A 56,884-nucleotide genomic window follows, 5' to 3' on the forward strand; every position below is an offset into this window, starting at 1 on the left:
AGGGGGAATCAGAGATGGCGGATAAGCCCAAAAATGTGCTCGAACCGGTCAAAGCGGGTTCGAAGTTTTACCGGATTTCCGACGCTTGTGTCGGATGCAAATTTTGCTTGGATATTTGCACGTGGAATGCGCTGGAGGAACCGGTTCGCCAGGGCGATCAGGAGGTCTATGTCATCGAAGAAGCCTCCTGCCCCGGTTGTGGCTGTTGTGCAGCCTGTTGCCCTGTCGGTGCGATTGAAGCCTGCGAACCGGTGCCCGCGTCGAAAGCAAAAGCGTCAGAACCGTTAGCGGCAAAAAAATAAATACAAAAAAGGAAGCTCCCGCATTCTGACGGGAGCTTCCTTTTTGCTTATGTTCGGGATGGTTAACGGTGGTGTTCAGTATTAACCGGCTGCGTTTTGAGCCATAGTCATGGCGCATTCTTTACAAACAATTTTGTTGCGGAAGTTCTGGACTTGCGAAGCGCTGCCGCAGAATACGCAAGCAGGTTCATACTTTTTCAGGATGATTTTTTCAGCATCAACGTAGATTTCCAGGGGATCTTTTTCATCAATACCCATGGTGCGGCGCAGTTCAATGGGAATGACAACGCGGCCCAATTCATCAACTTTGCGAACAATACCTGTAGATTTCATATGTGGTCTCTCCTTCAGCATTTTTCGACACCGTTCTACATAGATAGTACAAATTTATCCCAAATAAGTCAAGAACAAATTTCGATTGTGATAAAAAAACTTACATTTACAACAGAAGCTTGGATTCAAAGCAAGCGGTGGTAAGTGAGCAGGGGTAAGCAAGCAGGGATGGATACCGAAAACGAAGGAGGGCATTGGTTTGCTGGGGAGCAACTACCGTTAACCGGGAAGCAACGACAGTCATCTGAAAAGCAACTACGGTCAACGGGGAAGCAGTTGCAGCAGTTCCAGAGGATGATCGATAAGATGGCGGGCGCCGTAGCGCTTTAGTTCTTCGGCCGGGCGAAAGCCCCAGGTGACGCCGACGGCCACCATGCCGGACGTTGTGGCCGTTTCCATATCGGTACGGGTATCGCCGAGGTAGAGAAACTGCTCCGGCGGAATTTGTAAGCGATCAGCGATTTCCAGCGCGCCGGACGGATCGGGTTTGCGGGGGACGTGAGCTCGTTCACCAAAGATCAGCGAGAACGTGCCGGGGGCAAAGTAGTGGCTGGCCATCTGTTGGGTCCATTCGTCGATTTTATTCGACAAGATGGTCAGGATCAAGCCACGCTGTTGCAATTCGGCAATTAATTCGGGAATACCGGGATAGGGCTTGGTTTGATCCGGCCAGCACCGGCTGTATTCGCGCTGCATGGCGTCGAAGCACTGGGCAAAGGTGGTGTCATCGCGCGCTTCCGGGGGCAGGGCTGACCAGACGGTGTTGCGCAGGCCGTTGCCGACAAAATAGCGATAGCTGGAGCGATCATGCGTCGGATAGCCGCTGCGAGCGAGAACCCTGTTCATGGCATCGGCCAGGCCGTCCAGGGTATCGAGCAACGTACCGTCAAGATCGAAGAGAACTGCACGATAGGGCATCATAAGCGCACCTCCTTGAAACGTGATAAGTGAGAGCCAATGATAATTTTCCATGGCGGCCGGGCAAAATCCTGTTATGATGAGCAGTGTGAACAAGGATGCGAAGGAGGATGTACCGTTGGACAAGAAACAACAAGAAGCGGCCCAAGCGGCTACGTGGCGCAGTGCTGCTGAACAAGGTGAGCCGGAGGCCCAATATCACTACGGTCGTTGCTGTGAAGAGGGCCGTGGTGTGGCCCAAAGTTATAAAGAGGCCAAGTCCTGGTATGAACAGGCTGCGGCCCAGGGGCACTCTGGCGCCCAGTATGCACTAGGCCTTTTGTATGAAGAAGGATGGGGTGTTTCCCCCAGTGACGAGCAGGCGGTGCACTGGTACAAGCTGGCGGCAGCCCAAGGCGACAGTGAGGCGCAGTATGCGCTGGGCTGTCTAACGGCAGAAGGGCGCGGTGTACCGCGCAGTGATGAAGCCGCGCTGGCCTGTTACCGGCAGGCAGCAGAGCAGAATCATGCCGATGCCCAATTCAACCTGGGGCTGATGCTGCAGCTTGGACAAGGCACCGATAAGGATGATCAAGCGGCGGCACTGTGGTTTCGCCGTGCCGCCGAACAGGGCCATGTGGACGCACAGTTTAACTTGGGCTTTCTTTATGAAGAGGGGCAAGGCGTAACGGCGGACCCCGTGGAAGCACTGCAATGGTATGAAAAAGCGGCAGCCCAAGGCGATGAAGATGCCCGCAAAAAGCTGCCGCTGCTGCGCAAAAAAAAGCGATAGCATCGCTGGAAGAAGCACCCTCTTGCGGCGTGGGGCATACATTGGAGCGACCGTAAGGTTCGAACAAAGCAAGAGGTGGTTTTCTTTTATGTGTTGTGAAAAAGGGCGCAGTACCTATATGATGTGCGATCATTTGCGACAGATGGTGGGGCAAACATTCAAGGCCGAAGTGCGTACGCCGCAAGGTGAAACGCGGGAATATCAGGGCCGTTTGGTGGCCGTCGGCGACGATTTCATCGAATTGGAAACCGAATCACCAACGCCGGCCCAAGGCGAAGATGTGGAGATCAAGCAGTTTGGCCGCGGCTTTGGTCGCGTGATTTTGCCGACGTTGCTCTTGACGTCACTCCTCCCCTACACGCTGGGGGGCTATGGGGGACCGTTTTTCTATCCCTATCCCTATGCTTACCCCTACCCCTATTCCTATCCGGGGTACCGTCGCCGGCGGTAATAAAAAGACGATTCGCATTCCCGATTCGGGGATGCAGAATCGTCTTTTTTGGTTACGCCACAGGGAACGCTTTTTGCCGGAGACGGTACACTTGGGCAGTGATGTCATCGGCACCGACAATTTCGGTGACCATGGCGATGGAAGAAGCGCCGCGCCCGGCCACTTCGGCGATGTTATGTTCCTTGATGCCGCCGATGGCCACAAAGGGGATCGTGACATGGCGGACCGCATCATCGAGGTAGGCGAGACCGACGGGGGCGCAAACGTCTTTTTTGGTTTGGGTGGCGTAGATCGGCCCGACGCCGATGTAATCGGCACCGCGGGCCATGGCATCGCTCGCTTGTTCCAGTGAGTGCGTAGAAAGGCCGATAATCTTGCCGGGGCCGAGCAGTTGACGAACCGCTTCGATCGGCAAGTCGTCCTGGCCGATATGGACACCGTCGGCGTCGACCAAGCGGGCCAATTCGATGTAATCGTTGATAATTAAGGTTACGCCGGCATCGCGGGTCAGCTGGCGGATGGCCAAGCACTCGGCGTACTGCTGACCGAGGGGTTTGTCTTTTTCGCGGTATTGAATCGTCTTAATGCCACCGGCGATCATCTGGCGGACCACATCGATATTGCTTCTTCCTCGGGAATGGGCTTCCGCCGTAAGGCCGTAGATGCCGCGAAAATTGGCGCGCCAGTCAAGAGGCATGGGGGGAACTCCTTTCGAAATCAGAATGGCAAGGCTAATCCGCGACGGTTAAGACATAGTTGAGGATGACATTGGCTTGCTTGGCCGCGGCAATCTGGACGCGCGGTGACAGCGGCGGGCGGCCGGGACCGATCGCCGTCTGAAGATCGCCGATGAGGTAAAACTTTTCGCCCAGCTTATGGGTTTGAATCGCATCGCTGTTTTGCCAGCCGGCCAGACCGGAAGCGGCCACCAGCAACTTACCGGAACAGCTCAGTTCTTCGATCAGCAGTTGTTTGGCGCCCACTTGGTCAAAGGCTTCCACGACAATCGCACACTCGGCAAACAAAGTGTGGATGTTTTCCCGGGTAATCAAGACAGGGTGAAGCGTCAGTTCCAGGTTATCGTTGATGGCGCGCAAGTTGTCGGCCAAGGCCTGCACTTTGGGCTGATCGATTTGATGGGCAAAGAAAAACTGCCGGTTTAAGTTGCTCGGCGCAACCGTGTCGAAGTCGGCAATGACCAAGCGGCGAAAGCCGCTGCGCACCAGGTTAACGGCGCAGTTGGAGCCCAGACCGCCGGCGCCGGCAATGCCGATGCGGACGTTTTGGATTTTCTCGAGTTGTTCCGGTTGCAGGTACGTCAGCAACCCTTGTTCAAAAGCATTCACGGTTCGAACACCTGCCAATCTTTAAACACCGGTTGGTAGCCCAAGCCGGTGATGGCCGCGGCCATGGTCGATACGTCGCGCGGATCAGCGATTTCAAATTGGCCTTCGCCGTCACCGGGTTCACCATGTCCGCCGACGGACGTTGAGACGCCAGCGGACATCTTGGTGACGCCGAGCGGCACGATGTGATTACGAAATTGCGCCGTTTCGCGGGTGGAGATGGTGATGCCGGCACGGGGCATCCAAAGGCGCAGGGCCGTCATCAACTGGACCATTTGCTTGTCCGTGACCAAGCAAGCCGGTGCAAAGGCGCCTTTATGGGGGCGGATGCGGGGCAGCGAAAAACTGATTTCGGCGGACGGGTAGCGTTCTTGCAGATAAAGACCGTGCAGCGCTGTAAAAAAAGCGTCCCGCTGCCATTCGGCCAAGCCGAGCAAAGCGCCGATATTGACATTGCGCATGCCAGCGCGGCAGGCCGCTTCCGGGGCATCCAAGCGGAAACGAAAGTCTTTTTTGGGACCCCATAAGTGCAATTGATCGTACCGGGCTTCGTCATAGGTTTCCTGATACAAGGTCATTTGATCGACGCCGGCGGCAATCAAGCGGCGGTAGCCCGCTTCGTCGAGGGCGTAGAGTTCCACACCGATGCAAGTAAAATATTTTTTGATGATGGCGATGGCGTCAGCAAGATAGTCAAGCGAAGCGATCTCTGGCGCATCGCCGGTCAGCAGCAAGATATGTTTGAGGCCGCTGGCGGCAATCAGCGCTGCTTCCCGCTCCACTTCGTCCAGGCGCAGTTGTTTGCGTTGCAGGCGGTTGTGGGCGGCAAAGGAGCAGTAGACGCAGCGGTTGCTGCAGTAATTGGAAAGGTAAAGCGGTGTGTACAGCAAGATGGTGCGGCCGAAATGTTGTTTCGTCAACTGATGGGCTTTTTGCGCCATCGCTTCGAGGAACGGTTCGGCGGCCGGTGCGAGCAACGCCAAAAAATCAAGCGGTGACAGTTGATCTTTTTGCAGCGCTCGGGCCACTTGGTTTGGCGTCACATCGGCGCAGTAGGCGGCAACATCGAATTCCCGATAGGCATGAAGCTGATCATAAAAGGACAATGAACGCACCTTCTCCGTGGGCCGCCATCGAGGCGGCAGATTCTCCTGGGCACAAGGGTTGGCCTGGAGCGGGTTTCGGCGATATACGCGGTAGGGGGCGGTAGGGCGCGGTAACCGCACTGGCTCATCGAGGCTTAGCTGTGGAGAAAGCCCGTCAGCGGTGAAGAGGCCTGGGCAAGCTGGGAAATGGGGCCTACGCCGGCGCGATAAGCCTGGCGACCGGCGGCGACGGCATCGCCGAAGGCTTTGGCCATGGCGACGGGATCGTTGGCGGAGGCGATGGCCGTGTTGACCAAGCAGGCGGCGGCGCCCATTTCCATGGCTTCGCAGGCCTCAGAAGGACGGCCGATGCCGGCATCGACGATCACCGGCAGGGCGATTTCGGCGATCAAAATGCGGAGCAGTTCTTTGGTTTGGAGGCCGCGGTTGGAGCCAATCGGTGCACCGAGGGGCATGACGGCGGCGGCACCGGCATCGACGAGCGCCTTGGCCACCATCAGATCGGGACTGATGTAGGGCAGGACAACAAAGTCTTCCCGGGCCAAAATCTCCGTGGCTTTGACGGTTTCGTACCCGTCGGGCAAAAGATACTTGTTGTCGGCGATCACTTCGATTTTAATCCAGTTGCCACAGCCGGCAGCGCGGGCCAGGCGCGCGATGCGGACGGCCTCTTCGGCGGTTCGTGCTCCGGAGGTGTTCGGCAGTAACTGCACGGTTTTCGGAATGTGCCGCATCACATTATCGGTGGATGCGGCAAAATCAACGCGCCGCAACGCGACGGTGATTACTTCGGAACCGGACTGGGCAAGTACGTCCGGAATCAAGTGGTCCGAAGCGTATTTACCGGTGCCGACAAAGAGGCGGCTGGTCAGGGTCCGGCCACCCAGGACGAAGGGATCAAGGTGATATTCGGCCATGGTCAGCCCCCTCCCACAAAACGCAGTACTTCCAGGTTGTCCTTTTCCTGGAGTGTGATCGTGGCCCACTGATCCTGTTTGATGATCTGTCCGTTGTATTCCACGATGATGCCGGACAGATCGTCCATTTTTTTGGTCAGATAGGCCGATAAAGTTTGGGTGCCGGTCAGTTCTGCCGGCTGGCCGTTGACGGTGATGCCCATGAAAAAACTCCTTTCTGATGGGAAAGAGGCTAGTTGTACGTCAGCTTGCCTTTTTGATAAAGGTCAATCAGGTGGCCCACCGGGCCAGCACCTTGTCCGAGGGGCAGCGCATGGGTGATGGCGGCAGTGATGTAGGTTTTCGCTTGGCTGACCGCTTCGGCCACCGTGGCGCCCCGGGCGAGATACGAAGCAATCGCCGAAGAAAGAGTGCAGCCGGTGCCGTGGGTGTTTTTGGTGTCGATGCGTTTTCCTGGCAGGACCATGATCTGGTTACCGTCAAAAAGCAGGTCGTTGGCATCGTTGCAGCGGTGCCCTCCTTTGACGAGAACGTGCTTGGCGCCGCTCTGGGCAATCTGGCGGGCGGCCGCTTCCATACCGGCGGCGTCCTCGATGGTCAGCCCTGTGAGGGCCTCCGCTTCGGGAATGTTCGGTGTTGCTACGTCGGCGATGGCCAGCAGGTGGCGCAGTTCATCGACAGCCTCCGGCTGTAAGAGAAAATGACCGCTTTTGGCAACCATGACCGGGTCGACGACGATGTTCTTGGCGTCGTAGGCCTGCAGGGTTTCGCGAATGGTTCGGATGATCGGTGCGCTGCTGACCATACCGATTTTGACAGCCGCCGGTGGGATGTCTTCGAAAATGGCTTGCATCTGCTGGCGCACCATTTCCGGCGTGAGCTCGGTAACGGCAAAGACGCCGGTGGTGTTCTGAGCGGTGATCGCCGTGATCACGGTCATCCCGTAAACGCCGAGAGCACACATGGTTTTGAGATCGGCTTGGATGCCAGCACCGCCGGAGCAGTCCGAACCGGCAATCGAAAGAACAGGTTGCATAAAGATCCTCCTAATAAAAAAAGCCTGCGGAAAGCAAGCTTTTAAAAATTAGCCAACTTTCCTACGCCGGTATGACCCGGATCAGGTAATGAGGGTTGGATTGCTCCTCTCAGCCTTGCGGCACCCCTAGTGGATGTATGCAGTTGTGGATACTACCTTAAGTATAGGCGGGAAAAAGGCTGCTGGCAAGTGCCACGATCCTTTCCGGTAGCGTATTTATGCAAGATCATGCTCGTTCGAGCGAGGGGATACGTGTCAGGCGGTTAGGTGCTCTAAACGCATCGGAACGAGGTTTGAGCGCTTTTTGGATACTGCGTATACTGTATACAATGGATGCGTTAGGAATGAAAGGATTGTGGTACCATGCATTATCGAATGGAACGCGATATGATCGGCACGATGAATATCCCGCAAAGTGCCTACTACGGAATCCATACAGCACGGGCGGCGGAGAATTTTCGTGTATCCGGGCAAATGGTTCATCCGGAACTGATTCGGGCAATCGCGCTGGTAAAACAAGCGGCGGCAGAGACGAATATGGCCCTGGGGTTGCTCGATCGCCAGGTCGGCAATGCGATTGTCCGGGCAGCCGGTGAAGTGGCGCAGGGCAACCTGGCTGATCAATTTATCGTCGATGCGATGCAAGGCGGTGCCGGGACTTCGACCAACATGAATGTCAATGAAGTGATCGCCAACCGGGCGATTGAGATGCTCGGCGGCAGCAAAGGCGATTATACGGTCGTTCATCCGCTCAATCAGGTGAACTTGGCCCAATCGACCAATGATGTTTACCCAACGGCACTGCGCATCGCGACCATTCGGTTGCTGCGCCGACTTGCCGAAGCTTGCGCCACCTTGCTAAGTGCGCTGCAAGTAAAGGAAGCTGAATTTGCTGACATACTGAAGCTGGGGCGCACCGAGATGCAAGATGCGGTGCCTATTATGCTGGGGCAAACTTTTGCGGCCTGGGCCGAAGCGGTGGCACGGGATCGCCGGCGTTTCGGCGCAGTGGAAGAGCGTTTAGGACAAGTTAACCTTGGCGGCACCGCCATTGGCACGGGCATCAATGCGGACAGCCAATATATTGCTCAAGTAACAGAGCGCTTGCGTGACCTGGCAGGGCTGGCCCTGGGGCGCACAGAAAACATGATCGACAGTACACAAAATGCCGATATTTTTGTGGAAGTCTCGGGACTCTTAAAAGCCAGTGCTACGAATCTGATCAAAATAACCGCTGATTTGCGCTTGCTGTCATCCGGTCCCCGCGGTGGACTGGGGGAACTGCGGTTGCCCAAGCAACAAGCCGGCTCATCGATCATGCCGGGCAAAGTCAATCCGGTGATGACGGAGATGCTGACGCAAGTGGCCTACCAGGCAATGGCCCAGGATCTGGCGATTACGCTGGCGGCCCAGGGGGGGCAATTGGAACTCAATGCGTTTTTACCACTGATCACGGCCAACTTGCTGCCGGCCATCGATACGCTGGCGCGGGCGATCGAGTTGTTTGCGGAGCGGTGCGTCCGTGGAATTGAGGCCGTGCCGGAACGCTGCCGTGCTCATCTGGATAACAGCGTAGGTATCATTACGGCCCTGGCACCGTTGCTGGGCTATGATCAAGCGGCAGCTTTGGCTGGAGAAGCATTAGCCGAAAACCGAACCGTGCAGGATGTGCTCATGCAGTCCGGTATTTTTACCACCGAAGAATTAAAGGAATTATTGCGCCCGGAACATATGACGCGCCCGGGGATCATTGCGCGTTCGGGGCCATTAACGCGCTAGGCTTGAACCGAGGCCTGACCATGCCAGGCGATGATCTCGGGCGGTTTTTTTTCCGGGGCCGGCATCTTGCCCTGCGGATAGCCGATGATGATCGGAGCCACAACCTGATAATCAGCAGGGACGCCCAGCGATGCCTTGATGTCCGGTTGATCCAGCAGCGGCTGGGCAAAGCCGATCCAGCAAGTGCCCAATCCGAGGGCGTGGGCGGCTAGCATGAGGTTCTGGGCGGCGAGGCTACAGTCAACGATGGTACGGTGGCTTTCCGGTTTGCCGTAGATGACGAGCAACGTTGCTGCTTCATAGAAGATGTTGAACTTCGGGTTGGACAGGGCCGTTTCATAGCGGCGCAGGTTCGGCGCTTGTTCAAGCAACGTCAGGAGCAGCGCTTTGGCTTGGGTCGAAAACTCGGCCAATTTGGCGCGATCTTGAATAATGAGAAAAGCCCAGGGCTGAAAGTTCATCGCACTTGGCGCCTGGGTGGCCGCTTGGAGCAACTGCTCAATCGTTTCCTTGGTCACTGGTTGATCCGTATAGCGGCGAACAGAACGGCGTGTATAGAGTGCTTCCAGCAGTTCCATCGTGCGATCATCCTTCCAACATCGTATTTAGGCAATATCATACCATTTTGGGCGATGGGAAGCGAGCCCATGCCAAAAGCTGTGGTGCACCCTTCCCGGAACGGCGCGTATGGTAGAGGGAGTGCAAGAACGGGAATAGGGCAAGAACGGGAATGGGGCAAGAAAGGCAGGCGGAAAAAAGGATGGCTACTCGACCACCCATACTGCGTCAAGGCGATACCTTTGGCATTGTCACGCTGGGCAGTCCCTTGGCGCGGGAGATGATCGATGCCCGTGTAGCCTATTTAGAGAGTTTTGGCTTTAATGTAGTCCTCGGCCGCTACGTCTATGGGCAAGCGGGGTTTCTTGCCGCAACGGCGCAACAGCGGGCCGGCGACTTGATGGATATGTTTCGCAATCGCGATGTCAATGTGATTTTGCCGACGCGAGGCGGTGTCGGCGTGGCCGGCATCTTGCCTTTTTTGGACTATGCCGTGATTCGTAGCAACCCCAAGATCCTCTCCGGGTACAGCGACGTGACGATCTTGCTCAATACGCTCTATCAACAGGCGAATTTGATCACCTTTCACAGTTTGTTGCTGATCGATTTTCGTCCTGATACGCCGCCGTACAACTATAACCAGTTTTACGGCGTCACCGCGACCATAGCGCCACAGCGCCAGGTGCAAAACCCACCGGGCGTTTCGTTGGTCAGTGTCATCCCCGGCAACGTCACCGGACCGATCGTGGGCGGTAATTTGACGTCGCTCGTGGGGAGCCTGGGGACCGCTTTTGAGATCGATACGCGCGGTAAAATTTTCTTTTTGGAAGAGACCCATGAGCCGATCAATAGGGTCTACCGTTACCTGGAACATCTCCGGTTAGCCGGAAAGTTTCGCGATTGTATTGGCATCATCATGGGCGAGTGTACCAATTGCGCCGATGCCTACGGAAAAACGTACAGTGACTTGATCCGGGACGAGATCGTTCCGCTGCGTAAGCCCTTGATGACGAACTTGGCCAGCGGTCACGGCCTCTTTAAGGCGGCGATTCCCATCGGTGCGGTGGCCAATCTCAACACCCTCAATAATACGTTGACCATCGTGGAACCGACCGTCAGTGCACGCTAGCCGGCGGGGTAGTTGGGATGGAAGTCGCAGAAAAGGTACGGGCACGGCAGGGCCGTGCCGCTTTTATGAGCTAATATGGCTGTTGAGGCGATAGATGACCCAGGAAAGATAGGTAGCGAAGGTCGTCCAAAGCGCGTACGGAGCCAGCAGACCGGCAGCCAGCGGTGAGTACGTCCAAGTCGTTACAGCGATGAGCACGGCAGTGATGGCGATCAGCCCTGTGTCGAGGAACGAAAGCAGCAAGTTACGGCTGAAGGCCTGGCCGATAAAAAAGAGAATGCTGAATCCATAGTTGGCAGTGGCGAGCACTTTCCAGAACAGGGGCAGATTCCGAAGGCCCATGTTCCGGGAAAGTACGACCATGGCCAGGGAGATCAGGCCGTAGATCACCAGCCAGATGAAACCAATGACCATGCCGGGCGGTGACCAAGACGGTTTTTCCAGAGAGTCGATAACGTCGCGGTTCATCGGAAAGATCCAAGCAGGGATGATCAGCAACCCGTAAGTAAGCAAAAAAACAACAGCACGCATGGGTATCGCCTCCGGATCAACGTTGTATCGTAGAGAGTATTCCCGAAAAGAGAGGGGATACACCTAGCGTTGTGTAAGGGTTGATTGAATTCCCTTGGCGAAAAGGTGGCGATAAGCAAGGTGGCGATTTGCAATAAAAATAAGATAAGATAAGATACATAAAAAAAGCCGCTTACCTCCGGCAATATCTGCGGAGGCAAGCGGCTTTTGCGATTGTTGTAACTCAATTTGTAAGCGAGATGGAATTTTTGTTGATGGATTACGCGCTCACGCCGGCCCGGTAGGCCAAGTACTCATCAAAGGTGGACACACGGTCAATCAGCCCATCGGGTGTAATTTCAATGATCCGGTTGGCAATGGTCTGGACAAACTGGTGATCTTGCGAGACAAACAGCACCGTGCCGTCAAAAGCGATCAAGCCGTTGTTCAGCGCCGTGATCGATTCCAGATCAAGGTGGTTCGTCGGTTCGTCCAGGAGCAGCACGTTGGCAGCCGTCAGCATCATCCGCGAAAGCATGCAGCGCACTTTTTCGCCGCCTGAGAGCACGGTGGCTTTTTTCAGCGATTCCTCACCGGAGAAAAGCATGCGGCCCAGGAAGCCGCGGACGAAGTTCTCGTCTTGCTCTTTCGAGTACTGGCGCAGCCAGTCGACAAGGCTTAAGTCCACACCGTCGAAGTAGGCGCTGTTGTCTTTGGGGAAGTAGGCTTGCTTTGTCGTGATCCCCCATTTGAATTCGCCAGTGTCAGCGGTGAGTTCGCCCATGAGAATCTGGAACAAGGTTGTCTTGGCCAAGCTGTCGGGACCGACGAGGGCCACCTTATCACCGCGATTCAAGGTGAAGGAAACGTTATTAAGTACAGGGATGCCGTCGATGCTTTTGCACAGATCGGTGACGGTGAGAATATCTTTACCGGCTTCACGCTCGGATTTAAAGTCCACATAAGGGAACTTGCGGCTCGACGGTTTGATATCGTCAAGGGTCAGCTTCTCGAGCTGCTTTTTCCGTGATGTAGCTTGCTTGGACTTGGAGGCATTGGCGCTAAAGCGGCGGATGAATTGCTCTAGTTCCTTGATCTTCTCTTCTTTTTTCTTGTTGGCGTTGCGGCTCAGTTGCAGTGCCAACTGGCTCGATTCATACCAGAAGTCATAGTTACCGACATAAAGCTGCACTTTGCCAAAGTCGATGTCGACGATGTGCGTGCAGACTTGATTCAAAAAGTGGCGATCGTGAGAAACGACGATGACCGTGCCTTTGAAGGAGTAGAGGAAGTTCTCCAGCCAGGTGATCGACGCAATATCGAGATGGTTCGTCGGTTCGTCGAGCAGCAGGATGTGGGGGTTGCCGAAGAGCGCCTGTGCCAGGAGGACGCGCACTTTTTGCGGGCCGTCCAGGTCTTTCATCAGGCACTGGTGCAGTTCGTCAGCGATGCCCAAGCCCACGAGCAGTTCGGCCGCTTCCGACTCGGCATCCCAGCCGTTTAACTCGGCAAATTCGCCTTCCAGTTCCGCCGCGCGGATGCCGTCTTCTTCGGAAAAATCGCTCTTGGCGTAGAGTTCATTTTTTTCTTCCATGATGCGATAAAGGCGGGCATGACCCATGATCACGGTATCGAGCACGGGATATTCATCATAGGCATAGTGGTCTTGCTTTAAGACAGCGAGGCGCTCGCCCGGTGTGATAAAAACATCCCCACGATCGGCTTCCAGATCGCCGGAGAGGATTTTGAGAAAAGTCGATTTGCCGGCACCGTTGGCACCGATCAGCCCGTAACAGTTGCCGGGCAGAAATTTAATCGTCGCGTCTTCAAACAGGGTGCGCTTGCCAAAGCGCAGGGTAATGCCGTCCGTACTGATCACGTGATACGCTCCTTTTTTATCTCATGTGGGTAGGAATAATGGTTTGGAAAAGCGAAAAAAAGATGAAACTGATTCCAGGGAAAAGTACGCCACATCGTGGCATGATAACCAGTTCAGTATAACCCATTGCCACGTAAAGGGCAAAGAAAATCAACGTTGGCAACGAGGGACGAAAACAAGGGACGAAAAGGAAGCACAAAACGGTGTGCGAAATGAAGTACAAGGGAGGACTAGTGATGAAACAAGCCATATCGACAGCCGGTGCGCCGGCGGCCATCGGTCCCTATTCGCAAGCGATGGTGGTGGGCAATCTCGTGATGACGAGCGGGCAAATTCCCTTGACGCCGGCCGGGGAACTGGTCGGAGAGGGCATTGAAGCGCAAACACGGCAATGCCTGGAGAATGTGCAAGCGATTCTTCAGGAAGCGGGCTTGACGATGAACCATGTTGTCAAGACAACGGTGTTTTTGCAGGATATGAATGATTTTGCGGCCATGAACGGTGTTTACGGACAGTTTTTTCAAGAGCCCTTTCCGGTACGCTCTTGTGTACAGGTCGCGCGCCTTCCCCGCGATGTGCGTGTCGAAATCGAGGCGATGGCGCTTCGACCGTAGTGGCTTGCCAGGACGGCTTCTTTTATGGCATGATAGCACTGATTCCCACCTGCCCCGCCCGAACTTGCGGTGATGATGGTTACAATAATGAATGGGGAGCCTGATCAGGGCGGTGATCAGGACAGCGAAGGGAGCGCAACCATGACGAACGAACGTAAGCAGTACAGTGCACCACCGGCGATGGTGATTGATCCACAAAAAAGCTACAAGGCCACTTTCACCACCACCATGGGCAACTTTCAAATTGAATTGCTGCCGGCCAACGCACCGAATACGGTAAATAACTTTGTGTTTCTGGCGCGCGATCACTTTTATGACGGTGTGGTCTTTCACCGCATTATCAAAGATTTTATGATTCAAACCGGTTGTCCCCAGGGAACGGGTACCGGCGGCCCGGGCTATCGCTTTGCCGATGAACTGCCGCCACAATTGCCTTATGAAGCGGGGATCGTGGCCATGGCCAATGCCGGTCCCAATACCAACGGCAGTCAATTTTTTATCTGTAACGGTAAAAGTGCCCGTAACCTGAACAGCTATCCCAACTACACGGTTTTTGGGCGTGTGGTGGACGGTATGGACGTGGTGCTGGCGATTTCGGCGGTGCCGGTGGGACGGAGCCCCCATGGGGAGATGAGCCGTCCGCTGGAACCGGTGACGATCGAGAAGGTGACGATCGAAGAGGCCTAAGGGTCTGTAGACGTCTGTAGGCGTCTGTGGGCGTCTGTGGGCGTCCTGACGTACGCGGACAGCGAAGGGTTCTCCAGTGGGTTCTAGGGGACCCTTCGCTGGCGGCAAAAGCACGGAAGAAGATGATGGAGCAGGGGCGCTTGTGGGACAAGGGCCTTTTTTTGCTCATCGGGGAATTGGATCACAGGAGGCGGGCATGATCAAACGGCTGACCCTGGATTATCTACGCACCTTGATGCGCCGCGCCGATGCCAAAGGGCGCAGTTTTGCCGATACGCAGGCGCTGCTGGAAGCTGGTCCGACCTTTTTTGCTTATCTGGAATGGTTGATTGTGCCGATGGATGGGCAAGAGCGAGCTTCGATCAGCGAGGACCGGATGCGCGTCGTCGGTTCGGACGGTTGGTCGCTTCGGCCATGGGAACAGGTGATCTTTGGGCAAATCTTGCGGCAGCGGCTTTTTTTCTGCGCCCTCGATGATGTGGTTATGCTGGCCGATTTGCACCGGGCCATGGGAGACTTGGCCGAAGTATATGGCCGGCAAGTTGTCCTTGACGCATGGCGGGCTTGGGAAGAGCGTGTGCTGGCGGCGAAACCGGTTTGCCCTCATGACGATGGGCTGGCCTGCGTGATTGCCGAGATCCTACGTACGGGTGATCGCGCTGCCAGGGAAGCGTTGTTGACGCACTTGCTTGTCTACCGGCGCACACTGGCCGATGCACCTGATGCGGATGCACTTGATGAGGAAGCTGGGGAATCGGCGGGAGAACCGTTAAGAGAACCGATAGCCTGGCTTGCCGAGGAGGTACGCTGTGCCCGGGAAAAAGCGGCAGCCATCGTGACAGCGCTGCGCCCCTTTGATCAGATTGCTGCAAGCCATGGCCGGCCGGCGCCAAAACTGCGGCAAGCGCACTGGATGGAATGCGTAAGCTACTACCGCCATGCTCACCGAGGGTTGTCCTTGATCATCGAAGAGCCCGACCCGGTGCGGCAAGGTCAAGGGCTGGCCTTGCTGCTGCGGGAGCGACATTTTCCCTGGACGGAGCATCTCTCATCGGATGCCTCCTTCGTGCAGGTCTTGTCCGCTCTTGTTCAGGACCGCCAAGCGTGCCTGCGGTGGCTGCGACAGTTGACCGCGCCGACCGTACCGGCGGCGCTACGTTGGCTATTGTTGTGGTATGGATTGGCCGGTGCCGGCGATTCAAGCGCGGTGGGGGAAGTGTTGGCGAAGGCCTATCAGGACGAGCGAAAAACCGGACAAAAACAACGGTTGTTGATCGATGCTCCCAATCTGGCGGTGATCGAGCAGCGTTGTGCTCAGGTGGTCCACGGCAACTCAGCAGGTGCAACCGCAGCGGCATTGACGCTGGCCGGTGATCTGTTGCCTGCCGCGCGACTGCACCAACTGGCAGTGCAGCTTTGCCGCCATTGGGGCCTGGAGGCCGGTCAATTTTCGCCGGAACTGCAGGCTTGCGGCTTGCGATGGCTTGGCATGAATGCGGCAGGAACACCGCTCACCGGAGAGGCGCTACGGAATCAATTGCGCCGCCGCCCCGGTGCCTTTGCGTTTGACGGTACGCAGGCGGAATTGGAAGACCGCCTGTGGACGTACCGCTTGCTGACACCGGGTCTGCTCGAGCCGGAGCAGGGTGAAGTCCTGTTGCGGGCCGTCGTGCAGCCGGAAGTGGAAGATGAAGCGGCAATCGATGCGTTGTTTGCCGGATTAAAAGATTGCTAGATTGCTAGATCGATAGATTGCTGGATTGCAGGGGAAAGGGTGGACTCCATGGCACGAACGACCCGCTACTACGTAGGGATTGACTTTGGCACAACGAACAGTTCAGTAGCTCGTATTGCGGTGAAGGCGCGCCGTTCCCGCCGGCAGCCCGATGTGGCGCCGGAAGTACTGGCGCTACAGAACGGTTACGGGACCAAAGAACTGGTCCGCACGGTGCTCTTTTTCAGTCCCGATGGCCGGGTCATGACCGAAGAAGTGCCGGCCTTTGAGCAGCCGGAACGGGGAGTCTTGTCCTTAAAGCGCAAGATTATGGAAAACCGCCACTACACCAAAACCATCAACGGCCGCGTCTACCGGGCCGAGGAATTGGTGGGGCTTTTTCTCCAGGAATTATTGCGGCAAGCGGAATTGCGCTTGTCGATGATTGAGCGGTTGGTGCTCAGTGTACCGACGGGCGATCGTCACGACTGGAAAGATGTATTGCTGGCCGGTGCGGTTCGTTGCGGGATCAAAGAAGAGCAAGTTTGGTTTGTCGATGAGCCGATCGCTGTACTTTGGGACTATAAAGATACCTTGGTACGACGCTTGCCTGATGATGCGCCGGTGCTGGTTTTTGATTTTGGCGGCGGCACCTTGGATCTGGCGGTGATGGACAAAGGACATTCCTTATCGAGCACCGACCCGGCGGCGGATCATCACCGGCGCAGCTTGATCTGGGCCAAGCGCGGTATTCCCGTGGGCGGTGATGATCTGGACGAAGTGATCTTGCGCTTGCTCATTGAAAAAGGCCAAGCCCAAGGCAATGTGGTCTGTCAGCAGATCAATACGGAACTGTTTGCATCGCCGGAACGGTTAGGGCGATTTCGTGAGCATCCGGTCTATGCACGGTTAAAACGCCATGCCGAGTTGATCAAAGCGGAACTGAGCCACGTGGAAGCGGTGCCGGTCGCGATTCCGCCGCTGTTGCCCCGGGTGGATCGGATGGGACTGGTGGGCTTACGCATGGAGCGGGATGAATGGGTGCAGGCGGCCGAGCCGATCTGGGCGCAGATCCGGGAAGGGCTGTGCCGTCTGGATCAGGATCTGCAAGCCAATCAGGGCAAAAGCTTGGCCGATGTGCAGGCGGTACTGCTTTCCGGCGGCAGCAGTCAAGTTCCCTATGTGATGGATTTGCTGGAGGAAGCGCTGCCGCAGGCACGGTTAATTTTTGATGAGCATCTGCAAACACGGATTTGTCGCGGCAATGCCCGTTATGGCCGCGATGACCATGAATGGGCGCTGGAGGATACGGTCGGTGTGGCCATCGGGGTGTACAACCACCGACAAGGTAAGGTCAATGTGTTGATTCCGGAGAACAGCACCTACCCGGTGGAGGTGACACGCCGCATAGCCACGACGCGCCCGGAACAGCGGGCCATCGATATCCGGCCCATGATCGGTAAAGACGGCGCTTTTCAACCGTTATACCGCGATGCTCAGGCGGTAGCTTGTCGCATGCAGATTCAGCCGGTGGCTACGGTCGGCGATTATGAGCGGTTTTCGCTGACCTTGACGTTGGATAAATCGCAGCGTCTACAAATTCGTGCATACGATCATCAGTTTGATGAGACCGTCGGCGTGGAGGAGATTGCCTGGCCCGAGGAACCGCAACTGCCTTGACGGAAGCTTTCCGGCATGCCCGGTGGAAGGTTACCATAGGATGATCGCGAGGAAGATCGCAAAAGCCCGCAAGCCACTGCAAAGGCTGCGGGTTGCGTTGCTTTGGGTTGTGCCTGGGTAGAGAAGAACGAGGTGAGAGTTATCATTTTTCAACCCATAGGTTTAGAGGATCAAGCGTTGTTTCGTTCCTACTTACGCCAACGCCGTGATGAGGGCTCGGAATGTAATTTTACAACACTTTATATCTGGCGCCGGGCGTTTCAAACGGCATGGATGATTCTGGGCGATCACTTGGTGGTGCAAGCCGGCCGGGGGGAAAGGTACTTTTTACCGCCTTTTGGACCGGACGATGAACGCCTGGATGAAGTCATCCAGCAGTTGCAAGCGTTTTGCCGGGTGCAAGGGATGACCTGGGTCATGCGTGGAACGCCCGATTGGCTCGTTTGCCGGTTAGCGACACGCTTTCCCGGCAAGTACCGTTTTCGGGCTGATCGGGCCAGCTATGACTATGTATACCGGGCTCAAGATCTGATCGAACTGGGCGGGCGGAAGTATCAAGCGAAGCGCAATCATCTGCATAAGTTCGAAAAGGAATATCCGAACCATCGCTATGTGCCCTTGACGGAAGAGTGGATCGGCGCTTGTCTGGACAATGAACGGGAATGGTGCAGTCAACGCGGCTGTGACCAAGATGAGAACCTGCGTCTGGAAAAAGAGGCCATTACCGATGCCCTCGATCATTTTTTGGAGTTAGGCGTTACCGGCGGTGTGTTGATCATCCGGGACAAAGTGGAGGCTTTTACCTTTGGGGAAGCGCTTCATGCCGATACGGCATTGATCCATGTGGAAAAAGCGAATCCCAATATTGCCGGCTGTTATCCCTTTATTAACCGTGAATTTTGCCGGCAAGCCTGGTCAACGATGACCTATATCAATCGGGAAGAAGATCTGGGCTTGGAGGGCTTACGCAAAGCCAAACTGTCTTATCGTCCGGTCAAGTTTGTGAAAAAATATACGGTGACGTTGGCCTAAGCCGAGGCAAATTAAGTGCAGAAACGAAGTGGAGTGACAACGGTGGAATATCGCATGGCCGGGCCGGCTGATCAAGCGGCGATTCAATGGCTTTGGGATTACTGTTTTGAACGCGAAAGCGATCCCTTTTATCAATGGTATTTTTCACAGTACTACGCCCTTGACCGTGTGCTGGGCGGCTATGACGGGGATCAAATGGACTGTTGTTTACACTTGAATCCCTATACGCTGGAACTGCGCGGGCGAGCCGTGCCGGTGTCCTACATTGTCGGTGTGGCCACAAGGCCGGAAGCGCGCCGTGGCGGTGCGGTGCGGGGTTTGTTGCAAGCATCGCTGGGGGAGATGCGGCGGCGCGAGATCGCCGTCAGCATCCTCATGCCTTCCGCCGTCGGGTTCTACCGGCCCCTGCATTGGGAATTTTGCTATCACCGCTTGGTCTATAAATTAAGCCCGATGGATCTCAAGGGCTTTCAAGGCGGACCGGGACGCATGCGTCCGGCAACGATGGATGATTTCGGTCGCATGCAAGCCATTTATCGCACGTTTTTAGCCGAGAAGCACGGCTATGTGCTGCGCAGTTTTGCCAACTGGCAGCAACTTTTTGAAGAGCATACCCTCGGCGGCGGCCGGATCTACATCCTGGAGGAGGGCGCTGCGCCCATCGGCTACCTCTTCTATGCTCTCCAAGGAAGTACGCTGGTGGTCCGGGAGATGGCTTTTGTCGATGGCGCGGCCCAGACGAGTTTGCTGCAGTTTTTACACAATCACCGCTCGCAAGTCGAGCACATTGAGTGGAATGCAGCCATTGATGATGACGTGCTGTTTAGCTTGCCGAACCCCAAGGGGCAGGTGCTGTTGGAGCCGATGATGACGGGGCGCATTGTCGATGTGGCCGCCGCCTTTACCGGTTTGCCCTGGTCGGGCAGTACGGCGCCAATCCGGCTGCGTGTGGATGACCCGTTGGCGCCTTGGAATGATCAGCTTTTCTTGCTAGAAGAGCAAGACGGTTGCGTGACGGTGACGCCCTGCGGTGAAGGAACGGGCGATGTGCGCTGTTCCATCGGTGCGTTGACGCAGCTGCTTTTTGGCCGGTTGTCCGTAGAGGAGTTGCATCGAGCCGGTCGTTGCCAAGGGGAGGCCATCGCGATGGCTGCTTTATCGACCTTGTTGCCGCCGATGATCAATTATATTAATGAATATTACTAAGCTAGAAAGGCGCGAGGATTCGCGTCTTTTTGATTTTTCCGGAACAGCGGACTATTGGTCCCAGCGGAAGCGTAAGGTAAAAAAAGTAGCCGAAGGTTGGCAAAAAGATGTTTGTTTTGGCAACCTTCACAAAAGAATCAGCAGAAGGAGCTGATTAGGATGAACAAGCGATTCCTGATGGCGGTTGCCGGCATCGGTCTGTTGATCGGTGGTGCCTACGATGTCATCGACGGTCAACCGTTTCATTTTCTCCGGGAAGCAACAGTGAGAAAAACCGTAGCGACCACTGCACCGGAAAACGCGCTGACGTTGCTGCAGGACGGCAATCGGCGTTTTGTTGAGGGCGAGCCAGTGGCTGTTGATCTGCGTGCGCAAAAGCGCCAAGCCCTGGTGCAAGGGCAAACCCCTTTTGCGGTGGTCGTCAGTTGTTCTGATTCCCGGGTGCCGCCGGAACTGATCTTTAACCAGGGGTTGGGCGATCTTTTTGTGATCCGGGTAGCCGGGAACGTGGTGGACGACCATGAGATCGGCAGTGTGGAGTACGCTGTGGAACACCTAAAAGCGCCGTTGGTGGTTGTGTTGGGTCACGAAAAATGTGGTGCTGTAGCCGCCACTGTTCAAGGCGGCGAAGTGCACGGCCACATCGATGAGATCGTGAAAAAAATCAAACCTTCGGTGGAAAAAGCCAAAGCCAGCAGTGTTAGCGGCAATGATCTGGTGGAAGAAGCGGTTGTTGAAAATGTGAGAAACACGGTCAATGCGTTAGAAAAAAGCGCCATCATCAAAGCGGCCATCCAAAAGCAAGCGATCCTGCTTGTAGGAGCAAAGTATGACTTGGATGAGGGCCAGGTGCAGTGGCTGAACCAACCGGTAACCGCCACGACCCAGCCCAACTAAGCCCGAACCGGCAAGTCACGCCGGGACTTTGATGCAGATGGTTGTGGGATGGCCCGGATTCAGGTAAGATGAACGTGGCAAGTTGTGCGATTTCCGCAATGGATGTCGATAGAAGTAGTGCTGATGGTGTTGCGACAAGGAGGAGAATCGATGACAGACGCAGTGAAACGGATTTATGTAGAGAAAAAAGCAGGATTTGACGTAGAAGCGCGGCATTTGTTGGCGGATCTGCAGGTGAATCTGGGCATCAAGGGGCTGACGGGGCTGCGGATCGTTCAGCGCTATGATGTGGCCGGGATGGCCAATGAGGAATATCAACAAGCCCGAGAGACGATTTTTGCCGAACCGATGGTTGATCAGGTCTACGATGAAGAACTGCCGATCCCGGCGGGGACAAAACGCTTTGCCATGGAATACTTGCCCGGCCAATATGATCAACGGGCCGATTCGGCGGCCCAGTGTGTGCAGATTTTAACGCAAAAAGAGCGCCCGGCGCTCTTGTCGGCCAAGGTGATCCTCTTGACCGGCGACATCGACGATGACGATCTGGCCAAGATCAAAGCCTACTGCATCAACCCCGTCGAGTCGCGGGAAGCGGCCTTGGCCAAACCGGCGACGCTGGAGGTCGCTGCTGAGATTCCGCCTGATGTGCCGGTGCTGACTGGCTGGACAGCCTATGGAGAAGCAGAACTGCGTGCATGGATGAGCGAGATGGGTCTGGCCATGAGCTTTGCCGATCTGCAGTTCTGCCAGGCTTATTTCCGCGATACGGAAAAGCGCGATCCGACGCTGACGGAAATCAAAGTGATCGATACCTACTGGTCCGATCACTGCCGCCATACCACTTTCCTGACGCGGGTGGAAGACGTAGACATTCTGGAAGGCCATTTTACCCGGCCGATCCGTACCGCCTACCAGGAATATTTGCAGGCCCGGGAGCAAGTCTATGGTCAAGAGGGAGTCAACAACCGCGATGTTTGTTTGATGGACATTGCGGTGATTGGCATGAAAGCGCTCCGCAAAGCCGGCAAGCTGGCTGATCTGGACGAGTCCGAAGAGATCAACGCCTGCAGCATCGTTGTGCCCGTCGATGTGGACGGCCGCCAGGAAGATTGGCTGGTCATGTTCAAAAACGAAACGCACAACCACCCGACGGAGATCGAGCCTTTTGGCGGGGCCGCCACTTGTCTCGGCGGAGCGATCCGCGATCCCCTGTCCGGCCGTTCCTATGTGTATCAAGCGATGCGAGTGACCGGCAGCGGTGATCCGCGCCGTAAGGTAGAAGAAACCTTGCCCGGCAAACTGCCGCAGCGCAAGATCACCATCGGCGCCGCCGCCGGATACAGTTCCTATGGCAACCAAATCGGCTTGGCCACCGGTCAGGTCGCAGAGATCTATGACGAAGGTTATGTGGCCAAGCGGATGGAAATCGGTGCCGTCATCGCCGCCGCGCCGCGCGAGAATGTCGTGCGGGAAGCGCCCGTCGCCGGTGATGTGGTCATCTTGGTCGGTGGCCGGACCGGCCGTGACGGTTGCGGCGGTGCCACCGGTTCTTCCAAGGAGCACACGGCCGATTCGCTGATGACCTGCGGCGCCGAAGTGCAAAAAGGCAATCCACCGACGGAGCGCAAGATCCAGCGCTTGTTCCGCAACCCCGCCGTCAGCCGTTTGATCAAACGCTGTAACGACTTTGGCGCCGGCGGTGTTTCTGTGGCCATCGGTGAACTGACCGATGCGCTGGAAATCGATCTGGCGGCAGTGCCCAAAAAGTATGAAGGCCTCGACGGCACGGAACTGGCCATCTCGGAATCGCAGGAGCGGATGGCGGTGGTCGTCAGCGCTGCCGATGTGGACGCCTTTTGCGCGCAGGCGGCAGCGGAGAACTTGGAAACGACGGTCGTGGCCAAAGTGACCGATAACGGCCGCTTGGTGATGCGTTGGCGCGACAAGGCCATTGTCGATTTGAGCCGCGAATTCTTGAATACCCACGGTGTAAAGCAGTCCACCCAAGTGCGCGTGACGGTGCCGACAGTTGATCAAATGGTCTTTCATCAATTGCCCTCCCACGTGACGGCGCAGCTCGGCGATTTACGGGCCGCCTGGCTGGCCAACTTGGGCGATCTGAATGTCTGCAGCCAAAAAGGCCTGGTCGAGCGTTTTGACAGCACCATCGGCGCCGGTACGGTGCTGATGCCCCTCGGCGGCAGCGAACAACTGACGCCGGCCGAAGGGATGGTCGCCAAGATTCCGATCCTCCACGGGGAAACGACAACCGCCACCGCCATGTCCTTTGGCTTCAATCCGCAGATTGCCCGCTGGAGTCCCTTCCACGGCGCGTTGTATGCCGTGATCGAAGCGGTCGCCAAGATCGTGGCCATGGGCGGCGACTACCGGAAAGTTCGCCTGACACTGCAAGAGTATTTTGAAAAGCTCGGTCAAGACGCCGAGCGCTGGGGCAAGCCCTTTGCCGCCCTCTTAGGCGCTTTTTACGCGCAAGCCCGTCTGGGTATCCCGGCCATTGGCGGCAAAGACAGCATGTCCGGTACGTTTATGGACCTCCATGTGCCGCCGACGCTGGTCGCTTTTGCCGTCGGCACCTTGTCCACCCAACAGGTGGTCTCGCCGGAGTGGAAAAAGGCCGGCAGCCAAATTGTGCTGGTACCGCTGGCCCGTGACGCCTATGATTGCCCCGATTTTGATGAACTCGCCAAAAATTACAGCCGGATCACGTCGCTCATCCAAAACGGTCATGTGCTGGCGGCGCAAAGTGTGCGCGTCGGCGGCTTGGCGGCCGCTTTGACCAAAGCGTGTTTTGGCAACCGCATTGGCGTCAAACTTTCGATGGTGCTGTCGCCGGAACAGCTTTTTGCGCCGGAATACGGGGCGATCGTGCTGGAACTGCCGGAAGGCAGCGATGCAGCGGCGCTGCTGGGCGATGTGGAGTTTGTTCGTCTCGGCGTGACCATCGACGAGCCCGAGATCATCGTCAATGACCAGGTGATCGCGCTTGACGATGCGCTGGACGCCTGGACGGCGCCGCTGGAGCCGATTTTTGCCACACGCCTGGCCGGCACTGCGGCGGCCGTACCTGCCGAAGCAACGGCCAATCAAGCGTCCTTGGTCGTACCGGCGCCGGTAGCACCGGTCCCGACGGCACGCCGGCGCGCACCGGCCTTGGCTCGGCCGCGCGTATTGATTCCGGTGTTCCCGGGGACGAACTGTGAATATGACTCGGCTCGGGCCTTCACACAAGCCGGCGCCGACGTATCGACGTTGATTTTCCGCAACTTGACGGCTCATGATGTGGAAGAGTCGCTGGCCGCGCTCGTCGAAGAGATTCGCCGCGCCCAGATTGTCATGGTGCCCGGTGGTTTCAGCGCCGGTGACGAACCGGAAGGTTCGGGAAAATTTATTGCGACGGTGCTGCGTAACCCCCGCGTCAAAGAAGCCGTGATGGAACTGCTTAAGCAGCGTGACGGCTTGATGCTGGGCATCTGCAACGGTTTCCAGGCGCTGATCAAAGTGGGCCTTGTGCCGTTTGGTGAGATTGTCGACATGACGCCGGACTATCCGACGTTGACCTTTAACCAGATCGGCCGCCATATCTCCTGCATGGTGCGCACCAAAGTGGTGAACAATGGGTCGCCCTGGTTCCATAACGTGGAAGTGGGTGCCGTCCATACGGTGGCCATGTCCCACGGTGAGGGCCGCTTTGTGGCGCCGCCGGAGCAATTAGCCAAGCTGGTCGCTTCCGGACAGATTGCCACGCAGTATGTCGATGCCGTTGGACAGCCGACCATGGCGATTGAATGGAACCCCAACGGGTCAATGATGGCCATTGAAGGGATCACCAGCCCCGACGGCCGCGTACTCGGCAAGATGGGCCACTCGGAGCGGATCGGTCAGTCCGTAGCCATCAATGTGCCCGGTGAAAAGGATCAAGGGATTTTCGCGGCAGGTGTCGCTTATTTCCGGTAAGAATATGTATCGCCGTCCGGTGCTCTCGGTGCCGGGCGGCTTTTTTCGGGCGTACGCTCCAATGCCGCCGAGGCATTTTTGCAGGCACCTTGCATCCAACTCCGGAAGGACGTATGATGAACATAAACGAACAATGCCGGGGGAGTCATGATGGAGTTATGGCAGCAGTTAAAATGCATGGATGGGCTTTCGGTCCTGCCCGATGAAGCACTGCAAGCCCTGGCGGCGGCCCAGGGGGAGCGCATCCATAAAAAGCGGCACCGCCTGTTTGGCGAGGGAGAGACGGCAGAAGCCGTCTATTTTCTGCTCCAAGGAAAAGTCAAACTGATCAAAGTCAACCTCGACGGGCTGGAAAAAATGTTGACGATCATCCGGCCCGGGCAATTTTTCGGCGAGATTGCCGTCATGGACGGTAGTCCGGCACCGTACACCGCCGAGACTCTGGAAGAAGTGCGTCTTATTGCGATCAATAAGGAATCCTTTCACAAGTTGTTGCACCAGTATCCCTTGATGGCCTGTGAATTGCTACGCATTGAAGCCAAACGATTGCGTCATGCCTACCGGCACATGAAAAATCTGGCCTTGCTGGACACCCACGGCCGTGTGGCGGCCAGTTTGGTTCGCTTGGCCCATAACGACAGTGTCAGTGAAGGCAATACCATTTCGATTCGCACCAACCTGACGCGACAGGAAATGGCGCAGCTTATCGGTACGTCCCGTGAAACGGTCTCCCGCATCCTGGCCGAATATGAACGCTTGGGCATCTTGGAGATCGATCGGCAGACGATCATCATCCGCGATATGGAAGAACTCCGCTATCGTGCTTCCGGTGGGCGCGAGCGCGAATAACCGCGTAGGGAAAAGCCGGAGCCCATGGCCGGGGAACCGTAACCCGGTGAACAGGTGCGGCAGAACGTAGACACCTGGGGGTTCATGGGATATACTCTATTGCACTGGAACAAATAAACAAGCCATCGGTTAGGCAGCGCGGCAACACTTACCCGTACACAGCAATGTACCAGGTACAATGGCCAAAAGTGATCAAGAGCTACGAACGCTTCGCGTGCATCGGGATGTTGATCCAACCGACGCCGGCCCCGAGCCATCATCGAACCAGTGATAATAGAGGAGAGACCGTCTAATTATGAAAAAAAACGTACTTGTGACGATTAAAGGCACCCAGATCAATGACCTCGGTGAAGCCGATACGATGGAGCTTTTTACAGAGGGATTGCTTTTTATTCGCCCCGATTCGTATTATATCGTCTATAACGAATCCGCCATGTCCGGCATGGAAGGTTCCACCACATCCCTGCGGATCCAAACTGACAAAGTCGTCCTTAATCGCATGGGCAAAGCCGAAATGAAGCAGACCTTCGAACTGGGTAAGCTCGATGAAGGCATGTACGTTACCCCGCAGGGCGCGATCCATCTGGGCATCATCCCGTCACGCGTTCACGTTGATTTTGGCGAAACCGGGGGAGCGATCAATCTCGAATATGAACTACAGATCGGTCAGCAAACGGTGTGCAACAATTCCTTGCTGATCACTGTTAAGGAGGACCGCTATTCATGAATTCTGTGGAATCGATACGGCAAAAGATTATTACCTCCCTTGGGCAGGCACTGGCATCGCTGCAGCAAGACGGCACGATCAACGTAGACGATCTTCCGTTGGCCGAACTGGAAGTGCCCCGTGAAAAACAGCACGGTGACTTTGCCACCAACATTGCCATGACCATGGCCAAAAAAGCGCGCATGAACCCGCGCCAGTTAGCGCAAAAAATCGTCGACCGTTTTGATCGGACCGGCACTTGGGTGCAGGACATTCAAATTGCCGGCCCCGGTTTTATCAACTTTGCCCTCGATCATCGCTGGCTCTATCCGGTGCTGGTTCACGTGCAGGCCGAAGATCACGCCTATGGCACCTCCGATGCCGGTCAAGGCAAACGGGTCCAAGTGGAATTCGTGTCGGCCAATCCCACGGGACTGCTGCACATGGGGAACGCTCGCGGCGCTGCGCTGGGCGACACCTTAGCCAATTTGCTGCGCGCCGCCGGTTTTGACGTACAAAAAGAATTTTATATCAATGACGCCGGCAACCAGATTGAGAATTTTGCCAAATCACTGGAAGCGCGCTATCTGGAACTTTTGGGCCACGACGTGATCTTCCCGGAAGAAGGCTATCATGGCCACGATATCATCGAGACCATGCAAGGATTGATCGCCCGCGACGGCGACCGGTACGTACAGATGGAAACAGCTGAGCGGCGCGCCGCTCTCGTCGCCTATGGCTTGCAAGAGAAAATCGGTGCCATCCGGCAAACCCTGGCCAACTTTGGCGTCGAATACGACGTTTGGTTTTCGGAAAAAACGCTCCATGAATCCGGTGCGATTCAGGAAACCTTAGAAACCCTGCGCACCAACGGCTACGTTGACGAAAACGAAGGTGCCCAGTGGTTCAAGGCGACGGCCTTTGGGGAAGAAAAGGACGAAGTGCTCGTCCGTTCCAACGGTATCCCCACCTATTTTGCCGCCGATATCGCCTATCACAAAAATAAATTTGATCGCGGCTTTGACTGGGTGATCAACATCTGGGGTGCCGACCACCACGGTCACGTGGCCCGGATGAAAAACGCCGTGCAAGCCGTCGGCTATCCGCCGGAAGATCTCGATGTCATCCTCATGCAACTCGTACGCCTCTTCAAAGGCGGCGAGATCGTGCGCATGTCCAAGCGGACCGGCCAGTACATCACCTTGGAAGAACTGATGGAAGAAGTCGGCAAAGATGCGGCCCGCTTTTTCTTTGTCATGCGCGGCGCCGACTCGCACCTCGATTTTGACCTGGATCTGGCCAAAAGCCAGTCCGCCGAAAACCCTGTCTACTATGTCCAATACGCCCATGCCCGGATCTGCTCGATCCTGCGCACCGCCCAAGATGCCGGTGCCGCCGTACCGCGCGTCGCATCGGCACCGGCGTCGATGCCGAGTTCTTGCGGCCTTACGGGCTGCGGTTCCTGCGACGTTTCCGGCACATCGCTGACGAGCCTCCTTAAGGCGGCGCCGGCAGCGCCGGATAATATCGATCTGACGGTGCTTACTCATCCCTCCGAACTGGCTTTGCTGCGTAAGATTGCCGATCTGCCCGATGAAGTGGCGCGGGCGGCGATGCAAATGGAACCGCACCGGATGGCCCGCTACGCCCAAGATCTGGCGGCCCTTTTCCACGCGTTTTACACCCATTGCCGTGTCCTCAATGATGATCCGGCGCTGCAACAGGCGCGCTTGCTCGTTGTCGATGATACGCGCATCGTCCTGCGCAACGTTTTGCACTGGCTGGGTTTGACAGCACCGGAGCGGATGTAGTATAGTCGGATAAATTGTGGATTCACAGGTAGATGAGTTCGGATAAGGAGTGTTGACACAAGTGTCCGAAGTAACGGAAACCAAGAACGTTAACGAAGCGGCCGGCCAAAGCATCACGGCCGACGCCCAAGCCGTGGAAACGGTGGAAGCGCCGAAGCCGCCGCGGGCGACCCGGCCGGCACCGCGCTTTTCGGAGGCCGATACACTGTATAGCGTGTTAAACCAACAAGGCGAGCCCATGTATTATCGTGATCTGATTGAAGCGGCTCTCGGTAAGTTGGGCTATCAGTCGCCCTACGCAGCAACCGATATTAACTTTGTCTATTCCCAGTTAAATCTGGACATGCGCTTTGTTCATTTTGGCAACGGTATGTGGGGGATTCGCAACTGGGCACCGACAAAAACCGCCAAGAAAGTGCCGACCATTTCGCTGCTCAGCAAAACCGTCGACTACGATGACAGCGACGTCGATGATGAGTTTGACGAGCGTGACCACGATTACGGACGCAGCCGCGACGATGATTGGGAGCGGGCCGACTAGGCCCGCTTTTTTGCGCGCTTATCGGGTTGCCCAAATGTTCGGAGTCAGCTAGAATAAATAAAGGTTGAAAAAATGCTCGAAAGCAGGCCAAAATGATGCAAACGAAATTTATATTTGTTACCGGAGGCGTCGTCTCCTCACTGGGCAAAGGGATCACTGCGGCATCCTTGGGCCGTTTGCTCAAAAGCAGGGGCTTAAAAGTAGCGATTCAAAAATTTGATCCCTATATTAATTTTGACCCCGGCACGATGAGCCCCTATCAGCACGGCGAGGTTTTTGTCACCGATGACGGTGCCGAAACCGATCTCGATCTGGGTCACTATGAGCGCTTCGTCGATATTAACGTGACGAAAGCGTCCAACGTGACGACCGGCAAGATCTACTGGTCCGTCATCAGCAAGGAGCGCAAAGGTGAATATCTGGGTGGCACGGTGCAAGTGATCCCCCATATCACCAACGAAATCAAGGAGCGCGTCTTGCGTGTCGCCCGGGAATCCAATCCTGACGTGGTCATCACCGAAATCGGCGGCACCGTCGGTGACATTGAGTCGCTGCCCTTTCTCGAAGCCATCCGTCAGATGAAGTCCGATATCGGCAAAGAGCGCGTAGCCTATATTCACGTAACCTTGGTACCGTACTTAGGGGCGGCCGGTGAAGTCAAAACGAAACCGACGCAGCATTCCGTCAAAGAACTGCGCTCGATCGGCATCCAGCCGGACGTCATCGTCTGCCGGACCGAAAAAGAATTCCCCCGCGACTTGGCCGAAAAAATTGCCCTCTTTTGCAACACCGAACCGGAAGCCGTCATCCAAGCGGTCGATGCACCGTCAATTTACGAGTGCCCGCTGCTCCTCAAAAAAGAAGGCCTCGATGACATCATCATCAAAAAATTCAAGTTGGACTGTGCTGAGCCTGACTTAACCGAATGGGAAGCGCTCGTGGAAAAAACGCGCAATCAAAGCCATCAAGTCACGATCGGCCTTGTCGGCAAATATGTGGCGCTTCCGGACGCTTATATGAGCGTTGCCGAGTCCCTCCGCCACGCCGGATTTTTCCATGATACAGCCGTCAAGATCAAGTGGATCTACTCGGCGGACTTGGAAGGCGGCAACCTGGAAGAATTCCTCGCCGACGTAGACGGCATTCTTGTACCCGGTGGCTTCGGCGACCGCGGCATCGAAGGCAAGATCCGCGCCATCCAATATGCCCGTGAGTATCGTGTACCGATGCTGGGCATCTGCCTCGGCATGCAACTGGCCGTGATTGAATACTGCCGTAACGTCCTGGGGTGGGCCGATGCCAATTCCAGCGAGTTTACACCGGAGACGACCCATCCCGTCATCGATCTTTTGCCGGAGCAAAAAGACATCGAAGACAAAGGCGGCACCATGCGTCTCGGTACCTATGCTTGCCGCGTGGCCCGCGGCACCAAGACCTGGGATGCTTATCAAGATGAAGTGATCTACGAACGTCACCGCCATCGCTATGAATTCAACAACACCTTCCGCGAGGCCATCGTCAAGGCCGGAATGACCATTGCCGGTACATCGCCAGACGAGCGTCTTGTGGAAATCATCGAGTTGACAGACCATCCCTGGTTCGTCGCTTCCCAGTTCCATCCCGAATTTAAATCGCGGCCCAACCGTCCCCATCCGTTGTTCCGCGATTTCATCCGCGCCGCGCTGCAGTTTGGACGGCGGTAATCGCACGATTAACAAGAAGAAGCCCCGAACATAGCAGACCTTTTCGCAGCCTGCCTAACAACACTGCGAAAAGGTCTCTTTCGGTTTATTCGCGGGCAGGCTATTGGGTAGCACTGTCACGCCCATGAGGAGGACTACATGCAGGCCACTGAACTTACCCTGGCGGATAAAGAGCGCTTTAATGCGTTTATTGCCATGCACCCCAAAGGTCATGTGCTGCAAACCTGGCAGTGGGGCGATGTGAAAGCCAAAACCGGCTGGCAGCCCTATCGCCTGGTGGTGGAAGAAGGCGGCCAGATCCGCGCCGCTGTTTCGATCTTGAAACGGCGCCTGCCGGTCATCGGCAAACATATTTTCTATGCGCCTCGCGGTCCCGTCGTTGATCCGGCCGATCGGGCCGCCGCCGATTTGCTTTTGCAAGCGGTCGAGCGCCTGGCCCAACGGGAAGACGCCATTTTTCTGAAAATCGATCCCGATATAACCACGCCCAACCCGGTTTGGAGCCAGTATCTACAGGATCAGCAGTTTCAGCGTGTCGATACGGGGGAAGGTTTTGAAGGCGTGCAGCCGCGCTATGTCTTTCGCTTGGACATCAGCGACGATCTGGACAAGGTCTTTGCCCGTTTTCACCAGAAAACCCGCTACAACATCCGCCTCGCTGAAAAACGCGGCGTCGTGATCGATGATCAAGTGGGCAAAGAGGAACTGCCCGTTTTTTATCAAGTGCTCAAAGAAACCTGCGAACGGGATAACTTCCTCGTTCGCTCCTACTCTTATTTTGAAGACATGTGGGACAACCTGGTCGAGCAAGGCTTAGGCAAGCTCTTTTTGGCGCGCTATGAAGGCCAAGTGATCGCCGGTACCCTGGCACTGATCAACGGCAAAACGGCCTGGTATCTCTACGGCGCTTCGTCCAACCAGTATCGCAACGTCATGCCCAACTACTTGATCCAGTGGAAAATGATCAACTGGGCCAAAGCCAACGGCTGCAACTTGTACGATTTTCGCGGTGTGCCCGGCCATGTCGGCGAAGATCATCCCCTCTACGGCTTGGTGCGCTTTAAGAAAGGCTTTAACGGCGATTATGTGGAGTTTATCGGTGAATACGACCGTGTGTACCAACCGCTCATGTACCGGTTTTGGAATTTTGCCGAACCGCTGTACCAAAACACGGTGCGTAAACTCCTCGTGCGCAAGAAATGAGAAGGGACGAAGCCATGCAAGCGATCGAACAAAGGGCCGGTGATCAGCCGGTGACGCCCCGGGCTGCCCTCGATGATGTCACCGGCGCGCTGGCCGCTTGGGTGGAAGTCGATCTCGACGCCATCGCCCATAACGCTCGCGCCGTTCGCCGGCACATCGGCGCAGAGACGATCTTTTATGCCGTTGTTAAAGCCAACGCCTACGGCTGCGGAGCTGTGGCTTGCGCCCGTACGTTGCTTGAAGCCGGTGCCGATCGCCTGGCGGTTACTCATGTAGTCGAAGGCCGGGAACTGCGCCGTCATGGCATCGAAGCCCCGATTCTCGTCATGGGGCCGACGTTGCCGGGCGAGATGGACGCGCTGGTGGCTGCTGATTTGACGCCGGCCATCAGCACCGTCGAAGCGGCGGAGGCGCTCCGCCAGGCCGTACAAGCCCAGAGCAAAGCGAACTACCCGGTGCAGATTAAAGTGGAGACCGGCCTCGGGCGCACCGGCGTAACACCGGAACAAGCGCCATCGCTGGTGCAAGCCATCCTCGTCATGGAGGAACTGGTGATCGAAGGCGCCTTTACCCATCTGGCCACGGCCGCCACGGGCGATCCGGCCTGGGTACATCATCAGGCGCGCCAATTCGAGCAGGCCCTTCGAGCGATGGAAGCCGCCGGGGCCGTGTTGCCGATTGTGCATCTGGCCAATTCGGCGGCCACACTGGCTTATCCTGAATATCGATGGACGGCGGTACGTGTGGGCACACTGTTGTATGGACAGTCCCCGCTGGCCGGTGGCAGCGCCATGATCGATGTGCGTGATCCCTGGCGGCTCAAAGCGCGCATCGCCCACGTCGCTGATGTACCGGCCGGGCACGGTGTAGGCTACGGCCGCGCTTTTGTGACGTCCCGGCCGACGACGGTGGCCGTTGTGCCTGTGGGGTACGTCGACGGTTGGCAACTGGAACCGGTCAGTGTACCGGTGGGCATCATCGATTTGCTCAAAGTGCTGGCCAAACAAGCGCTGGCTTTTTTCGGCTACGGGCCGGGGCGGCGCCGGGTCCGTGTCGGTGATCAGGAGCGGCCTGTTCTTGGTAAAGTGGCCATGCAGTTTACCATGATCGATGTGACCGGCATGGATGTCTGCATCGGTGATCCGGTGGAACTGCCGGCCCGGCGCACCGTGATTCGACCGGACTTACCGCGGGTATGGGTAGCGTCGGGGGCGGCAGAGCAACAGGAAAAGAGGGATGAACGGTGACCACGAAAAAGTGGGTAGTCGGTGGTCTGGCGGCGATTCTCGTGGCCTCTTTCGCAGCGCTCTTTTTTTATGGACCGAATCATGACGCCAAGCCAAGCAAAGGACCCGGTGCCGATCAAACGGTAGCGGTGGTGCGTGTGGAAGGCGTGATCAGCGACGCATCGACGGGCACGGTATTGGCGACACCGGGCAGCGGGCGGCAGATTTTGGAGACGCTGCGCCAGTTGCGTGATGATTCGTCGATCAAAGCGGTGGTGCTACGCATCAATTCGCCGGGCGGAACGTCGGCAGCATCACAAGAGCTAGGGGAAGAATTGGCCAAGGTCCGGCAATCCGGTAAAGTCGTTGTGGCTTCCATGGGGGAGATGGCTACGTCCGGCGGGTACTGGCTGGCGGCCAAGTGTGACAAGATTGTGGCATTGCCGACGACGACGACAGGCTCTATCGGTGTGCGTATCGACTACGCAAACTTACAAGAACTGTATAAAAAGATTGGCTACCGTCCCGGTGTGATCAAAAGCGGCCCTTATAAAGACATCCTTTCGACGGATCGTGAGTTGACACCGGAAGAATTAGCCATTGTGCAAGCGTTGGTCAACGACACTTATGAACAGTTTCTCGATGTGGTCGCTGACGGGCGCAAGATGACCAAAGATCAAGTGCGTACCTTGGCCGACGGGCGCATCTATACCGGTCGCCAAGCGCTGAACGTGGGCCTCGTCGATGAGCTGGGCACCTTTTATGATGCTGTCGATCGGGCGGCGCAACTGGCCGGGATCGAAGGCGAGCCGGTGATCGAAGAATACGGCAATATAAGCACCTTAGAAAAACTTCTTGGCTCCATGGGGGCGCAAAGCAAGCTCCAGCAAGCGGTGACGCCGGCGGACTTCTTGCGCTGGCTGCAAGTGGACCAAGGAAAACCGGCACTCCCCTAATCCGGAACGAAAGGCGGAATGGCTGTGGAGGAAAAACAACCGTGGCCGGAGGCAAGTGGGCCCGGTACGGCTGATGAGAAAGGGCCGTTGCCGGCCGCCGACGGGGGCGTAGCCGAACCGGTGATGACTACCAACAATTGGCCCTGGAGTGACTATCTCTACTATGTGCTGGTGGCACCGGTACGGGCACTGCGCCAGGCGGCACGGCAAAAACCCTTGGGCCTGGCCGTAGCCGTCGTGTTGACCATCGCCATGATCGCCTTGGCGGCCCAGATTTTGCTCGGGCCGCCGGAGGCGGGCTTTATGGGCCGCCCCATGAACAGCAGCACATGGCGGGCACTGGTCACCCTGGCCGGAACCGGCGCCATCATCATCGGTCTTGGTGGTTGGATCATGGCCGCCGCGTTTTTTAACCTGGCCGGGGAGCTGCTGCGGGGTCGGCCCAATGCCAAAGGGTTACTGACGGCGCTGGGGTTGGCGCAATTGCCCAACTTGTTCCAGATTCCGCTGCAAGCGATCGACGCAACCGTCGGCTTGCCCCAAGGCGTAGAGAGTTTACTGGTCACAGTGCTTTCCCTTTGGGTGGCCCTGTTACAGATCATCGCTGTGCGCGAAGCGCTGGCCCTCAGCACGGGGCGAGCGTTGCTCATTGTTTGCGTACCGCTTTTGCTGATTGGCGCCATTACCGTTGCGGCGGTCATCGCGGCGGTGACCTTTATTCATGCCGTGCCCGGCTTGTCGACGCTCTAACGACTTGCGCCGATATCACCTGGCTTTGGTGGCTCCCCAAGCATGTCCACAAGCGAAAAAAGCGCATCACCAAAAACCTGCCAGAACCAACGGCAGGTCTTTTTTTGCCCGGAAAGGAGATTTGCTTTAGGATACTTTGTTAAATCCGTGGTTTTTTTAAAAAATGGCAGGAAAGCGGACGGCGGATCGCGAATCGATCCTGCGAGCAATGTGGTTACTGATAACGATTACAATTGACGAAGAGTCAGAGAGGAGGCATGCCAATGCCCGATCAAGCGCAAATATTGGTCGTCGATGATCAGCGTGGGGTCCGCCATTTGCTTGTCGACGCGCTGATGTTGCTTGATATTAAGGCCGATACAGCAAGCAATGGCAACGAAGCACTGGCTCGATTGACCCAAAGTGCCTACGACCTGGTCATTCTCGACATGAAGATGCCGGGATTGAGCGGTCTCCAAGTGGCGGTGGAACTGCACCGCCACGGTAAAGTGCCGGAGATCTGGCTGATGACGGCCTATGATGACGTAGAACTGCGCCAGCAAGCGATCGTCCAGGGGATTCACCGCCAGATTACCAAGCCTTTTGACGTGCTACAATTAGTCGAAGATATCCGGACTTGGATAACGGCAAAACAAGCCGAAAAAGCGTTGTTTTAAGCAGAAAAAACTATGTTGATCCTGGCAGTGGGAAAAGAGGATTTTCTAGTAGAGCGTTGAATAATGGGGGAGAGAGGAGGTTATCCACATGACTGTGTCCACCATGACAATTGTCACATTGCGGTGTCCTGTGTGCGGCCGCATGGAGTTTCACGCCCTTTCGCTGTTTGCGTTTGCCGGCCGAAAAAACCAGAAGCTCTATTGCAGTTGCGGGGCGGAAGTAATGACGGTGGGCAGCAAGGATCGGCGACAATTCTGGTTACAGATCCACTGTATCATGTGTGAAACGCAACACCTCTATTGGTTTACCCGCAAGCAGCTCTGGGCGCACAACCTGATCGATCTGCAGTGCGTGGAGACCCTCGTCGACATTGGTTATGTCGGCCCGCGAGACAAGGTAAAAGCGGCAATCATGAAGCAGGAAAAGTCTCTCCAGGAAATGGCCGCCGATCTGGGTGTGGCCGATTACTTTGAAAATCCCGAGATCATGTATGAAGTGCTGGAACGGTTGCATCAATTGGCTGAGGCAGGGCTCTTGTCTTGTACCTGCGGGAGCCGGCAGATTGCCGTGGAAGTATTTCCCGATCGCGTGGAATTGCGTTGTGAAGTTTGCGATCATACCTGTACCTGCTATGCCGAATCCGACAACGATCTGGAAAGCGTCAAACGATTTGATAACATACAGATTCAAGGAGCCTATCATCCGGTACCCCGGAATCGCGGGGCCCGGAAGCGGCCAACCAAAAAGACAACGTAAGTGGATCATGCGGCCGCAGTTTCTGATGCTCACCCCATCAGTCGTGCGGTTTTTATTTTTCAAATCCCATCGTTCCATCCAGCGGCGTGCATGGGGATCCGCCGGATCAGGCATTCTGTTCCTATGGTGGGTTCTTTGCAATAGAACTAATTTATCAAGGAGGTTTTTTCATGCCTATGGTTTCCGTGGCCCAGCTTCTTGCCAAGGCAAAAGAGGGGAAATATGCAGTAGGTGCATTTAACTGCAACAATATGGAGATTGTCCAAGCGATCGTTGCTGCTGCCGAAGCAGAGCGCGCTCCCGTGATCATTCAAGCGTCCCAAGGGGCGATTAAGTATGCCGGTATCGAATACATTGTTGCCCTGGCCCGTTTGGCCGCTGACCAATCGACCATCCCGGTAGCGCTGCACCTTGATCATGGCACTTCGTTTGAGCAGTGTGTCAAATGCATCGCCAGCGGTTTTACGTCGGTCATGATCGATGGCTCCAAGCATCCCCTCGATGAAAACATCGCCCTGACCAATCGCGTCTTGGCCGTCGCTCGGGCCGTCGGCGTTTCGGTGGAAGGCGAACTGGGCAAGATCGGCGGCACCGAAGATGACATCCATGTGGATGAACGGGATGTCTTTTTCACGGAGCCTGCGGAAGCGCTGCGTTTTGTGCAAGAAACGGGCGTCGACTCCTTTGCGCCGGCGTTCGGTACGGCCCATGGCCAATACAAAGGCCGTCCCGAGTTGGACTTTGCTCGCCTGGAGAAGATCTATTCGCTCGTTCCGGAAACGCCCATCGTCATGCATGGCTCTTCCGGTGTGCCTGATGAAGACATTCGCCGGGCCATTGAACGGGGCGGCGTGCGCAAGATCAACATTGACACGAACATTCGCGAGCAATTTGTGGCTGGTGTCAAAGAAGCCATCGCCAAAAATCCTGCCGAGATCGACCCGCGTAAACTCCTGGGACCGGCGAAGGAAAAGATGATCGAGATCATTCGTGAAAAAATCCGGTTGTTCGGATCGTCTGGTCAAGCCTAAGCAGGGAGTAAAGAGCAGGAGGTAGTACCGTGCGTTTATTTCTGGACAGTGCGAATATTGCCGAGATCCGGGCGGCCAATGAACTGGGTGTGATCAGCGGTGTCACGACGAATCCGTCGCTGATTGCCAAAGAGGGCCGGAATTTTCAACAGGTCGTGGAGGAAATTACCTCGATCGTAGACGGCCCGATTTCGGCCGAAGTGATTGGTATGCAAGCGGAAGCCATGGTGGCCGAGGCGCAGGAATTGGTCAAGATCCATCCCAATATCGTGATCAAGATTCCCATGTGTGCCGAAGGCCTCAAAGCGACGGCCCAACTGTCGCGCCAAGGGATCGCCACCAATGTGACGTTGATTTTTTCGGCCAATCAAGGGCTGTTAGCGGCGCTGGCCGGTGCTACCTATGTCAGTCCTTTTGTGGGACGGCTCGACGATGTAGGCCAAGAAGGCATGGACATGGTCCGTGAACTGGTCGAGATTCTGGCGATTCACGATCTGGACACGGAAGTGATTGCCGCCAGCATTCGCCATCCCGTGCATGTCACGGCGGCGGCTCGTGCCGGAGCGTCGATTGCTACCGTCCCTTATAAAGTCTTGCAGCAAATGATCGGTCATCCCTTGACGGAAGCGGGGATCGAAAAGTTCCTGCAAGATTGGGAAACAGTGAAAAATAAATAGAAAACGAACAACCGGGTGGGGACACAGAGGAGATAAATAGGGATTATGAACAGAAGATTAGCATTAGAATTTGCCCGTGTGACGGAAGCGGCGGCGTTGGCGGCAGCGCGCTGGATGGGCCGGGGCAACAAGAATGCAGCCGATGAAGCAGCGACGGAAGCGATGCGCGCCATGTTTGACAGCATTCACATGGACGGCACCGTCGTCATCGGTGAAGGGGAAATGGATGAAGCGCCGATGCTTTATATCGGTGAACGCGTCGGTACCGGCGAAGAACCGCAATTGGATATTGCCGTTGATCCCCTGGAAGGCACCAACCTGGTTGCCAAGGGCTTGGCCGGTTCGATCGCCGTTATGGCCATCGCCGACCGGGGATGTTTGCTCCATGCGCCCGATATGTACATGGACAAAATCGTCGTCGGTCCGCGGGCAGCCGGTCGGATTTCGCTGGATGCGCCGGTGGAAGATAACCTGCGCAATGTCGCCGATGCCCTCGGCAAAGACGTGGAAGACCTGACGGTGGTGATTCTCGATCGGCCTCGTCACCAAGCGTTGATCCACTCGGTGCGTGCTGCCGGTGCGCGGATTCACCTGATCGGTGACGGTGACGTGGCGCCGGCCGTGGCGACGGCGTTTCCCGATTCCGGGATCGATATCATGATGGGGATCGGCGGTGCACCGGAAGGCGTCATCGCGGCGGCGGCGATTCGTTGTCTCGGCGGGGAGATGCAAGGGCGTCTTTGGCCGGAAAATGAGCAAGAAGAAGCTCGTTGTCGCACCATGGGCCTCGATGATCCCCGGAAACTGTTGACCATGGATGATCTGGTCCAAGGCCACGGTGTGGTTTTTGCGGCCACCGGCATCACCGACGGCAGCCTGCTCAAAGGAGTCAAGTTCACCGCCGAAGGTGCCCATACGCACACGCTCGTCATTCGTGGACGGACAGGCACGGTGCGCTTCATCAATGCGTTACACCGTTTAGATAAAAAGCCCTTTTTCGGACTGGGCCGTCAAGGTTGCACCAACCCTGAATTTGAGGCATAATAAACCGTAGGAATGACAACATGCAAAGGCATCGTTGCACCAAGAAGAAATGGCGGGGATAGCCATGAAGCGGTGGCAGAATTTTAAGCGCTACTTGCGATTGCAGTATTTGCGATTGTTGCGTTTGCGTGATCAACCGGAACCTCTGGCGCGAGGCGTAGCCTTGGGCTTTGCTTCTGGCTTTGGCCCTTTTTTTGGTATTGGTGTCTTGGCCGCCTATGCCTTTGCGGCGTTGCTCAAAGGCAATCGTGTCGCTGCGGTGTTGACGGCACTGATGTTTAAATGGGCAATTCCGTTGTTCATGGCCACAAATATGGCCATCGGCACGTTAGTGCTTGGTGATGCATCTGGCTATGGAGCGCAAGGGATTCAATCGCATGATCTGATGACGTGGCAGTTTTGGCAAAGTGCCGGTTTGGCTTATGTGACCGGCAGCGCTGTCAGCAGTACGATTGCCTATGGCCTTACCTACTATCCGGTGCGCCGGTGGGCGCTGCAGCGGCAGCAGGGCCGGCAGCAACGTCGTAACGCAGCATCATCCTATGTGGCGTAACGGAAGCGGTTGCGTTAGTAAAGCATCACACCGTAGTTGCATGAATCGCAACCGGTCAATGTATAATGCATATTGAAGATGGGCAATCTATCATCGGGACCGCAATGATCCGAGGTGATTGTTCATAACTATGGTTTCGAACAAAAGAGACACCAACGGTCCCAAGGCTGTTTCGTGTCTCTTACTTTTTTGCCTGTGGACGTCCGTCAGTTTGGCCGTGCCCGCTGTAAGCTCCGCGTGGACGGAGGCTATCGCTGATGTTTTTCAGTCCTCACCGCCGGTAAAGGCCGGCTTGGATGATGATGAAGTGGCACGCTTACTCAAAGGTGAGGCGGAAGCAGGGCAACCGGTAACAACGGTGGCCATGAACGTTCCGGTGCAAGGTGCAACCGGTGATAACCGGCAGCGCGCGGAAGCTTCGAAGTTCCACATTGTACGTTCCGGAGAAACGCTGTATACGATTGCCCGTACCAACCATATACCTGTCGAACGGTTGCTTGCACTAAACGGTCTGACGCCAAGCAACCCCATTTATCCGGGACAAAATTTGCAATTGCAGTCTCCCGAGGACGCGGAAGATGCCCTGGGTGGAGGCGAACTTGATCGGGACGGACGTGGCGATGACGTAGAGCAGGACGTAGCGGGTTTGCCCCCCGATGGTGATCGGCAAGCCAAGGAAAAGAGAGAGCCACGAACGATCTACCCGTCACGGGGAGCGTTGCTTTCGGCCATGCGCCCGCCTCTCGTGGGTGTCATTACCTCCTCCTTTGGACCGCGCCGGCGAGGATTCCATCACGGTCTGGACATTGCCCGTGAAACCGGTGCACCGATCCGCGCTGCCCAAACCGGCAAGGTAACCTATGCCGGATGGCGGCCGGTCTATGGGAAAACGGTGATTCTGGAGCATGCCTATGGCGTGCGCACCATCTACGGTCATCTGTCACGCCTGGCGGTTCGCCAAGGCGACGAAATCACGCGCGGTGAAGTGATTGGTGAGGTTGGTTCGACGGGAATATCCACCGGACCGCATTTGCATTGGGAAGTACAAGTCGAGCGCCGGGCGGTGAATCCGGCGGCCTATGTGAGCACCGCTGCCAAAGGCAATTAAATTCCCACTTGCACCATTCTTTGACCTATGGTACAATCCTTTCTGTTATAATTTGCTGAAGTATGGCTCGGCCGATCGGTCTGGTCTGGGTGGGAAAGAGGTGAACCCTGTGAAAGAAGGGCTCCATCCGAATTATTTTCGGAGCAACGTGATGTGCGCCTGCGGTGAAACATTTGAAACAGGCTCGACGCGCAAAGAAATCAAAGTGGATGTCTGTTCCAAATGCCATCCTTTTTACACCGGCAAGAAATCTCGTCTGGTTGAGGTCGGTGGACGGGTCGACAAGTTCAAGAAGAAATACGGTATGTAAGCCGTGTAGCAGAGCTCTTTTGTGCTCTGCTATTTTTCTATGCAAAGGAGGCGCTTATGGGGAACTTTACCTACGGCGGGCAAGCCGTGATTGAAGGCGTGATGATGCGTGGTCCCGACGAAATGGCCATCGCCGTTCGCCGTCCCGATGCCAGCATTGTGGTGCAGCGGCAGCCGATCGCTTCTTGGCTCAATGCGTCTTGGTTGATGAAGACGCCCATCTTGCGCGGTACGGGGGCGTTAATCGATGCGCTGGTGCTGGGCATCAAAGCGCTTTCCTTTTCGGCCAGCCAGCAAGGTGAGGACGAAGAAGAGCAACTGAGCAGTACCGAGATTGCGGTTACCATCGCCATTGCCATGCTCGCCGGTGCCTTTTTATTTATTGTGGTGCCCACATCGGCGGCCCATTTGGTGCGCGCTTGGGTGCCTAATCTCTTTTTGCAGAATCTGTTGGAAGGTATCGTCCGGATCGGCGTTTTTTTTGCCTACATTTTGTTGATGGCGCGCATGCCCGAGATCCAGCGGGTGTTTCAATATCATGGTGCTGAGCACAAAGTGATTCATGCCCATGAAGCCGGTGTGGAACTGACCGTCGATAACGCCCAGCGCTACACGACGGAGCACCCGCGCTGTGGCACCAGTTTTTTGCTTTTTGTGATGGTCTTGAAGATCTTGGTCTTTTCGTTGTTGCCCGATGCGGCGCTGGCCATGAAAGTACTTTTTCGCTTGGCCTTGGTGCCGCTGGTGGCGGGGATCAGTTATGAGTTGATCAAGCTTTCCGGCAAGTATCCCGCGATGGGGCTGGTGCGCTTGTTCATCTTACCGGGGCTTTGGTTGCAGCGCTTGACGACGCGGGAGCCCGATGATCAGCAAGTGGAAGTGGCGATTCATGCACTCCAGGCCGTACGGCGCTAAGTACGTACGCCACGACGTAAAAGAGAATCGAAAATGGGAAGTTCAAGCAAAGCAGGTGAGAGTGGCATGATTGATAAATTAGAAGTGTTGGAGCAGCGCTATGAAGAACTAACGTCGCTGCTCAGTGACCCCGAAGTGATCAATGATCAAGCATCGTGGCAACGTCACGCCAAGCAGCAAGCCGGAATGACGGAAATCGTCGAAGTGTTCCGGCAGTATAAGGGCATCTTGGCCGATCAGGAAACGGCCGAACTGATGCTGGCCGAAGACGATCCGGAGATGCGCGAGATGGCTGAAGCGGAGCTCAAAGAATTGGCCCAAAGCCGGGCGGCGCTGGAACAATCGCTGAAGCTGTTGCTGCTGCCCAAAGATCCCAACGATGAAAAGAACGTCATCGTCGAAGTGCGCGCCGGTACCGGTGGTGAAGAAGCGGCGCTGTTTGCCGGTGATCTTTATCGCATGTACACGCGCTACGCCGATCGGCAGGGGTGGCGCACGGAATTGTTGTCGGCCAACTATACCGACATCGGCGGTTTCAAAGAAGTGATCTTCCTGATCGAAGGGCGCGGCGCCTTCTCCAAGCTTAAGTTCGAGTCCGGGGTACACCGGGTGCAGCGGGTACCGGCAACCGAAGCCAGCGGTCGTATCCATACGTCGGCAGCGACGGTCGCCGTCTTGCCGGAAGCGGAAGAAGTGGAGATCGACATCAATCCCAATGAACTGCGCATCGATGTGTTTTGCGCCTCCGGTGCCGGTGGCCAGCACGTTAACAAAACCGAATCAGCGGTGCGGATTACCCATATACCGACGGGCGTTGTCGTTTCCTGCCAAGATGAAAAATCCCAGTTGAAAAACAAGGATAAGGCCATGCGTGTGCTCCGGGCGCGGTTGTTGGAAAAAGCCCAGGAAGAACAGCAAGGGGAAATGGCCAGCGTGCGTAAGTCCCAAGTTGGATCGGGCGATCGTTCCGAGCGCATCCGCACCTATAACTTTCCCCAAGGGCGCGTGACGGATCATCGCATCGGCTTGACGCTGCACAAACTGGACACGATCTTGGACGGCGATCTGACAGAGGTCATCGATGCCTTGGTGACGACAGATCAAGCGGAGAAGTTGAAAGACATTGAATAAGCAAAAAACCATCGGCGAGGCATTGCGGCAGGGGGTAGCGGCTTTTACAGAAGCGGCCATCCCTTCGCCGCGGCTGGAAGCCGAAGTGTTATTGGCCTCGCTGCTGGGTCTCCGGCGGGCGGGGCTTTTGGCGCGCTTGCGCGATCCTCTGGAAGAAAAAACGGAGCAGCAGTGGTCGCGGTGGCTCGCCGAGCGCTGCTGCGGCCGGCCGCTGCAATACATTACGGGACAGCAGGAATTCTGGGGCCTGGATTTTGCTGTGACACCGGACGTGCTGATCCCGCGGGGCGACACGGAAGTGTTGGTGGAAACGGCGCTGGCCTTGCTGCGCGACCCGGCGACGGCCTTGCCGGGGTCGATTGTCGATGTCGGTACCGGTTCCGGGGCGATTGCTGTGGCGCTGGCGCGGGAACTGCCGGACCGGACGGTGCTGGCGATCGATCGTTCGGAAGCCGCCCTGGCGGTGGCCCGGGCAAACGGCCGACGCCACGGCGTAAATGGGCAAATTACGTGGCTGCCGGGTGATTTGCTGCAACCCGTGCTGGATCGGGGTGAACGTCCGGCGATGATCCTGTCCAATCCGCCTTATATTTGCACCGGTGATCTGGCGGGGTTGCAGCGGGAAGTGGTCGGCTTTGAGCCCCACCTGGCCCTTGATGGCGGTGATGACGGTCTCCTCTGTTACCGCCGGTTGGTGCCCCAGGCAGCAGCGTTGCTTTTGCCGGGTGGTTGGCTGGTCGTGGAAATCGGCTGTGACCAGGGAAGCGATGTGGCGGGACTGATGAGGGCGCAAGGCTTTGCCGGTGTGCGCGTCATTGCCGATATGGCCGGGCTCGATCGTGTAGTGGTTGGTCAGTGGCATCGTCGGGAGGCGAAATAAGCGTGAAAGATACAAGACAATGGCAGGTTGATCCGCAACAAGCAACGACGGAGGCCGTCGCGGAAGCCGTCGTGCCGGCGGCGGCGATCTTGCGCCAGGGGGGATTGGTCGCCTTTCCGACGGAAACGGTCTATGGCGTAGGGGCCAATGCCCTGGACGCGCAGGCGGTACAAGCCATTTTTGCGGCCAAAGGTCGGCCTGCCGATAACCCGCTGATTGTGCATATCGCTGACTGGGCGGCCTTGACACCGCTGATTACGGGGTTGCCCCCGTTGGCAAAGCGCTTGGCTGAATGCTTTTGGCCGGGACCGCTCACCTTGATTTTGCCGGCATCGCCGCTGGTACCGGCGGAAGTCACGGCTGGATTACCGACTGTGGCGGTGCGCTGGCCGGCCCATCCCGTGGCGGAAGCCTTGATTCGTGCCGCCGGTGTGCCGGTGGCGGCGCCTTCGGCCAATCGCTCCGGCAAGCCGAGCCCAACCGATGCGGTGCATGTGCTCGAAGATCTGGGCGGGCGTATCGACGGGATCGTTGACGGCGGTCCTTGCGCCGTCGGTGTCGAGTCGACGGTTCTCGATGTGACCGTCGATCCGCCGGCGATCTTGCGGCCCGGTGGCATTACGGCCGATATGTTGCGACCGCTGCTGCCTGGTGGACGCTTGCAGGGGGAAGGCGTGTCGGAACAGGAACGGGCCGGTGAGCCGGTCGGCGATCCGGTGGGAGAAGCACCGCGAGCGCCAGGGATGAAATATACCCACTACGCACCTTCGGCGGACGTGTTTTTGCTGCCCGGCCCTTGGGAAGCGCAAGTGGCGCTGCTGCGCCGTACGATTGCAGCGCCTCCGGCAGGGGGGACGCTGGGGTTGCTGATCTCCGAGGAGACCTTGCGGGAACTGGGCGATCTTTTGGTACGGCCGGAATCGGCGGAAGGGGTGCTGTACCGTTCCGGTCACTTGATTGTCGGCATCGTCGGCCGGCGAGGTCAATTGACAACGGTCGCCAAAAAACTCTTCCGCGCTTTGCGTGCCTTTGATCATACCGATGCGGCAATGATTGTCGCCGAAACCTACCCAGCCGAAGGTATCGGTGCTGCCCTGATGAATCGTCTCTGCAAAAGCGCTGGTGGCCGCGTATGGCCGGCAGGCAATCCGGCATATAACGTAAGGAGGTAGCCGGAGAGCGAGGGGGCGTATCGCGTGGTCTGGGATCCATGGATGATCGGCGGTCTCGCGCTGGGGCTCAGTGCCGATGCGTGTACGGTGGCGATCGGCATCGGGTTGCGCGGTGTGCAACTACGCACGCTTATAAGTTTTGCGCTGCTCGTGGCCTTTTTTCATGTATGCATGCCTTGGGGCGGCACGTGGATTGGTACACTGTTGGGCCGGTTTGTCGGTGAGTGGGCCGGACCGGCCGTTGCTTTGCTGTTTGTGGGGTTAGGTCTGCGGGAGATCTGGACTGCTTGTCAACCGGCCCGGGACGGTTCGCTGCCGGCCGCGAAGATGACGGTGCTGGAGTTGGTTCTTTTGGCGTTTGGTGTCAGTTTGGATGCCCTCACCGTCGGCGTGGGCTTAGGGACGCTCGGTGTGATGCAAAACGCCTTGTATCTGGGCATCGGCGCCGCCGCCGGTTTGATGAGTTTCGGCGGCAGTTTGTTGGGGCGCCATGCAGGGCAGCGTATGGGCGGTGTTGCCCAGGTGGCCGGCGGCTTGCTTTTGCTTGTGCTCGGCGGTAAGCTATGGTTAGGCATGGGCCCATGATCGAAAGCAGGAAGCGGAGGGCGGTAACGGGTGCAACTTTTATTGGTTTGTTTTGGCAACACTTGTCGCAGTGCCATGGCGCAGGCCTTGGCGGAGCAGATGCTTGCGGAGGAACCGGCGGGAACCATGACGATCCGATCGGCCGGTATTTTTGCTGCCGGTGGCGCGCCGGCATCGTTGATGGCGCAAAAAGTGATGGCCAAGCGCGGGATCAGTCTGGCCGGTCATCGCGCAACGCCGGTGCAACTGGACTTGGTCGCTGAGAGTGACTTGGTGTTAACGATGGAAGGTCGCCATCGCCAGCTTCTTTGTGAGCGCATGCCGGAGCATGCCCATAAAATTCATGAGCTGCTGGCCTTTGCCGGTAGCAGCGGCGATGTATCCGACCCGTACGGTGGCGATGAGGAAGTCTATCAAGCTTGTGCGGATGAACTCACTGCGGCGCTGCAGGCACTGTTGGCGCGGCTGCGTCGAACGGAAGGACCGTTGTAAGCTTCGTCAAAGGCATCGGCTACCAGGCAAAGTCGATGCTTTTTTTGCGGTTTTTTATCAGGATAAAAGGGAATAGCCCAATGGATGTCGAACGAATTTATGTTTATCTAAAATTATTTTGTGCAGAAAGAATAGGATGATGATCATGCGCATTGCGATCGCCAGCGATCATGGTGGCTTCCGGCTCAAAGAAGAAGTAAAAGGTTTTTTACAGGGACTCCAAAACGCGGATGCCGACGGGGGTTCGTTGGAGATTATCGATCTGGGCACGGATTCGGAACAGTCGGTGGACTATCCGGACTACGGTGAAAAAGTGGCTCGTGCTGTGGCCGCCGGTGATTACGATCGCGGAATTGTGGTTTGCGGCACCGGAATCGGCATTTCGATCGCCGCCAATAAAATTGCCGGGATCCGGGCTGCCCTTTGCCATGAGCCCTACTCCGCACGGATGGCACGGGAACATAATGATGCCAATGTGCTGGCTTTGGGTGGACGGGTAACGGGACCGGAACTGGCGCGCGAGATCGTCCAAGCTTTTGTAACAACGGAATTTGCCGGGGGGCGTCACGCCAAGCGGCTGGACAAGATCGCTGCCTTAGAGCGCTAAGTGAAGGAGGCGACTGGGGTGAGCGAAGCGATCGAGGCCCAAGTACGCGATGCGGCGGAAGAGCTTTGCCGCATCGCAGCGCTGCAGGCCGGACAGATCCTTGTCGTAGGTTGCAGTACGTCGGAAGTGATCGGCAGGGTCATCGGTACGTCCGGATCGGCCGAAGCGGCCCAGGCGATTTTGGCCGGTTTGCAGAGCGCCGTCCGTGAAAAAAACATCTTTTTAGCGATCCAGTGCTGTGAGCACTTGAATCGTGCCCTGGTCGTGGAGCGCGCACTGTTGCAAATCTATCCGCACTTGGAAGAAGTGACCGTGTACCCGGTGGCGCAGGCCGGCGGTGCATTGGCAGCAGCAGCGATGGCGGCTTTTGTCGAACCGGTGGTCATCGCCCAGGTACAAGCCCATGCCGGATTGGATATCGGTGAAACGATGATCGGGATGCATTTGCGGCCCGTAGCCGTGCCGGTTCGCTTGCAACGGCGCCAGATCGGTCAAGCCCGGCTCAATGCGGCCCGAACGCGGCCTAAATTGATCGGTGGCGAACGCGCTTGCTATAGCCGGCCTTAATCACAGCAATATCAGTACATGCTTGCGCGGGCAACCAAGCAAAGCGAGATCAAAAAGTGGAGGAACCAACATGAATAACTGGAATCATCTCACCCAAGTCGATCCGGAAGTGGCCGCACTGATCGGCCAGGAGCAACACCGTCAACAGCACAACATCGAACTGATCGCATCCGAAAATTTTGTCAGTGAAGCCGTATTGGAAGCGGCCGGTACGGTGCTGACCAACAAGTATGCCGAAGGCTATCCGGGCAAACGCTACTACGGCGGTTGTGAGTTCGTGGACCAAGTGGAAACGCTGGCCATTGAGCGGGCCAAACAACTTTTTGGTGCGGAACATGCCAACGTGCAGCCCCATTCCGGTGCCAACGCCAACATCGGTGTTTATTTTGCTTGTCTGGAACCGGGCGACACCGTGCTGGGCATGAGCTTAGCCCATGGCGGGCACTTGACCCATGGTTCGCCGGTCAACTTATCGGGGAAATACTTTAACTTTGTGTCCTACGGTGTCGGTGAACATACGGGACGGATCGATTATGATGAAGTGCTGCGCATCGCCAAAGAATCGCGGCCCAAACTGATTGTGGCCGGTGCCAGCGCCTATCCGCGTACGCTTGATTTTGCTCGGTTCCGCGCCATTGCCGATGAAGTGGGCGCCATGTTCATGGTCGATATGGCCCACATCGCCGGCCTGGTCGCTGCCGGCCTCCATCCCAACCCGGTGCCCTATGCCGATTTTGTCACGACGACGACGCACAAAACCTTGCGCGGGCCCCGCGGCGGCATGATCCTCTGCAAAGAAGCCTGGGCCGCCAAAGTCAACAAAGCGATTTTCCCCGGCTTGCAAGGCGGTCCGCTGATGCACATCATCGCGGCCAAAGCAGTCGCGTTTAAAGAAGCGATGGACCCTGGTTTTGTGACCTATCAACAGCAGATCAAAGAAAATGCAGCGGCCCTGGCCGATGCGCTTGTCGCCCGCGATTTTACGCTCGTTTCCGGCGGGACCGATAACCACTTGATGCTCGTGGACCTGCGCAACAAAAACCTAACCGGCAAAGCGGCGGAGCATCGCCTCGATGAAGTCAACATCACCGTCAATAAAAACGCGATTCCCTTTGATCCCCAAAGCCCCTTTGTCACCAGCGGCATCCGGATCGGTACGCCGGCGTCGACGGCCCGCGGTATGGATCAAGCGGCCATGGCCAAAATCGCCGAAGCGATCGATTGCACCTTGACCGACGGCAGCGAAGACGCCATGAACCGAGCCCGGGCGATCGTGGCGGACCTTTGTGGGCGGTTCCCGCTCTACGAAGGCGAATAAGACGATGACCGGCCCATCCAACGATCAAGGGAGAGATACGATGCAGATGCGCAAAGATTGGGATCGCTATTTTATCGACATCGCCTTTGAAGTCGGGAGCCGGAGCACCTGCCCCCGCCGTTTTGTCGGCGCCGTCATCGTCAAAGATAAAAAAATTAAAGCGACCGGCTACAATGGTAGCCCGCCGCAATTGCCCCATTGTCTTGACGAAGGATGCTTGATGCGCGACAATCATTGTGTGCGTACCATTCATGCGGAAGTGAACGCATTGATGGAATGTGACCCGGAAGATCGAATAAATGCCACCATCTATGTGACCGATCGTCCCTGCGCCGAATGTTCAAAGTTGATCATTGCCGCCGGTATCACCCGCGTGGTCTATGCCCGCGATTATCCGATGGATTGTGACTGGCTGGCGCTGGCCCCCGGGATCGAAGTGGTCCATCACCCACGCACGGAGGCGACCCCAGAGGCGACGTGATGATGAGGGGGGATACTCCCCTCATCGCACTTTTTCCAGATGATGAGGAGATGAAACTGCGTGCGCTCACCGATTACCGTCCTTTCTGTTTTTGGTACCCGTCCGGAAGCGATCAAAATGGCGCCGGTGGTGAAAGCCTTAGAAGCCTATGGCGAGCCGATCCGGTCCCGTGTAGCCGTTACGGCCCAGCACCGGGAGATGCTCGATCAAGTGCTGCGCTTGTTCTCCATTGTTCCTGATGAAGATCTGAACATCATGGCGCCGGAACAAACACTGTACGATGTGACCAGCCGGGCGCTTCTGGGGCTGCGCGACGTCTTTACCCGTGAAAAGCCCGATCTGGTGCTTGTCCACGGCGATACGACGACCACCTTTATCGCATCGCTGGCCGCCTATTACCAGCAGATTCCTGTTGGGCACGTTGAAGCGGGCCTGCGAACGGGCAACAAGTACTCGCCCTTTCCCGAAGAGATGAATCGTCGTTTGACCGGTGCCATCGCTGAATTGCACTTTGCGCCCACGGCCACATCGGAGCAAAACCTGCTGCAAGAAGCCGTCGCCCCGTCGGGCATTTATATCACGGGCAACACGGTTATCGACGCCTTGCTGGCCACCGTTCGCCCCGATTACACCTTTGCCGACCCGGCCCTTAATGCCATCGATTTTGCGAAGCAGGAAGTGCTGCTGGTGACGACGCACCGCCGGGAAAACCTTGGTGAGCCGATGCGCCAGGTCTATACGGCGCTCAAGACGATCATCGAAACGCGGCCCAAGGCGGTGGTGATTTTCCCGGTGCATAAAAACCCGGCCGTTCGACGTGTGGTGGCGGAAGTGCTCGGCGACCTTGACCGCGTTCACTTGATCGAGCCGATGGATTATGAGCCCTTTGTCAACCTTATGGCACGCTCTACCTTGATCTTGACGGACTCCGGCGGTATGCAAGAAGAAGCACCGTCGCTGGGCAAACCGGTCCTGGTCCTTAGGGATACGACGGAACGCCCCGAAGCGGTGGAAGCCGGGACGGTGAAGCTGGTCGGGACCGACGGCGCGCTGATCGTCCGTGAGGCGCTGACGCTGCTAAGCGATCCCCTGGCCTATGGAGCCATGGCCAATGCGGTGAATCCCTACGGTGACGGCCAGGCATCGCAGCGCATCGCCCAAGCCATCGCCTATCACTTTGGCCTTACGGGGGAACGACCCGACGCCTTTATCCCGCGAGCGTAGCGTAGAAAAAAGGCGGATGCGAACCGGGCGCCCCGATGTCGTCGATTGTATTTTTGTGTACTCGCCAAGTTTTTTTTGAATCCTAACAGGATTTTCGAATTTCGCCCCGAATAGGTTATGTCGGAATAAAAAGGACGGGCCTAAATCGATAGCTCCCGGTGAGGTATGAATGACAATTCACCAGGAGAGGATAACGATGGGAAGCTTGAAGTAGGAGGAAGCGCGTTGACGAGCTCTATGCGTGACACACGACGCACGTTTAAGGCGATCGCCTTGGTTTCGTCGATCGGTACCCAATTTGCTGCTTCCGTCGTTCTTGGTTTTATGGCCGGCCGTTATGCAGACACCCAATTGGGGACAGACCCGTGGCTCATGCTCTGTGGCGTGTTGGTGGGCGTAGCCAGCGGGTTTTTCAGCGTCTACCATCTGGTAAAAAAACACTATCGCGAAGACGAACGTAAGTTCGGTACCTCGCCAACCAACGGCCCATCGAAAAACGGCGGTACCTGATTCCAGGGAACGCTTGTTCATCGAGAGAGAGGATGAGGCCGAACATGGAACTATCCAGGCTTCTCGCACGGCTGTGGCGACAGGCGCTCCTCGGGGTGGGTACTTGCCTGGCGCTCGTGCCTTTTGTTGATACACCAGCGTGGCCAGCCGGTTTCGCCCTCGGGTTGACATCGGGGCTCCTGGCTTCCTGGCTACTCATTCTGCGGCTTCGCCGCATGGAGGAACAACCGGCCGCACAAGCGGTGCGCAGCATTCAACTTAGTTCCCTGTCGCGGTTTGCGCTGGGGGCACTGGCGCTGCTGATTGCTTTTCAAAACCCCCGGCTGTTTGACCTCCTTGCTACGGGAATCGGCTTGATCAGCTATCACCTCTATTCCATCTTCCTGGGATGGGTGGAGACGCAACGAGCCGATACCGAAATTACGCAGAGAAAGGAGTGAAACAGAAAACAACATGGAACACGCTAGAACTTTATGGCACTTCTTGGGGATGGACTTTTGGGCGGACACCCTCGTGATGACTTGGATCGTCATTATCTTTATGGTAATCTTCGGGGCAATGGCCGGACGGGCGGCGACGACTGGTGTACCGGGCCGTTTGGTCGCTGTCTGGGAAATCATCATCGACTTTGTCCGCGGACTCGTTGCCGAAAACTGCGACTACAAGAAGATGGCCGGCTTGCTCAGCTACCTGGTAACGCTGATCATGTTCATTTTCTTCTCCAACATCCTGGGGCTCTTCCCGAACCTGACCTTTGAAATCGGCCACATCAAGGCAGGGGGGAACATGGCTTCGCCAACAGCCGACTTAAACACCACCTTGGCCTTGGCCACCCTGACGATCGTCTTGGCCCAATACTACGGCATCAAGTACAACGGCGCTCACTACTTTGGCCACTTCTTCGCACCGCACTGGGCGTTCTTCCCTTTGCATGCAGTTGAACTGGTGACCAAGCCGGTGACGCTGGCTTTCCGTCTATATGGCAACATCTACGCCGGTGAAGTTTTGATCGCCGTACTGTTGACCTTTATCCCCTTTGGTTTAACCTACGTACTGGGTGGATTTATTCCCCACGTCGTATGGTTAGCCTTCTCCACCTTCGTCGGCGTCATCCAATCCTTCGTCTTCACCGTGCTGACGATCGTCTACATTTCCCAAGCCATCGGCGAAGCGGCCGACGGACATTAATCCCGGCGGCCCCAGTCCGCCCCATCCCGGTCTGCATGCAGACCGCTGACCAGTCCCTGAAATGGGAAGGGCTACATGCCCGACACATCAACATACCATGATTATTTTGGTGATTTTGAAAGGAGAGGTCTTTTCGTGGAAGTCAAAGCTTTAGCTCTCTTAGGTGCAGGTCTCGCAGTGGGTCTGGCTGCACTCGGTGCCTCCATTGGTAACGGTATGGTTACAGCCAAAACGGTTGAAGGTATTGCTCGTCAACCGCAAGCGCGCGGCGTACTGCAAACCACCATGTTTATCTCCGTTGGTCTGATCGAAGCTCTGCCGATCATCACCGTTGTTATCGCCTTCTTGCTCTACAACATCGGCAGCAAGTAATCTCGGTTTCCATTCCCGGTTGCCGTCGCGAATGTGGCCAGGCATCATGTCTGAAGACCGCATAACGGACGGATATCGTTCCCTATCGTTCTCCACTTGGGAGGTTGTGCAATGCTAGAAGCCCTGAACCTGAACGCGACCTTTTTCGCGATGCTCGCCAGCTTCCTGCTCCTGGTAGCGCTTCTGAAAGCGGTAGCCTTTAACCCGATTTTGAAGGCCATCGATGACCGTCGCACGAAAATTGAGACTGAAATCAAACGTGCTGAGTTAGACCTCGAAGAAGCAGCCAAACTGCGTGCAGATTACTCGCAAGAGCAGAAAAAGGCCCGTCAAGAGGCCCATGAACTCCTCGCAGCCGCGAAAAAGACGGCCGAGGAAAGTGCCCATGATATCGTCGCCGCCGCCCAAGCCGAGGCGGAAAGCATGAAACAAAAAGCGATTGCTGAAATCGAGCGGGAAAAGCAAAAAGCCCTGGAAGATGTACGCAACTACGCTGTGAACTTGTCGATGCTGGCGGCTGAAAAGATCATCCAAAAGAACATCGATGCCCAAACGCAAGCCCAGCTCATGGATGAAGCGATCCGCGAAGTGGGGAATTTGCCATGCTAACTGGAGCTGTAGCACGCCGATATGCCCAAGCACTCTTGGACATCGGCGTCGAAAACAAGGCGCTCGACCAACTGGAAAAGGAATTGGGCAGTTTTGTCGCCCTGCTGGAAGAAAATGCGGAACTCAAGCGTGTACTCTTCCACCCGTCCATTATCGTCGCTGAAAAAAAAGCACTGGTTGAGAAGTTGCTGGCTCAGGCCCAATTCTCTGCTACTGCCCGCGCCTTTATCTTGCTCGTCATTGATCGGCGTCGCGAGACGTATTTTGCCGACATCTACCGCGAATACGTACTCCTGGCCAACCAGGTACGCAACATCGCCCATGTCAATATCACCAGCGCTGTCGCTCTCAGTGACGGACAGGTAACCAAGTTAAAAGAACAACTCGCTTCAGCCACAGGTAAAACCGTCGTCCTGCAACAAAAGGTCGATGCAAGCCTGCTTGGCGGCATGATCATCGCTATTGGCGACCTGATCATCGACGGCAGCATCGCCGGCAAACTGCGTGACCTCAAAGCCACGCTGCAGCGCGCGCCACTGCCAACAGCTAACTAATGTTAAATAGTGGCAGACCGCCTGTCGCGCTTGCGCCGGCAGTTGCCGCTTGCACGAGAATAGGGGTGAAGAACCGTCCATGAGTTTACGTCCAGAAGAGATCAGCGCCATTATTAAGCAGCAGATCGAGCGCTATGAAAAACCGCTGGAAGCTGCCGAGTCCGGCACCGTCATTCAAGTAGGTGACGGCATCGCCCGCATCTACGGTTTGGAAAAAGCCATGGCCGGCGAACTCTTGGAGTTCCCGGGTCAAGTCTACGGTATGGTGTTGAACCTCGAAGAAGATAACATCGGTTGCGTTATCCTTGGTCCCTATACGGAAATCAAAGAAGGCGACACGGTTAAACGTACAGGCCGTATCGTGGAAGTTCCCGTTGGTCCGGAACTGGTCGGTCGCGTCGTGAACCCGTTGGGGCAACCTGTCGACGGCAAAGGCCCGATCAACGCCAAACAATTCCGCCCGATCGAATCGCCAGCACCCGGCGTCATCAAACGGAAGTCCGTTCATGAGCCGCTGCAAACCGGTCTCAAAGCCGTTGACGCCATGGTTCCCATCGGCCGCGGTCAGCGGGAACTGATCATCGGTGACCGTCAGACCGGTAAAACGGCTGTCGCCATCGACACGATCATCAACCAAAAAGGTCAAGGCGTGATCTGCGTCTACGTCGCTGTTGGTCAAAAAGCATCAACCGTTGCCGGCGTCGTCAAGACGTTGGAAGAAAAAGGCGCAATGGATTACACCATCGTCGTCTCGGCGGCTGCTTCCGATCCGGCGCCGCTCTTGTACATCGCACCGTACTCCGGTTGCGCGATGGGTGAATACTTCCTGTACAACGGCCAGCACGCACTGGTCATCTATGATGACCTGTCCAAGCAAGCTGTCGCTTACCGCGAACTTTCCTTGCTGCTCCGTCGTCCTCCCGGTCGCGAAGCGTACCCTGGCGACGTTTTCTATCTCCACTCCCGCTTGCTCGAACGGGCAGCCAAACTGTCCGACGAAATGGGCGGTGGCTCGCTGACGGCGCTGCCGATCATCGAGACCCAAGCCGGTGACGTGTCGGCCTACATTCCGACGAACGTCATCTCCATCACCGATGGTCAGATCTTCTTGGAGTCCGACCTGTTTAACTCCGGTATCCGTCCGGCCATCAACGTCGGTCTTTCCGTCTCCCGCGTCGGTGGTGCGGCGCAGATTAAAGCGATGAAACAAGTCGCCGGTACGCTGCGTCTCGATCTGGCCCAATACCGTGAATTGGCCGCCTTTGCGCAGTTCGGTTCCGACCTGGACAAAGCGACCCAAGCCCGCCTCAACCGCGGTCAACGCATGGTGGAAGTGCTCAAACAAGCACAATATGTTCCCATGTCGGTTGAAGAACAAGTTGTGGTCATCTTTGCAGCTACCCAAGGCTACCTCGACGATATCGAAGTGGCCGAAGTACTTAGTTTTGAAGAAGGCCTGCTGAAATTTGTGCGTTCCTCGAAGGCGCAGATCCTCGCCGATATCCGCGAGAAAAAATCGCTCGGCGATGATCTGAAAGCGACGATGAAAGCCGCTATCGAAGAGTTTAAGAAAACCTTTGTCAGCTAAGACAAGGCACATAGTCGTTCCGCCTGTGCGTATGTCCGGTTCGGAAAGCCCATAGGGGGAACGACTGCCCGGCCTGCTGTATCTGTATCTAGGTACGTGCGGCCCAGCGACATAGGAACCAACGGGTTTGCTACCCTCGTACAAGTGAGGTGACACCCTTATGTCCGGAATGCGCGACATTAAGCGCCGCATCCGATCGATCAAAAGCACCCAGCAGATCACCAAAGCGATGAAAATGGTTGCGGCCGCCAAGTTGCGTCGTGCGCAAGACAAGGTTACCGCCGCCCGTCCCTTTGCGCGTGAGATTCAGGGCGTCCTTTCCCGACTCGTCGGCGCCGCCTCGGATGTGAGCCATCCGCTCCTCGAGACCCGCGAGGTCAAAAAAGTCGCCTATATCGTTGTCACTGCCGACCGCGGACTTTGCGGCGGCTACAATACGAACATTTTGCGGCTCGTCAATACGGCCTTCAAAAACCGTAACGACTTGGTCCTGATCCCCGTCGGGCGCAAAGGCCGCGATTTGTACAAGCGTCTGAACAAGACGATCATGGCTGAATACGTCGGTCTTGGCGAAGACATCAGCTTTGGCACGGCCCAAGAAATTGCCAAAACCGTGATCGACATGTACAGCGAAGGCCAGTTTGACGAAGTCCATCTGGTGTTTACCGAGTTCGTCTCGGCGCTGACCCAGCGTCCGCAACAGATGCAACTTCTGCCCATCCCGGCTGCCAAGGACGCCGAAGGTGAAGGCAACGCTGCCGTCGGCCCCTTATACATTTTTGAACCCAGCCCGGAAGGCGTACTCGATGAACTGCTTCCCAAGTATGTGGAAACGCAGATCTACCGAGCACTGCTGGAATCCAAAGCGTCCGAACATGGCGCACGGATGACCGCCATGGGTTCGGCGACGGACAACGCGAAGGAAATGATCGCCAAGCTGACCTTGACCTTCAACCGCGCCCGTCAAGCCGCCATTACCAAAGAAATTTCCGAAGTGGTCGGCGGGGCCGCCGCCCTCGGCTAAGCCCTACCGCCATTTATCACAACACGTAATGATCAACTCCCTAGAGGAGGTATGCAAGTTCCATGAATTTCGGCAAAGTCATTCAGGTTATTGGTCCGGTTGTCGACATCCAGTTCGAACCGGGTCAACTGCCTGAGATCTATAACGCCATTAAACTGCGCACCGAAGACCAGGAGAACTACGAAGGCATCGACATCAACATCACCCTGGAAGTTGCGCAGCATCTCGGCAACAACTCCGTCCGTTGCGTCGCTATGTCCTCGACCGACGGTTTGACCCGCGGTATGAAAGCCCTCGATACAGGCAAAGCCATCTCCGTGCCTGTCGGTGCGCCGACACTGGGCCGGATGTTCAGCGTTCTCGGTGAGCCCATTGACGAAGCCGGTGACACGAATGCCCAAGAATTCTGGCCCATTCACCGTCCCGCTCCGACCTTTGAAAACCTGGAACCGTCAACGCAGATCCTCGAAACCGGGATTAAAGTCGTTGACTTGCTGGCTCCCTACGCCAAAGGCGGTAAAGTCGGTCTCTTCGGCGGCGCCGGCGTCGGCAAAACCGTTTTGATTCAAGAACTGATCAACAACGTCGCTATGGAGCACTCCGGTTTCTCCGTCTTCGCCGGTGTCGGTGAACGTACCCGCGAAGGAAACGACTTGTACAACGAATTTAAAGAGTCCGGCATCTTGAAAAACGTTGCCATGGTCTTCGGTCAGATGAACGAGCCGCCCGGTGCCCGTCTGCGCGTGGCCCTTTCCGGTCTCGTCATGGCCGAATACTTCCGTGACGTCCAAAACCAAGACGTGTTGCTCTTTATCGACAACATCTTCCGTTTTACCCAGGCCGGTTCCGAAGTGTCGGCGCTCCTCGGCCGGATGCCCTCCGCCGTTGGTTACCAACCGACGCTGGCCACCGAAATGGGTCAATTGCAAGAACGGATCACGAC

At 56.5% G+C, this 56,884-nt stretch carries 61 protein-coding genes and 1 riboswitch (1 of these 62 running past the window's edge); of the genes, 50 read left to right on the forward strand and 11 right to left on the reverse strand.

Going from position 1 to position 56,884, the window contains the following annotated elements; all coding sequences use genetic code 11:
* Nucleotides 1-14 precede the first annotated feature (14 nt).
* Nucleotides 15-302, forward strand: coding sequence for a 4Fe-4S dicluster domain-containing protein (locus EDD73_RS04545; RefSeq protein ID WP_131918594.1), 288 nt, complete (start codon nt 15-17; stop codon nt 300-302).
* 81 nt (nt 303-383) lie between these two features.
* On the opposite strand, the gene EDD73_RS04550 is transcribed toward EDD73_RS04545, so the two are convergent.
* Entirely contained in the window at nt 384-635 is a 252-nt protein-coding gene (locus tag EDD73_RS04550) for an AbrB/MazE/SpoVT family DNA-binding domain-containing protein (protein WP_131918595.1), read from the reverse strand.
* A gap of 261 nt (nt 636-896) precedes the next feature.
* Nucleotides 897-1,556, reverse strand: a complete 660-nt coding sequence (locus EDD73_RS04555) for an HAD family hydrolase (RefSeq protein ID WP_243116792.1) — start codon at nt 1,554-1,556, stop codon at nt 897-899.
* A gap of 115 nt (nt 1,557-1,671) precedes the next feature.
* Here EDD73_RS04555 and EDD73_RS04560 point away from each other — a divergent pair, with 115 nt between their 5' ends.
* Nucleotides 1,672-2,325: a tetratricopeptide repeat protein gene (locus EDD73_RS04560; protein ID WP_243116793.1), complete on the forward strand. Its 654-nt coding sequence runs from the start codon at nt 1,672-1,674 to the stop codon at nt 2,323-2,325.
* A gap of 88 nt (nt 2,326-2,413) precedes the next feature.
* Nucleotides 2,414-2,776 (forward strand): LSm family protein, encoded by a 363-nt coding sequence (locus tag EDD73_RS04565; protein WP_131918596.1) that lies wholly within the window; start codon nt 2,414-2,416, stop codon nt 2,774-2,776.
* Nucleotides 2,777-2,828: 52 nt separating this feature from the next.
* On the opposite strand, the gene thiE is transcribed toward EDD73_RS04565, so the two are convergent.
* From thiE to thiD, 6 genes are read right to left on the reverse strand one after another with little or no spacing between them, the layout of a single operon-like run.
* Nucleotides 2,829-3,473 (reverse strand): thiamine phosphate synthase, encoded by a 645-nt coding sequence (gene thiE, locus EDD73_RS04570; RefSeq protein WP_131918597.1) that lies wholly within the window; start codon nt 3,471-3,473, stop codon nt 2,829-2,831.
* Nucleotides 3,474-3,507: 34 nt separating this feature from the next.
* Nucleotides 3,508-4,122 carry a sulfur carrier protein ThiS adenylyltransferase ThiF gene (gene thiF / locus EDD73_RS04575; RefSeq protein WP_131918598.1) on the reverse strand — a complete coding sequence of 205 codons (615 nt, stop codon included), beginning with the start codon at nt 4,120-4,122 and terminating at the stop codon, nt 3,508-3,510.
* Complete coding sequence (gene thiH / locus EDD73_RS04580; RefSeq protein ID WP_320055177.1) at nt 4,119-5,348, reverse strand: 2-iminoacetate synthase ThiH; 1,230 nt, start codon at nt 5,346-5,348, stop codon at nt 4,119-4,121. Before thiH ends, thiF begins: the two co-directional genes overlap by 4 nt.
* 14 nt (nt 5,349-5,362) lie before the next feature.
* A complete protein-coding gene (locus tag EDD73_RS04585) occupies nt 5,363-6,145 on the reverse strand; it encodes a thiazole synthase (RefSeq protein WP_131918599.1) in 783 nt (260 codons plus the stop codon).
* Nucleotides 6,146-6,147: 2 nt separating this feature from the next.
* Nucleotides 6,148-6,348 (reverse strand): sulfur carrier protein ThiS, encoded by a 201-nt coding sequence (thiS, locus tag EDD73_RS04590; protein WP_131918600.1) that lies wholly within the window; start codon nt 6,346-6,348, stop codon nt 6,148-6,150.
* Between the two features lie 29 nt (nt 6,349-6,377).
* Nucleotides 6,378-7,181, reverse strand: a complete 804-nt coding sequence (gene thiD, locus EDD73_RS04595; RefSeq protein WP_131918601.1) for a bifunctional hydroxymethylpyrimidine kinase/phosphomethylpyrimidine kinase — start codon at nt 7,179-7,181, stop codon at nt 6,378-6,380.
* A 41-nt stretch (nt 7,182-7,222) separates the two neighbouring features.
* A riboswitch (TPP riboswitch) is annotated at nt 7,223-7,319 on the reverse strand.
* A 225-nt stretch (nt 7,320-7,544) separates the two neighbouring features.
* Between thiD and EDD73_RS04600 the strand changes: the two genes are divergently transcribed.
* Nucleotides 7,545-8,960: an aspartate ammonia-lyase gene (locus tag EDD73_RS04600; protein WP_131918602.1), complete on the forward strand. Its 1,416-nt coding sequence runs from the start codon at nt 7,545-7,547 to the stop codon at nt 8,958-8,960.
* On the opposite strand, the gene EDD73_RS04605 is transcribed toward EDD73_RS04600, so the two are convergent.
* The gene (locus tag EDD73_RS04605; protein ID WP_131918603.1) at nt 8,957-9,538 is read right to left on the reverse strand and encodes a nitroreductase family protein; all 582 of its coding nucleotides are present in this window, start codon (nt 9,536-9,538) and stop codon (nt 8,957-8,959) included. The genes EDD73_RS04600 and EDD73_RS04605 overlap by 4 nt on opposite strands.
* Before the next feature lie 182 nt (nt 9,539-9,720).
* On the opposite strand from EDD73_RS04605, the gene EDD73_RS04610 reads away from it, so the two are divergent.
* Nucleotides 9,721-10,647, forward strand: coding sequence for a S66 peptidase family protein (locus tag EDD73_RS04610; protein WP_131918604.1), 927 nt, complete (start codon nt 9,721-9,723; stop codon nt 10,645-10,647).
* Between the two features lie 63 nt (nt 10,648-10,710).
* On the opposite strand, the gene EDD73_RS04615 is transcribed toward EDD73_RS04610, so the two are convergent.
* Nucleotides 10,711-11,178, reverse strand: coding sequence for a TspO/MBR family protein (locus EDD73_RS04615; RefSeq protein WP_131918605.1), 468 nt, complete (start codon nt 11,176-11,178; stop codon nt 10,711-10,713).
* A 259-nt stretch (nt 11,179-11,437) separates the two neighbouring features.
* On the reverse strand, nt 11,438-13,036 hold the full coding sequence (locus tag EDD73_RS04620) for an ABC-F family ATP-binding cassette domain-containing protein (protein ID WP_131918606.1): 1,599 nt from the start codon (nt 13,034-13,036) through the stop codon (nt 11,438-11,440).
* A 236-nt stretch (nt 13,037-13,272) separates the two neighbouring features.
* Here EDD73_RS04620 and EDD73_RS04625 point away from each other — a divergent pair, with 236 nt between their 5' ends.
* The 45 genes from EDD73_RS04625 to atpD all read left to right on the forward strand — a co-directional run.
* On the forward strand, nt 13,273-13,650 hold the full coding sequence (locus EDD73_RS04625) for a RidA family protein (RefSeq protein ID WP_131918607.1): 378 nt from the start codon (nt 13,273-13,275) through the stop codon (nt 13,648-13,650).
* 141 nt (nt 13,651-13,791) lie between these two features.
* Nucleotides 13,792-14,337, forward strand: coding sequence for a peptidylprolyl isomerase (locus tag EDD73_RS04630; RefSeq protein ID WP_243116794.1), 546 nt, complete (start codon nt 13,792-13,794; stop codon nt 14,335-14,337).
* A gap of 196 nt (nt 14,338-14,533) precedes the next feature.
* Entirely contained in the window at nt 14,534-16,072 is a 1,539-nt protein-coding gene (locus EDD73_RS04635) for a hypothetical protein (protein ID WP_131918608.1), read from the forward strand.
* Between the two features lie 48 nt (nt 16,073-16,120).
* Nucleotides 16,121-17,731 (forward strand): Hsp70 family protein, encoded by a 1,611-nt coding sequence (locus EDD73_RS04640; protein WP_131918609.1) that lies wholly within the window; start codon nt 16,121-16,123, stop codon nt 17,729-17,731.
* Nucleotides 17,732-17,908: 177 nt separating this feature from the next.
* Entirely contained in the window at nt 17,909-18,763 is an 855-nt protein-coding gene (locus tag EDD73_RS04645) for a DUF2156 domain-containing protein (protein ID WP_165876321.1), read from the forward strand.
* Between the two features lie 15 nt (nt 18,764-18,778).
* Entirely contained in the window at nt 18,779-19,969 is a 1,191-nt protein-coding gene (locus tag EDD73_RS04650; RefSeq protein ID WP_131918611.1) for a GNAT family N-acetyltransferase, read from the forward strand.
* A gap of 159 nt (nt 19,970-20,128) precedes the next feature.
* Nucleotides 20,129-20,866, forward strand: a complete 738-nt coding sequence (locus EDD73_RS04655; protein WP_131918612.1) for a carbonic anhydrase — start codon at nt 20,129-20,131, stop codon at nt 20,864-20,866.
* A gap of 150 nt (nt 20,867-21,016) precedes the next feature.
* Entirely contained in the window at nt 21,017-24,844 is a 3,828-nt protein-coding gene (locus EDD73_RS04660) for a phosphoribosylformylglycinamidine synthase (protein WP_131918613.1), read from the forward strand.
* Between the two features lie 150 nt (nt 24,845-24,994).
* On the forward strand, nt 24,995-25,693 hold the full coding sequence (locus EDD73_RS04665; RefSeq protein WP_165876322.1) for a Crp/Fnr family transcriptional regulator: 699 nt from the start codon (nt 24,995-24,997) through the stop codon (nt 25,691-25,693).
* A gap of 295 nt (nt 25,694-25,988) precedes the next feature.
* Nucleotides 25,989-26,420, forward strand: a complete 432-nt coding sequence (locus tag EDD73_RS04670) for a YwiB family protein (protein WP_131918615.1) — start codon at nt 25,989-25,991, stop codon at nt 26,418-26,420.
* Nucleotides 26,417-28,210 (forward strand): arginine--tRNA ligase, encoded by a 1,794-nt coding sequence (gene argS / locus EDD73_RS04675; RefSeq protein WP_131918616.1) that lies wholly within the window; start codon nt 26,417-26,419, stop codon nt 28,208-28,210. Before EDD73_RS04670 ends, argS begins: the two co-directional genes overlap by 4 nt.
* Nucleotides 28,211-28,271: 61 nt before the next feature.
* Complete coding sequence (rpoE, locus tag EDD73_RS04680) at nt 28,272-28,751, forward strand: DNA-directed RNA polymerase subunit delta (protein WP_165876323.1); 480 nt, start codon at nt 28,272-28,274, stop codon at nt 28,749-28,751.
* 95 nt (nt 28,752-28,846) lie between these two features.
* Nucleotides 28,847-30,454, forward strand: coding sequence for a CTP synthase (locus EDD73_RS04685; RefSeq protein ID WP_131918618.1), 1,608 nt, complete (start codon nt 28,847-28,849; stop codon nt 30,452-30,454).
* A 138-nt stretch (nt 30,455-30,592) separates the two neighbouring features.
* Nucleotides 30,593-31,657 (forward strand): lipid II:glycine glycyltransferase FemX, encoded by a 1,065-nt coding sequence (locus EDD73_RS04690; RefSeq protein ID WP_131918619.1) that lies wholly within the window; start codon nt 30,593-30,595, stop codon nt 31,655-31,657.
* 14 nt (nt 31,658-31,671) lie between these two features.
* Nucleotides 31,672-32,904 (forward strand): alanine racemase, encoded by a 1,233-nt coding sequence (alr, locus tag EDD73_RS04695; protein WP_165876324.1) that lies wholly within the window; start codon nt 31,672-31,674, stop codon nt 32,902-32,904.
* Nucleotides 32,901-33,839 (forward strand): signal peptide peptidase SppA, encoded by a 939-nt coding sequence (gene sppA / locus EDD73_RS04700; RefSeq protein WP_243116795.1) that lies wholly within the window; start codon nt 32,901-32,903, stop codon nt 33,837-33,839. The genes alr and sppA overlap by 4 nt, the downstream gene beginning before the upstream one ends.
* Nucleotides 33,840-33,863: 24 nt before the next feature.
* On the forward strand, nt 33,864-34,589 hold the full coding sequence (locus tag EDD73_RS04705) for a Yip1 family protein (protein ID WP_165876325.1): 726 nt from the start codon (nt 33,864-33,866) through the stop codon (nt 34,587-34,589).
* Between the two features lie 263 nt (nt 34,590-34,852).
* A complete protein-coding gene (locus tag EDD73_RS04710; protein WP_165876326.1) occupies nt 34,853-35,245 on the forward strand; it encodes a response regulator in 393 nt (130 codons plus the stop codon).
* Nucleotides 35,246-35,333: 88 nt separating this feature from the next.
* Nucleotides 35,334-36,002: a hypothetical protein gene (locus EDD73_RS04715; RefSeq protein ID WP_131918623.1), complete on the forward strand. Its 669-nt coding sequence runs from the start codon at nt 35,334-35,336 to the stop codon at nt 36,000-36,002.
* Between the two features lie 170 nt (nt 36,003-36,172).
* A complete protein-coding gene (locus EDD73_RS04720; protein WP_131918624.1) occupies nt 36,173-37,033 on the forward strand; it encodes a class II fructose-1,6-bisphosphate aldolase in 861 nt (286 codons plus the stop codon).
* A 29-nt stretch (nt 37,034-37,062) separates the two neighbouring features.
* The gene (gene fsa, locus EDD73_RS04725) at nt 37,063-37,710 is read left to right on the forward strand and encodes a fructose-6-phosphate aldolase (RefSeq protein ID WP_131918625.1); all 648 of its coding nucleotides are present in this window, start codon (nt 37,063-37,065) and stop codon (nt 37,708-37,710) included.
* A gap of 45 nt (nt 37,711-37,755) precedes the next feature.
* Complete coding sequence (gene glpX, locus EDD73_RS04730; protein ID WP_131918626.1) at nt 37,756-38,754, forward strand: class II fructose-bisphosphatase; 999 nt, start codon at nt 37,756-37,758, stop codon at nt 38,752-38,754.
* A gap of 64 nt (nt 38,755-38,818) precedes the next feature.
* A complete protein-coding gene (locus tag EDD73_RS04735; protein ID WP_165876327.1) occupies nt 38,819-39,307 on the forward strand; it encodes a DUF2062 domain-containing protein in 489 nt (162 codons plus the stop codon).
* A gap of 130 nt (nt 39,308-39,437) precedes the next feature.
* Nucleotides 39,438-40,415, forward strand: coding sequence for a M23 family metallopeptidase (locus EDD73_RS04740; RefSeq protein WP_131918628.1), 978 nt, complete (start codon nt 39,438-39,440; stop codon nt 40,413-40,415).
* A gap of 109 nt (nt 40,416-40,524) precedes the next feature.
* Nucleotides 40,525-40,725 carry a 50S ribosomal protein L31 gene (gene rpmE, locus EDD73_RS04745; RefSeq protein WP_131918676.1) on the forward strand — a complete coding sequence of 67 codons (201 nt, stop codon included), beginning with the start codon at nt 40,525-40,527 and terminating at the stop codon, nt 40,723-40,725.
* A gap of 56 nt (nt 40,726-40,781) precedes the next feature.
* Nucleotides 40,782-41,639, forward strand: a complete 858-nt coding sequence (locus EDD73_RS04750; RefSeq protein WP_131918629.1) for a DUF1385 domain-containing protein — start codon at nt 40,782-40,784, stop codon at nt 41,637-41,639.
* Between the two features lie 66 nt (nt 41,640-41,705).
* Nucleotides 41,706-42,770, forward strand: coding sequence for a peptide chain release factor 1 (prfA, locus tag EDD73_RS04755; RefSeq protein WP_131918630.1), 1,065 nt, complete (start codon nt 41,706-41,708; stop codon nt 42,768-42,770).
* Nucleotides 42,763-43,650: a peptide chain release factor N(5)-glutamine methyltransferase gene (gene prmC / locus EDD73_RS04760; protein WP_131918631.1), complete on the forward strand. Its 888-nt coding sequence runs from the start codon at nt 42,763-42,765 to the stop codon at nt 43,648-43,650. Before prfA ends, prmC begins: the two co-directional genes overlap by 8 nt.
* Before the next feature lie 2 nt (nt 43,651-43,652).
* Nucleotides 43,653-44,822: an L-threonylcarbamoyladenylate synthase gene (locus EDD73_RS04765; RefSeq protein WP_243116796.1), complete on the forward strand. Its 1,170-nt coding sequence runs from the start codon at nt 43,653-43,655 to the stop codon at nt 44,820-44,822.
* A 24-nt stretch (nt 44,823-44,846) separates the two neighbouring features.
* On the forward strand, nt 44,847-45,407 hold the full coding sequence (locus EDD73_RS04770) for a manganese efflux pump MntP (RefSeq protein ID WP_131918632.1): 561 nt from the start codon (nt 44,847-44,849) through the stop codon (nt 45,405-45,407).
* Nucleotides 45,408-45,437: 30 nt separating this feature from the next.
* Nucleotides 45,438-45,899: a low molecular weight protein arginine phosphatase gene (locus EDD73_RS04775; RefSeq protein WP_131918633.1), complete on the forward strand. Its 462-nt coding sequence runs from the start codon at nt 45,438-45,440 to the stop codon at nt 45,897-45,899.
* A gap of 145 nt (nt 45,900-46,044) precedes the next feature.
* Entirely contained in the window at nt 46,045-46,506 is a 462-nt protein-coding gene (gene rpiB / locus EDD73_RS04780; RefSeq protein WP_131918634.1) for a ribose 5-phosphate isomerase B, read from the forward strand.
* Between the two features lie 18 nt (nt 46,507-46,524).
* On the forward strand, nt 46,525-47,073 hold the full coding sequence (locus tag EDD73_RS04785) for a TIGR01440 family protein (RefSeq protein ID WP_131918635.1): 549 nt from the start codon (nt 46,525-46,527) through the stop codon (nt 47,071-47,073).
* A gap of 70 nt (nt 47,074-47,143) precedes the next feature.
* Nucleotides 47,144-48,391, forward strand: a complete 1,248-nt coding sequence (locus EDD73_RS04790; RefSeq protein WP_131918636.1) for a serine hydroxymethyltransferase — start codon at nt 47,144-47,146, stop codon at nt 48,389-48,391.
* 4 nt (nt 48,392-48,395) lie between these two features.
* Nucleotides 48,396-48,872 (forward strand): deoxycytidylate deaminase, encoded by a 477-nt coding sequence (locus tag EDD73_RS04795; RefSeq protein WP_243116797.1) that lies wholly within the window; start codon nt 48,396-48,398, stop codon nt 48,870-48,872.
* Between the two features lie 60 nt (nt 48,873-48,932).
* A complete protein-coding gene (gene wecB / locus EDD73_RS04800) occupies nt 48,933-50,096 on the forward strand; it encodes a non-hydrolyzing UDP-N-acetylglucosamine 2-epimerase (RefSeq protein WP_131918637.1) in 1,164 nt (387 codons plus the stop codon).
* A gap of 225 nt (nt 50,097-50,321) precedes the next feature.
* On the forward strand, nt 50,322-50,606 hold the full coding sequence (locus tag EDD73_RS04805; protein WP_243116798.1) for an AtpZ/AtpI family protein: 285 nt from the start codon (nt 50,322-50,324) through the stop codon (nt 50,604-50,606).
* Between the two features lie 44 nt (nt 50,607-50,650).
* Nucleotides 50,651-51,046: an ATP synthase subunit I gene (locus EDD73_RS04810; RefSeq protein WP_165876328.1), complete on the forward strand. Its 396-nt coding sequence runs from the start codon at nt 50,651-50,653 to the stop codon at nt 51,044-51,046.
* A gap of 13 nt (nt 51,047-51,059) precedes the next feature.
* Nucleotides 51,060-51,794, forward strand: coding sequence for a F0F1 ATP synthase subunit A (gene atpB, locus EDD73_RS04815; protein ID WP_131918639.1), 735 nt, complete (start codon nt 51,060-51,062; stop codon nt 51,792-51,794).
* 135 nt (nt 51,795-51,929) lie between these two features.
* Nucleotides 51,930-52,166: a F0F1 ATP synthase subunit C gene (atpE, locus tag EDD73_RS04820; protein ID WP_131918640.1), complete on the forward strand. Its 237-nt coding sequence runs from the start codon at nt 51,930-51,932 to the stop codon at nt 52,164-52,166.
* Nucleotides 52,167-52,277: 111 nt separating this feature from the next.
* The gene (gene atpF, locus EDD73_RS04825) at nt 52,278-52,775 is read left to right on the forward strand and encodes a F0F1 ATP synthase subunit B (RefSeq protein WP_131918641.1); all 498 of its coding nucleotides are present in this window, start codon (nt 52,278-52,280) and stop codon (nt 52,773-52,775) included.
* Nucleotides 52,769-53,329 (forward strand): ATP synthase F1 subunit delta, encoded by a 561-nt coding sequence (gene atpH, locus EDD73_RS04830; protein WP_131918642.1) that lies wholly within the window; start codon nt 52,769-52,771, stop codon nt 53,327-53,329. The genes atpF and atpH overlap by 7 nt, the downstream gene beginning before the upstream one ends.
* Nucleotides 53,330-53,408: 79 nt before the next feature.
* Nucleotides 53,409-54,917: a F0F1 ATP synthase subunit alpha gene (gene atpA / locus EDD73_RS04835; RefSeq protein WP_131918643.1), complete on the forward strand. Its 1,509-nt coding sequence runs from the start codon at nt 53,409-53,411 to the stop codon at nt 54,915-54,917.
* Nucleotides 54,918-55,077: 160 nt separating this feature from the next.
* Nucleotides 55,078-55,941 carry an ATP synthase F1 subunit gamma gene (gene atpG / locus EDD73_RS04840; RefSeq protein WP_131918644.1) on the forward strand — a complete coding sequence of 288 codons (864 nt, stop codon included), beginning with the start codon at nt 55,078-55,080 and terminating at the stop codon, nt 55,939-55,941.
* A gap of 62 nt (nt 55,942-56,003) precedes the next feature.
* Nucleotides 56,004-56,884: the 5' portion of a F0F1 ATP synthase subunit beta gene (gene atpD / locus EDD73_RS04845; protein ID WP_131918645.1), read on the forward strand. It continues 532 nt past the right edge of the window; the window shows 881 of its 1,413 coding nt (coding positions 1-881); its start codon is at nt 56,004-56,006; the stop codon falls past the right edge of the window.

The organism is Heliophilum fasciatum (genome assembly GCF_004341395.1).
GTDB lineage: Bacteria > Bacillota > Desulfitobacteriia > Heliobacteriales > Heliobacteriaceae > Heliophilum > Heliophilum fasciatum.

What these genes read in the sequence shown, in the direction of transcription:
- EDD73_RS04545 (WP_131918594.1), top strand. Translation starts at nt 15, where the DNA reads ATGGCGGATAAGCCCAAAAATGTGCTCGAACCGGTCAAAGCGGGTTCG.
- EDD73_RS04550 (WP_131918595.1), bottom strand. Translation starts at nt 635, where the DNA reads ATGAAATCTACAGGTATTGTTCGCAAAGTTGATGAATTGGGCCGCGTT.
- EDD73_RS04555 (WP_243116792.1), bottom strand. Translation starts at nt 1,556, where the DNA reads ATGATGCCCTATCGTGCAGTTCTCTTCGATCTTGACGGTACGTTGCTC.
- EDD73_RS04565 (WP_131918596.1), top strand. Translation starts at nt 2,414, where the DNA reads ATGTGTTGTGAAAAAGGGCGCAGTACCTATATGATGTGCGATCATTTG.
- thiE (WP_131918597.1), bottom strand. Translation starts at nt 3,473, where the DNA reads ATGCCTCTTGACTGGCGCGCCAATTTTCGCGGCATCTACGGCCTTACG.
- EDD73_RS04585 (WP_131918599.1), bottom strand. Translation starts at nt 6,145, where the DNA reads ATGGCCGAATATCACCTTGATCCCTTCGTCCTGGGTGGCCGGACCCTG.
- thiS (WP_131918600.1), bottom strand. Translation starts at nt 6,348, where the DNA reads ATGGGCATCACCGTCAACGGCCAGCCGGCAGAACTGACCGGCACCCAA.
- thiD (WP_131918601.1), bottom strand. Translation starts at nt 7,181, where the DNA reads ATGCAACCTGTTCTTTCGATTGCCGGTTCGGACTGCTCCGGCGGTGCT.
- EDD73_RS04600 (WP_131918602.1), top strand. Translation starts at nt 7,545, where the DNA reads ATGCATTATCGAATGGAACGCGATATGATCGGCACGATGAATATCCCG.
- EDD73_RS04605 (WP_131918603.1), bottom strand. Translation starts at nt 9,538, where the DNA reads ATGGAACTGCTGGAAGCACTCTATACACGCCGTTCTGTTCGCCGCTAT.
- EDD73_RS04610 (WP_131918604.1), top strand. Translation starts at nt 9,721, where the DNA reads ATGGCTACTCGACCACCCATACTGCGTCAAGGCGATACCTTTGGCATT.
- EDD73_RS04615 (WP_131918605.1), bottom strand. Translation starts at nt 11,178, where the DNA reads ATGCGTGCTGTTGTTTTTTTGCTTACTTACGGGTTGCTGATCATCCCT.
- EDD73_RS04625 (WP_131918607.1), top strand. Translation starts at nt 13,273, where the DNA reads ATGAAACAAGCCATATCGACAGCCGGTGCGCCGGCGGCCATCGGTCCC.
- EDD73_RS04630 (WP_243116794.1), top strand. Translation starts at nt 13,792, where the DNA reads ATGACGAACGAACGTAAGCAGTACAGTGCACCACCGGCGATGGTGATT.
- EDD73_RS04635 (WP_131918608.1), top strand. Translation starts at nt 14,534, where the DNA reads ATGATCAAACGGCTGACCCTGGATTATCTACGCACCTTGATGCGCCGC.
- EDD73_RS04640 (WP_131918609.1), top strand. Translation starts at nt 16,121, where the DNA reads ATGGCACGAACGACCCGCTACTACGTAGGGATTGACTTTGGCACAACG.
- EDD73_RS04655 (WP_131918612.1), top strand. Translation starts at nt 20,129, where the DNA reads ATGAACAAGCGATTCCTGATGGCGGTTGCCGGCATCGGTCTGTTGATC.
- EDD73_RS04660 (WP_131918613.1), top strand. Translation starts at nt 21,017, where the DNA reads ATGACAGACGCAGTGAAACGGATTTATGTAGAGAAAAAAGCAGGATTT.
- EDD73_RS04665 (WP_165876322.1), top strand. Translation starts at nt 24,995, where the DNA reads ATGGAGTTATGGCAGCAGTTAAAATGCATGGATGGGCTTTCGGTCCTG.
- EDD73_RS04670 (WP_131918615.1), top strand. Translation starts at nt 25,989, where the DNA reads ATGAAAAAAAACGTACTTGTGACGATTAAAGGCACCCAGATCAATGAC.
- argS (WP_131918616.1), top strand. Translation starts at nt 26,417, where the DNA reads ATGAATTCTGTGGAATCGATACGGCAAAAGATTATTACCTCCCTTGGG.
- EDD73_RS04685 (WP_131918618.1), top strand. Translation starts at nt 28,847, where the DNA reads ATGCAAACGAAATTTATATTTGTTACCGGAGGCGTCGTCTCCTCACTG.
- EDD73_RS04690 (WP_131918619.1), top strand. Translation starts at nt 30,593, where the DNA reads ATGCAGGCCACTGAACTTACCCTGGCGGATAAAGAGCGCTTTAATGCG.
- alr (WP_165876324.1), top strand. Translation starts at nt 31,672, where the DNA reads ATGCAAGCGATCGAACAAAGGGCCGGTGATCAGCCGGTGACGCCCCGG.
- EDD73_RS04710 (WP_165876326.1), top strand. Translation starts at nt 34,853, where the DNA reads ATGCCCGATCAAGCGCAAATATTGGTCGTCGATGATCAGCGTGGGGTC.
- EDD73_RS04715 (WP_131918623.1), top strand. Translation starts at nt 35,334, where the DNA reads ATGACTGTGTCCACCATGACAATTGTCACATTGCGGTGTCCTGTGTGC.
- EDD73_RS04720 (WP_131918624.1), top strand. Translation starts at nt 36,173, where the DNA reads ATGCCTATGGTTTCCGTGGCCCAGCTTCTTGCCAAGGCAAAAGAGGGG.
- glpX (WP_131918626.1), top strand. Translation starts at nt 37,756, where the DNA reads ATGAACAGAAGATTAGCATTAGAATTTGCCCGTGTGACGGAAGCGGCG.
- EDD73_RS04735 (WP_165876327.1), top strand. Translation starts at nt 38,819, where the DNA reads ATGAAGCGGTGGCAGAATTTTAAGCGCTACTTGCGATTGCAGTATTTG.
- EDD73_RS04740 (WP_131918628.1), top strand. Translation starts at nt 39,438, where the DNA reads ATGGTTTCGAACAAAAGAGACACCAACGGTCCCAAGGCTGTTTCGTGT.
- EDD73_RS04750 (WP_131918629.1), top strand. Translation starts at nt 40,782, where the DNA reads ATGGGGAACTTTACCTACGGCGGGCAAGCCGTGATTGAAGGCGTGATG.
- prfA (WP_131918630.1), top strand. Translation starts at nt 41,706, where the DNA reads ATGATTGATAAATTAGAAGTGTTGGAGCAGCGCTATGAAGAACTAACG.
- rpiB (WP_131918634.1), top strand. Translation starts at nt 46,045, where the DNA reads ATGCGCATTGCGATCGCCAGCGATCATGGTGGCTTCCGGCTCAAAGAA.
- EDD73_RS04790 (WP_131918636.1), top strand. Translation starts at nt 47,144, where the DNA reads ATGAATAACTGGAATCATCTCACCCAAGTCGATCCGGAAGTGGCCGCA.
- EDD73_RS04795 (WP_243116797.1), top strand. Translation starts at nt 48,396, where the DNA reads ATGACCGGCCCATCCAACGATCAAGGGAGAGATACGATGCAGATGCGC.
- EDD73_RS04810 (WP_165876328.1), top strand. Translation starts at nt 50,651, where the DNA reads ATGGAACTATCCAGGCTTCTCGCACGGCTGTGGCGACAGGCGCTCCTC.
- atpB (WP_131918639.1), top strand. Translation starts at nt 51,060, where the DNA reads ATGGAACACGCTAGAACTTTATGGCACTTCTTGGGGATGGACTTTTGG.
- atpF (WP_131918641.1), top strand. Translation starts at nt 52,278, where the DNA reads ATGCTAGAAGCCCTGAACCTGAACGCGACCTTTTTCGCGATGCTCGCC.
- atpH (WP_131918642.1), top strand. Translation starts at nt 52,769, where the DNA reads ATGCTAACTGGAGCTGTAGCACGCCGATATGCCCAAGCACTCTTGGAC.
- atpA (WP_131918643.1), top strand. Translation starts at nt 53,409, where the DNA reads ATGAGTTTACGTCCAGAAGAGATCAGCGCCATTATTAAGCAGCAGATC.
- atpG (WP_131918644.1), top strand. Translation starts at nt 55,078, where the DNA reads ATGTCCGGAATGCGCGACATTAAGCGCCGCATCCGATCGATCAAAAGC.